This is a genomic window from Glutamicibacter sp. MCAF14, from assembly GCF_052114325.1.
Classification (GTDB): Bacteria; Actinomycetota; Actinomycetes; order Actinomycetales; family Micrococcaceae; genus Glutamicibacter; species Glutamicibacter arilaitensis.
In genome coordinates, this window is the sequence record NZ_JBFREO010000005.1 from 54,687 (window position 1) to 108,676 (window position 53,990).

Below are 53,990 nucleotides of genomic sequence, written 5' to 3' on the forward strand. Positions count from 1 at the left end.
GCGTGCTGCTTGATCCGCACGATCCTGCGGTCATCGAGGCGGCACGGGCCGGTGGCATTCCCGAGGACTGGATAGAGTCGGCCCAGGCCAGCCCCATCTGGAAGCTGATCCGCGATTACGAGATCGCGCTGCCGCTGCACCCCGAATACCGCACCATGCCCATGGTCTGGTACATCCCGCCGCTGTCCCCGGTGGTGGACGTAGTCACCAATACCGGCAATGACGGCGAAGATGCCGATAACCTCTTTGCCGCCATCGACAAGCTGCGCATCCCGATCGGCTACCTGGCCGAGCTGTTCTCCGCGGGCGACACCGCCCCGGTGGACCTCTCGCTGCGCAAGCTGGCCGCCATGCGCTCCTACATGCGCGGGGTGTCCATGTCCGATCACCGCGACGAGTCGATCACCGAAGCGGTGGGCATGAGCGGGCCGCAGATGGAGGAGATGTACCGGCTGCTGGCCATCGCCAAGTACGAGGAACGCTATGTCATTCCGCCGGCCCACGCCGAGCAGGCCCACGACCTTGAGGAAATGGGCTGCTCGCTGGACTTCGAGGGCGGTCCTGGCATGGGCGGGGCCGGCCCGTTCGGCTCCTCTTCGGGCGAGTCGGTTCCGGTGGCGGTGGAGAACTTCCAGTCGTTGAAGAACCGCCAGACTTCGGACCGTCCCTCCACCCCGGGCCGGGTCAACCTGCTGAACTGGGATGGCAATGGCACCCCTGAAGGCCTGTTCCCACCAGAGGATGGCAAATGATCCCGCGACTGTTCAACCGCGCAACCCCGCGCCGCAAGCTTGCCGGCACCTTGGAGCCGGTGGCCATGAAGCGTGCTGAGCGCGCCCGGGTGCACATGCTCGCCTCGCTGCTACTCGATTACCCCGACCAGAAGTGGTTCGCGCGGCTCGATGAGCTCGAAACCCACCTGGGCAGTGTTCCGGCGCCGATCGCCCAACTGTTGGCCGACTTCATTGAAGCCTCCCGGTCGCTGGGATCTACGCAGGTGCAGCGCCTGTACGTGCAGACCTTCGATTTGAAGCGCAAATGCAGCCTGTACCTGAGCTACTTCGCCACCGGGGACACCCGCAAGCGCGGCACGGCCCTGGTCACCTTCCTGGAGGCTTACCGGGCCACCGGGTGGGAATTCAATGCCGATGAATTGCCGGACTACCTGCCGGCGGTGCTGGAGTTCTCGGCGCGCTGCGATGACCCGATTGCCGAGGCGTTGCTGTCCTCGCATATCGAGGGCATCGAAGTGCTGCGCACGGCACTGGAATCCATGGGCAGCCACTGGGCTGGATTGATCCGCAGCATCACGCTGTCGCTGCCGCCAGTGGATCAGGAAACCCAAGAGCGGGTGCTGTCCTTGGTCAGCGAGGGCCCTCCGACTGAAACGGTCGGATTGTCATTCTTGGGAAATCTACCGCCATTCAGCCCGAGGGGGAACGGATGAGTACATCAGCGATTCTGCTGTGGGTGGTGCTGCCCTATGCCGCGGCGGTGGTATTCATCGTCGGGCATATCTGGCGCTACCGCTACGACAAGTTCGGCTGGACCACGCGGTCCAGCCAGACCTATGAGAACCGCCTGTTGCGCTGGGGGTCGCCGATGTTCCACTTCGGCATCCTGATGGTGATCGCCGGACACGTGGTGGGCCTGCTGATTCCCCGCGAATGGCTCTACGCCATTGGCGTCAATGAGCACATCTACCACCTCGGGGCTACCTGGATGGGTACGGCAGCGGCGATCCTGACCGTGGCGGGCCTGATCATCCTGATCTACCGCCGCCGTACCGTCGGCCCGGTCTTCCTGGCCACCACGGTCATGGACAAGGTCATGTACGTCTTCCTCGGAGCCACCTTGGGCTTCGGCACGCTGGCCACGCTGGTCTACCAGGTCTTCGGGCCGGGCTATTCCTACCGCGAATCCATTTCGCCATGGATCCGCCAGATGATCATCTTCCAGCCCCATCCGGAAATGATGGTGGAGGTTCCGCTGTTCTTCCAGCTGCATGTGGCGACCGCGTGCGTGCTGTTCGCGCTGTGGCCTTTCACCCGGCTGGTCCACGTGTTCTCCGCGCCGATCCCGTACTTTTTCCGCCCGTACATCGTCTACCGCTCGCGTGATGAATCGCGCGGCGCCGGTTCGCGTCCGGTACGCCGCGGCTGGGATCCGGTTGCTGCTCCGCCGCAGCCGCGAAGCAAGCGCGGATCCAACCGCTGATCCAATGAAGGCCCCGGGCTTCGGCCCCGCTGCAGTGCCAACTGCCGCGGGGCCGAAGTCTTGCTCTCCTGCTCAAGGGCAGGCCTGTTAGATGCCGGGAGTGAAAACCATGCGCATGCCGCTGGCCAATATCCGCTGGGAGCTGGTGAGCGCCGCCGTGCTCATTGGCTTCTCTTTCGTGCCCGGAATGGCACGCCAAGGCCTGGAACTGGCATCCTCCGAGAATCATGAGCTCAACGCGCTGGGCATCGTGCTGATCGTGGTGCAGGGCGGATCAGTTGCGTTACTGCGCCGCTGGCCAAAGGCCGCGTTGGCCGCGGCATTCCTGTCCTTCGCTGCCTACCAATTGCTCGGTTTCCACACCACCTTCGCGGCGCTCGGCCTGCTGGTGGCGTTGGTGGGCGCCGGTGCGCTGGCACAGCACCACCGGCTGCTAGCCGCCCTGGTCATGCTTGCCGGGTACGGGCTGCTGGTTGTTCTGCTGATGCAGCGTGACCCCACGCTCACGGTGCCCGACGCGGTGGCCTTCGGCGCGATGCTGGCAGCCCTGTGGATCTTCGGCTCGTGGCTGCGTGCGCAAGCGGCGATCCGCCGGCGCCACACCGAAATGCTGGAACGTGAAACGATCCTTGCCGAGCGGGCACGCATCGCGCATGAGCTGCACGATGTGGTCACCCACCATGTCACGGCGATTCTCGTGCAGGCCGAAGCCGGTGCTTTCCACCCCCAGCGCGATGCCACAACGCAACAGCTGCTGGCATCTATTGCCGACGGTGGCCGGGAAACGCTCGCGGACCTGCGCAGCCTGCTCGGGGCGCTGGATGGGACCACGGGCACTCCCCGGGCCCCTGCCCAGCAGCAGGCGGCCGAGATCATCGCCCGGGCCCGGGCCGCCGGGCAGCAAGTGGACTTCGTGGAGCATGGTGAACGGTACCCGCTGGACGGGGCAACCGGGCTAGTGGTGGTCCGGGTAATCCAAGAAGCACTGACCAACGCACGTAAGCATGCACATGATGGTGCCGCGGCGGTACAGATCAGCTACCTCGATGAGCAGATCATCGTCGAGGTAGCCAGCTTCGGGCGCAGGGCCAGGGGAACAGCAGCTAAATCAGGAGGCCGGGGAATCATCGGAATGCGCGAACGAGTGGAAATGGCAGGTGGACAATTGCAGGTAGAGCAGCTTGATGGGCGGTTCGTGGTGCGGGCAGGGATCCCCCGGTGAGCGCGCAACCAGAGAATACGCCCATCCGCGTGGTCATCTGCGATGACCAGGAACTGGTGCGCACCGGACTGCGCACTATTATCGACGCCCACCCTGACCTCGTGGTGGTCGGCGAGGCCGCGGACGGAGAAGAAGCCGTACGGGTCACCCGCCGTGAGCGCCCGGATGTCGTAGTGATGGATATCCGCATGCCCTTGCTGGACGGAATTGAAGCCACCCGGAGGATCGCCGGACCGCAGGCCTCCGCTGCGGCGCGCGTCCTAGTGGTGACGACCTTTTCCCTGGATTCCCTGGTGTATGACGCACTGCGCGCCGGGGCCAGCGGCTTCCTGCTCAAAGATGCCCGGCCTGCGCAGCTGGCAGCGGCCATCCGCACCATTGCCGCCGGGGATTCGCTGATCGCCCCGGAGCTGACGCGTTCTTTGATCGGGCGTTTTGGCGACCGGTTGCGGCCCTCGGCCAAGGAAACGGCCATCTTCGAAGTGCTGACGGTGCGGGAACGCGAGGTGCTGCAGCTGATTGCCCAGGGCCTGTCCAATGCGGAGATCTCCGCGCAACTGGTGATCAGCCACGAGACGGTGAAAACTTATGTCTCGCGCATCCTGGCGAAGCTGGGCGTGCGTGACCGGGTGCAAGCGGTCGTGCTTGCCCACCGGACCGGATTCGCCGACTGGGCGTGAGCCCAGGTCCCCCGAGCGAGGGATCCCAAGTGCCCGCCCACGGGTGATTTGCCCTTGGCTCCAGCCCCGTAACGTCTTGTTCATACCCGCTTTCGGGTAGCGAACAAGGAGCAGAAATGACCGAATCCACGCAGCATCTGACAGCGCAGGCCCAGCCGGAAACCCCCGCGTTTACTCAAAGATCCTGGCTCAAAACGACCGCCATGGTCAGCGGCTTGGCCGTGGCCATGCTGGCAACCAACGCGCTGGCCGCCTGGCCGCGCAACCCTGTGGCCGCGCTGGCTATCGGCCCGCTTCTGGCACTTGCCATGATCAGCCTGTACATCTGGACGGTAGGCCGGGTCGAGCACCGCAAGGCAGTGGAGCTAGGCGCTGCCAAGAGATGGCGGCACATACTGGCCGGCACCGGGCTCGGGTTGCTGATGTCCGGGGCGACCGTGGGCATCCTCGCACTGTGCGGCGCCTACGCGATCACCGGCTGGGGCTCTGTTTCCGGGATGCTGGCCGTAGCCGGAATGATGTGCGCTATCGCGGTGTCAGAGGAAGTATTCTTCCGCGGCGTCGTCTTCCGCTTGCTGCGCGGCCGCTGGGGCACAACGGTGGCGCTGGGTATCTCGGCCGTCCTCTTCGGGCTGGTCCATCTGGTGAATCCGGATGCCTCATTGTGGGGCGCCTTCGCCATCATGATCGAAGCAGGAATCATGCTGGGCGCCGCATACCTGGCTACCGGGTCCCTCTGGCTGGCCATCGGCGTGCACTTCGGCTGGAACTTCGCGATCACCGGCCTGTTCGGATCGGTCACCTCCGGCTCCGAAGCCCGCGAATCGCTGGTCACCGCGACCAGCAGCGGACCGGACTGGCTGTCCGGGGGAAGTTTCGGGCCAGAAGCCAGCATAGTGGCCATCTTGGTGTGCTCGGCAGCCATCGTCGTGTTCCTGGTTGTCGCCCGGAACCGCGCCAAAGCTAACTGAGGATTTCCAGCTCGCAGTTCGGAGGGACCCAACCCATGCCAGCCGCTGCCGAGAGGCCGCGCCGGCGCAGGGACCAATATCCATCAAGGATGGAACCCGAGCACAGCACTCCAGCGGTTGATGATTCCCTTCAAGCCTCCATGCCTCGCCAGAGTGTTCAGCGCTACCTTGCTGGAAGCCCTGAGTCCGGCCGGCCGCGCGTAAACCCGTCCTGCTGCCTCCACACGCAAAGAGGGAACGAATTTCAGGACGAAACTCCCCTGCGAAGCACAACTCAAATCCAAATCATCATGGATCGCAGATCCCTCGCGACATACTTCATGGCTCAGTTCTTCCCACAGGCTGCTTCTGAACGCCATATTGGACCCCCATAGCGGAACGGTCGCAAGAGCTGAACCCAAGCCGGCAAAATATCCGAAAGCGTAAACGACCGAGCCGAGTGTCCGGAGGCCCCGCGGAAGGTCGTAGAAATAACCGGGGCCGGTCAGAGCATCAATAGCGGGGTTCCCGGCGAATTCTTCATGGACCTTCTCAAGCCAATTGTCCGGCGGGATCGAATCGGCGTCACACCTCACAATGATCTCCGCCGAGGTTTGGTCGTAACCGGCACTTGCGGCGGCGGGGATGCCTCTAGTTCTCTCAACAATGACTTTTGCCCCGGCGGAACGAGCGATTTGAGCACTATCATCGGTGCATCCGTTATCAACCACGATGATCTCGTCTGCTTGCCGCGTCTGCGACGCAAGCTTTTCCAGTAGCGTTCGGAGATGGTGCTCGTCGTTCAGCACCGGGACTACTACGCTGATTCGCATGCGCGTCCGAAGCTCCTTATCCGCTTGATCCAGCACACTGCCAGGACAATGCCCAGCATGCCGGCGAGTAAATCAGTAATGCTGTCGCTGATTCCGACCCCGATACTCCGGGAAATCAAGAAGTAGCCAGCCCATTCTCCGATTTCCCACAGAACAGCCGCTAAGGATCCATTCACCAGCAGCCAGCCTGCTATTTTGTGTTCTTCAGCCGAGTTTGAAGGCGGTCTTAGAATCTTTCGATGAGTTGCGACGTCAAAGAGCAGGAGGGTGACAGTGGCCGTGGTAACGAAGTGGACTGCGAGGTCCAGCCACCAGATCACTTGGTACACGTCAAACGCGCTGAAAGCTCCAGCGGCTATGAAAACGAGTTGCCCCATCACATCTTGAGTACGCGACGCGGCATAGTACCGGAGCAACCAGGTCCCACCAGAAACCAGCGCCATCGCTGCCGCCGCGGCTGATCCGGCTGCCAGCAAAACAATTGGTATCAACACGAGCGCAGCTGCGCGCAGCGAATCACTCGTGTGCAGTCGAAAAGTCGATTCGTAACCTGTCGCGGTCACTTATTTCCTCCCACCACGCTGTTTGCCGGGCCTTGCAATTTGCAGTAAGGATACTGGTTTCGATGAGCCTTCACTAATTCCGGGGATTGGCCCACAACCCGCGTCATGCAGCCCGGCATCCGCAAACCCAGAAGGCACGCCATGCTCCGGACATGAGTCCTAATACCTGAATCGATGCCATCGACGGTTCATGCCACCTAGGCACCCGATCCTGGCCCTTGTGTACCCCGAGCCTGGGGCAGAATATACGAGGGCCCCGTTAAAGGAGCGCCTCGGCAAGATTACGATGATCGTCTGGAAATACACTCTAGTGAAGATCTCAGTTAGCCAGCAGCCCTGTATATATGCGACGGTGCGCTTCAGATAATGCCTGTCGTTGGCTCCTGCGCGCCTCCACATCCAGCCCGGGAATTTGCCGCAACTTCAGCTGATGCCGCACTGCCCTATTCAGGCTGGATTCATCGATCATTTCTCCATTCCATCTATATGGTTCCACGGAGGGATGCTGCCCCAGATAATGCCCGCAGTCTGGAACAACGACTGCGGCGCCAGCATCCAGGGCCGCTTCCAGCCATCCGGAGTGGGTGCCGAAGCGGTACGGCAGTACGCACACGTCCAAAGATCCCAAATAAGCGAATAACTGCGCTTCGGTGAAGTATGAGTGCGCTTCGAGTTCCCAGTCTCCCCGAGCGTGTCCGTCTATGAGTTGGCGTGCCAGGGCTGGCTGGTACTCCCGATTCTGTGGATCCAGGACTTCTTGATGGATATTGACCTGCAGGACTGTGCCGGGGATATCGGAGACGATGCGGGCCAGAGGCTGGAGCACAGCCGGGGAAATATTGGCTCGGACTTCCTTGAGATGCACACCCACCCGCCGCGTCCGCGACCCGGACTGACGTGGCTGTTTCTCACGGCGTTGGCGCAGCTCTCCCATCGTTGGAAAATCAATGACGTGCGGATGAGGCAGCACATGGGCAGTGCGTTTCCACTCAGCCGCAATCTGCGCGGCCGCTCCGTCTGTTAGGGTGATCAGCTCGTCAGCTGACGGAATAAGCACATCCAGCAATGCCCGGTGTGCGCGGGGGTCCGGTTGATGCGGATTTACCAGATCATGGACCGTATATACTAGGGGTTTCCCGGTTTCTTTCAATGCGCCGATTGTTTCTTCCATGCCATTCGGGTCCAACGCGTCAAATCCGAAATGGATGTGCATCAAGTCGAACTGACGCTGATTCTCCACAATCCACTGTGAGTTCAGCATTGCCGGTGGCCACCAAGCAGATTGGATGCTTTGTCCGCCATCGACCGGCCGCGGGTCCGGCAACCGCGCGATGTCGTACTCCTGGCCCTCCAACGGTTCCAGATGACGAATATAAACTTGGTCGTGGGGTACCGACGCTATACGAATGATGTTGGAAGCCTTCTGTGAAATCATGCTCAGTCCTCCTTTGGTGGTAGCTCTTCGATAGGGTCGAAGGCGAATGCGAAATTCCTATGCGAATGGTGCCTGATGCAATTCTCGATTCTGGTCATTGCCCACCGCCGTGCTGGGCACCTCCAACGGCTGTTGGATGGGGTCCAGCGCAGCTCGATGAAGCCCCAAGAGGTTGTGATTGTCTATATGGACGATCCTGCTCCTGCGCCGGTGGAATCCAGCCTTACGGTCAAGACTATTCATCTACGGTCCTTGCCTGGCGAGCGCGGCTTGCCTCTGGCCCGCGCGAGGAATACTGCTGCACGAAATGCCCGCACGGAGAATCTGGTATTCCTGGATATCGACTGCATACCGTCCAAAGAGTGCTTCGCCGGCATGCTCCGTACCCTCGCCTCGCAGCGTGCTCTGGTGATGGCAGAACCGAGATACCTGCGATCTGCTCTTCCTGCAGGAGCACCTCCGGAGGATTCGAAGTTGAGTGAACTGTCCGAGTCTCATCATGCTCGGTCCGGCCTCCCTCGGAATGTGCCCTGCCAGCTGCATGAAATGTTCTGGTCGCTGGCCTTTGCCATTAAATCTGGAGATTTCTCTGTATTGGAGGGGTTCTCCGAAGAGTACGAGGGGTACGGGGCCGAAGATACTGATTTCGCTTTCAAGGCACGCGAGAGCAATCTTCCGGTAGTTTTCATTCGGGAAACTGTATTCCACCAGCACCACGGAGTATTCAAACCGCCTTTGAACCACTTTTCGCAGATTGTGGAAAATGCCCAACAGTTCCGCCACCGGTGGGGAACATGGCCTATGGAAGGCTGGCTGGCAGCCTTTGCAAGCATGGATCTGGTTGCCTGGGACCGGGCAGCTGCCGATTTGGAAGTGCTTCGCGAACCGACATCTCTGCAAATCGAACGCGCTCGGAGCGACGATGCCTACTAGCATGGATGCTTCGTTACGCTAGCGACCATCCCGTGCAAGGCATCGGCAAATCCGTCATGGTCCCCAAACAACACCATCGCCAAGGCATCCGGGTTCTTGGAAGCAGCCACTGGCAAGAGTGCGTTCCAATCCACTGGCGTATTCCACGAAGCGAGCATCGGGTATCCGGTAGCACGGTGGAGCATGCGTGCATAGGCCATCTGTTCGCCAAACGGCCTTTCTTCCGGAATCAGCAGCGCAGGCTTGCGACAGCTCGCCGCCGCGACGACGGCATTGTGCCCTGTTGAAGTTATGATGACATCGGCATCGGCCATCCATTGTTCAGGGTTGGAAACTGTGCCGTGGCTGCGCAAATTATCGGGCATTGCGCCGGTAGCGCGTTGTACAGAACCCAGCACGTCCCAGGACCAGCTCGGCGCTGAGGCAGCGGCACGTGCAATTTCATCAAGGCTGATTGCCGCACCCAGTGAAGTTTGGACGGCAACCTTCCGGGATGCCTCCCGAGGGAAGCTCGTTCGGGGCCCAGGGTCGGAATAACCTACAGGGTCAGGGGACGGAAGGTAATAGCTCTTGCTCCCGTACCGTTGGAGATGGGAAGCTTCTTCAATGGATTCCGGGTAATAGGCGAACAGCGCATCTGCAATGCCATACCCCAATTCGTGCGCTTGATCTGTGCGTTGTCCTGGCATCCGGCGTAGTGCGACGCGGTATCCGCTCAGCCGGGCAAAAATAGCCACCTCCACAGAGACATCGACCATGACCAGATCCGGAGCGAATTGATACCACGCCTGATTCAATGTGGAAAATCGTTTAGTAATCCGAATGTCTGCCGGAGCATAGTGGAAGTAGCCGCCGGCTGTAATCTCACCAGCATGATTTTCCAAGATATCCGACGCCAATGGAACGTAATTCGTTCCTTCTGGAAGCAGCGCCTGGTTCATCGGTCCTGTGCTCGCTACCTGGACGTCAAACATCCTAGTTTCAACTATTCTGCGCGCATGGCGCAGATGCCCGGAGCCCATATGGTGTGCGTAGTAGGAAATTCTTGGTAATCTGCTCATCTGCGGCGATTTTCAGCAGAGGTCTTCAACGCGATTTCAACAAGTGCTTGTTCATATGAGTCGAGCATTCGATCATGTGAAAAACCGGCCGCTCTCTGGAACACAGCATCTCTGTCAAGAGTTCTTGCCCGCTCGATCGCTTCTACAAGGGACGCTGTATCGCAGCGCTCGGCTACGGCACCACCTGTAGGGCCGATAAGACCAGCCATTGCTCCAGATGGCAGGGCGGCAACAGGAGTGCCGCATGCCATCGCTTCCAAGGTGGTCAACCCGAAAGGCTCCTCCCAAAGCGGGGTGGAGAGAAACACTTCGCTCATGCTGATCATCTTGCTGAGCTCAGTGTGTGTCAGATGACCACGGTATTGAATCTGTTCATCAAGTCCAGGGGCGATCAGCTTGTCAAAATATTCCTGGTCCTGGATCGGGCCCGCCATAACCAATTGCATGCCAGCGGCACGAGCGGCCGTAATGGCGATGTGGGGACCTTTTTCCGGTGTAATCCGGCCGCTCCATGAAGCCAAGCCCGAGCGATATGACGTTTCACGGGCCGACGACCAGCTGGCGATGTCAATTCCGTTTTCGATTATGTGCAGTTGTGGGATCCAAGTTTTCCACGCTCGTGCATTGGAGCTCGATACAGTAGCGAAAAGGTGCCTGGTATGGGGATTTCCCTGTTGCTCCAGGACCCTGACGATCCGTGGCAGAGGGGGAGTGTGCAGAATGTGAAAGGTCGGGATGTCCTGAAGCTGCTCATGCGGAACAGGACTGAGCGAATTATTGATTACGACGTCGAAATTTCCCGCATGGATTCTATCGATAGCACTTTGCATAGCACCATCCAAAATCTGATGCTGCATATTCGTCAGGTCGTCATCGGGATACCCGCGCACTACATAGGACTCTGGAAGCATTGGTTCAAGTTCTGCGTTCGCCATTACGTCGAACTCATCGCTGCCCTCCTTGGCGAATAGGCGAACAGAATGTCCTCTCGATGCCAAACCGGCAACGAGATGTGCGGTATGCGATTCCATACCACCAGCAAAAGGCGCCCGAATGGGGTGATGCAGGTGCGCAAGCACAGCGATTCGCAGAGTCGCTGGCGAACCGAATAACTGAAATGCCATCTCCGGTTTAGCCTTTCGGATTGCTTTCAAGGGTCATCTGACTATGGATCGAAGAATATCTTTCTTCCGCTCTCGTCGTTGCGCTTCTTCGTATCTCCCAGCAATCGTCAGGTTTCATGATCTTGCATTGTCTGCACTTCTCCGGATTGCGCCTTGCAACATCCGTCGAAATACTCTTGGGATGCGCCCACCAGCATGGCAACCGGGACAGAGCATCGTTCGATAAGTCGATCACACGTATCCAATATTGGCGTTCTCACCATCACGTCGTGCGCGCTATCCAACTGATGCTGTTGGCCATGAATCAGTTGCGGATCTGCGGAATCCTGCGAACGGCGAAAGCGTCGGGAAGAGCCGCCCGTGCGAGATGGACGATGTGGCTAGTTACCGGTTCGCCGGCTTGGCCGCTTGTACCTGAGATAGCGGCGCATCCACCTGTCGACACCCAGAAGGACCCTAGCCCCAGATCGACACCCACGACGGATAGCAAGTGCGAATGAACCGCAGCAGCCGGCGCCGGTGGCCGATCAGGCAGTCCGCGTGAACGGCTGGCTCCATAATCCGCGTCAGGTTGGTCCACGCTGTCCCTGAAAGAATGGTTCGCGAATGAGTCCAACCGAGCGGCCGTCCACGAGTTCCGGACATCCCGGAACCGAGTCCAAATGTGCCGGCCTCGCTCGGTTCACTAGGGACTTGTCCGTGTGCTGCCGATGGGATGTGCATCCAGGTACACGCCGTGGAAATACGAGTCGTTTCTACATTGAGTCCGGCCGATCAGCGAGTTGCCCGAGCATCGCTCCCAGCCCTGCGGCCAGGACATGTGCTTGCTCCAAGGGCATCCACCAGCATTCCCAGGACTCAGCTGCGCCGCCGTGCGCGGGATCTGATTCACCGGCAATCCAACGCCGTGCAAGATCTTGCCGGGCAACCTTGAGCTGGAAGTAGTGGCGGTTTGCGATTTCATCTCTCATGGGCCGCACGTCGTAGGCCAAGATTCCCAGTTCCCGCGTGATGATCCCTTCCAGCCCAGTTTCTTCCAAGAGCTCGCGTCCGGCTGCTTCACGAGGGGTTTCACCCGGTTCGATGGTGCCGGCAGGTACTTGAACCCCGGTGACATGCATGGGGTGCTGCAAGTGCGTGAAGACCAGCAGGTGGTTATCTTGGACGACGTAGCAGACAGCTTTTTCTTTCACGCGCGGCATTGCTTGAGAATACCAGCAGAGCCAGCACCGGCCAGAGCCCTAGCCTTGGCACCTGTCCGAGGCATTTGGGGCCGCAGCAGCGCAGCGCCGTTCCGGGGAAAAGCTCTTGGGCATGCAGGCAGCCTTAGACGCTGTCTGCTAGAGATTTGAGCTTCAGGCGTTGCTGCTCCCACTGACCGGGAGTGAGCTCTGGCAGGTTAGGCGCTGAAGGGCGCAGACCAATGAAACCGTCCAACTGCTCGCGGACGATATCCAGGTGTCCGGCATGACGGTGCGATTCGGCGATCATATGCACCAGAAGCCGTTGCACCGTGGTGTGCCGATGCTTATTCCACCACGGCACCACCGCTGGCGAATCCAGCTCCAGCTCATCGAGAACACCATCGGCTGCGGCAATCGTTTCCTTGTATAGGGATATTGCATCATCCAAGGACATCCCCGGTGGCGGCAGGAAGTCTGCCTGCTCATCTTCGGAATCGATAATGCTCCGGATGACCGGATCCTGGATTTTCCGGCCCAGGCAGGCAATGAAGTATCCGGCCTCGTTGACGGCCAGATGCAGCAGCAGCCCCATGACGTGGGTACCTGTCGAGGACATGGGAGTCCGTGCCTGGGCATCGTCCAGACCTTCGCATTTCCACAAGACCGCTTCGCGTGCGTCATTGAGATATTCGCGCAGCAGCGCCAAGCTATCGAGTTTTCCGATTGGCATGAGCCGAGTCTATTACTTCACCGGACACAGGAACATAGGCAGATCAGGACAGGTTGAGGTCTGGGTTCCAGCAAGGGAATCTGCGGCTTAAGCTGTTCCTTCAGGATGCTCGTCGGCCCAGCGATGGGCACGTGAAACCAGCTGCTCGGATAATCCTGCAAGCTCTCCCTTGCCGCTGCCCATGGCCAATCCCAGCAAGAAGGTGCTCAAGGGCGCTGCCGGGCGGGCAACCTCGTGAGCCACATGCTTGGCGGCATCCAGCACGGTGGCAATATCCACTTCACCGGAGTCCAGGCCCAATTCCTTGGCGGCGGCTTCCAGCCAGTCGTTCAGTGCTTCTGGTGGCAGGTGCTGTGCCATGCGCGTCCTTTCGTTGCGGCGGACGCTTTCCAGCGCCTGCGGGGTATCGATATCACTGCTTGTTTCATCATCCACCGGAACTTGTGCCAGGTGAAGCTGGTTCAATGCGCGCCGTACCGGCGCGTTGACGAGGTTCTCGCCAAGTTCATCGCAGGCCAAGGCCAACGCCGCGGTGCGGTAGATCCCGGCCAGCCATTGGGTGTGGCCTTGGGCATCAACCAGCAGCAGGCCATCAGTGTCCCGCTGCTCGAAGTTCTTGGTCAATGCGGTGGAGACCGCGACCGGGCGTTGCAAATCGCAGGCCAGGACCATGGTCCATTCGCTCGCGGTTTCACTGCTGAGTTCCTTCAACCCCGCGGCAATGCCCGCCAAGGGACCGGCAAATGGTGGGTCTTCACGCACTACCCAGTCGGCTTTGGTTCCCGCAGTATCCGGGCCAACCACGATAACTCGGGCGGCTCCCGCCTTGCGGGTCGCTGCCACCACACGGTCCACCAGGCGCTGGCCATGCAATTGCAGTTCCGCCTTGCCCGCACCGCCCAAGCGGGTTCCTCGGCCCCCGGCAAGGACCAGGGCGTCGAAGCCGATGGCGTTCGAATGACTCATGGAACCATCCTCAGGACTTCGACCTCATCGCCGGGATTGACCTGGGTGATCCCTGCCGGGACCAGGGCATAGCCCTGGGCCGCACCGAAGCCGCCTACCGAGTGGGAAATGCTCTGCGCTTGGACTGCGGGGGCACAGCGCAACTGCTCTCCATGTTCGAATACGACCGGGATGACCTGGACGCGTCCAGCGGCGGCGCGCCAACCTACCGCGGCCACTGCTCGCAAGGTAGGACGCAGCACGTCGCGGTGGCCCTGCATGGCACGCAGGCATGGTCGCACGAACAGCTCGAAGCTCACCGCGGCGCTGACCGGGTTGCCCGGCAGGGCGAAGACCATCGCGCCTGCTGCCAGCCGCCCGGCGCACTGCGGCTGGCCCGGACGGATCTTCACCCGCACCGCCTGCACTTGAGGTTCTGCTTCCAGCGCTTGGCGCATGACGTCATAGGCGCCCGGTCCCACTCCTCCGGTACTGAGCACGGCATCGTGGGTGGCGCCAAGGATCGCCAGCTGCTCGCGCACTGCTTCAATGTCATCGACGCAGTGCACTACGGTAGTGGCCTGGATTCCTGATTCTGCCAGCAGCCCCGCCATCAGCAAGGAGTTGGTTTCCGGGATCTGTCCGCGCGTCAGCGCTTGGCCGGGAGTACGCAATTCTGCTCCGGTGATCAGTACCGCCACCTTGGGCATGGTGCGCACCTCCAGCGTGCTGGATCCGGCTGCGGCCAAGGCTGAGAGCCGTGCCGCGGTTAGTTCCTCGCCGGCGTAGGCCATCGGTTCCCCGGCATTCTTGTCTTCCCCGCTGCGGCGGATGTCCTTGCCAGCAGGAACCTGCACATTGACCTGCACGGTCTTCACATCCCAGCCATCAACCGCGGCCGAGGTGTCCTCGATGCGCACCACTGCGTCAGCATCCGACGGGATCGGGGCACCGGTCATGATTTTCACGCACTGGCCTGCCTCCAGCACCGGATTCCAGCCGCTTCCAGCCGGCACTTCACCGATCACATCCAGCGCCGCCGGAGCAGTTGCGGTATCGGCCGAGCGCACCGCGTAGCCATCCATGGCCGAGTTGTCCCACAGCGGCAGCGGGTGCGCTGAGGCAACATCCTGGGCCAGCACTGCACCATGCAATGCGGTGAAACCGCCGGCCACCGCAATCCGTTGCGGGGCCACGGGCACCACCTGCGAGAGCAGCCGCGAACGGTGCACTTCAAGTTCTATGGGGTCATTTCCGGTGCTCATGATTGCTCTTCCTGAATGCTTATCGGGTGCTGCGCGGGCAGCGTGGCCACCACGGCGCGCACAAAGCGATTGGCCGGGGCGGCAAAGACCTCGGCCACGGTGCCCTGCTGGATGATCTGTCCGCGCTCAAGCACCAGCAGGTCATCGGCGAGCGCCAAGGTATCGGCGGCCGAATGCGAGACCACGATGGCGCTGGTTGCGGTGCGCGCCAGCTCTTCGCGCACCAGGGCGCGCATGTCCATGGCGGCCTCGACATCCAGCGAAGCGAAGGGTTCGTCGATGAGCAGGATCTTCGGCTTGGCGGCCAGGGCGCGCGCCAGGGCGATGCGCTGCCGCTGTCCGCCAGACAGTACCTCGGGCCGGTGGCTGGCGGTTTCTTCCAGTCCCAGTCTCGCGAGCCATTCGCTGGCGGCGGCCGTGGCCGCGGACTTCTCCAGTCCCCCGGCCCGGGCGCCAAAGGCAATGTTCTTCAAGGCGTCCAGGTGCGGAAACAGATGCGGGTCCTGGCCCAGCAGCCCGACTTCGCGCAGGTGCGGCGGACGGTGCAGCTTCGCATCGGCCAGCACCGTGCCGGACAGTTCGATGCGCCCCCGGGTGATCTTCTGGATCCCGGCGATGGCGTGGACGATGGTGGACTTGCCCGAACCGCTGGGGCCCATCATTGCCAGCGTGCTGCCGGCGGGCACCGCGAATTCAACGTCTACGTCGAATCCGGTGCGCGGCACCTGCAGGTTTACCTTGAGCGTCATTTCAGTGCTCCCGGGCGCCAGGCACGCACCAGCAGCAGCACCAGAACTGCGGTGGCCAGCAGCAGCAGCGAGAGTGCGACAGCCGAGTCTCGTCCGGCCCCGGCACCGTTGAATGCGGTGTAGATGGCCAGCGGCATGGTCTGGGTGACACCCGGCGCATTGCCGGCAAATAGCGCGGTGGCGCCGAACTCGCCGATGGCCCGCGCGAAGCACAGGATGATGCCGGCGACCAGGCCCGGGGCGGCCAGCGGCAGGGTGATGCGGGTGAGCACCATCCAGCGCCCTGCGCCCAAGGTGGCGGCTGCCTGCTCATAGCCTTGGCCAGCGGCACGCAAGGAGCCTTCGACGGAGAGCACGAGGAATGGCAGTGCAACGAAACTTTGTGCAATCACCACCGCGGCGGTGGAGAACGGCAGGGAGATCCCCCACATGGAATCAATGAACTGGCCAATGGGGCTGGTGCGCCCGAACAGGAAGAGCAGTGCGACGCCGCCTACCATCGGCGGCAGCACCAGCGGGACGGCGATCAAGGCCCGCAATAGCTGGGCTACGCGGGTGGAGCTGCGGGCCATCAATACCGCCAGTGGCACGCCGAGCAACACGCACAGCACGGTGGCGGCCACCCCGGTGCGCAAACTCAGCCACAGTGCGGCGAGCGCTTCTTCACTGGTGGCATCGGCCACCAGCGTGGACCAGCTGGCCCGCGAAATCAGTGCGAGCAGCGGAAGCACCAGCAGTGCCACGCCCAGCAACGCCGGTGCAATGGCGAAGCCTGGAACCCGTACCCCGGTATCGCTAGCCATTAGCCTGCGCGGCCCCGGTACCAAAGCCGTGCTTCTCCAGAATCTGCTGGCCGCGCTCGCTGCTCACGAAATCCACGAAGGCCTGCGCGCCAGGATTTTCACCCAGTGCTGCGATCGGGTAGGTGTTCACAATGTCTTCTGCCCCATCGGGCACGATCGCCGCAACGTTCCCGTCATCGAGTACGTCGGTGGCGTAGACCAGCCCGGCATCTGCTTCACCGGCGGCCACTTTCTGCAGCACCGCGGTGACATTCTGTTCCTGGCTGGCCGGGGTGACTTGCACGCCGCTGGCTTCAAGCAATCGCTGCGAAGCCGCGCCGCAGGGTACCTGTGGTGCGCACAGCACCATAGTGGCCTGTGAAAGGTCCTGCAGGGAATCGATATCCGCCGGGTTATCCTGCGGCACGGCGATCACCAAGGTGTTGCTGGCAAAGATCACCGGCTCGTGGCCGAACCCGGCTTCAGTTACCTCTGACATGTTGCGTTCATCGGCCGAAGCGAAGACATCCACGTTGGCGCCTTCGAGGATCTGCGTGGCCAGGGTAGAAGAGCCGTCATAGGTGATGCTGGAGATCTGCACTTCGGGGTGTTCGGCTGTGAATTCTTCGGAGATCTGCTCGAAGGCACCTTGCAGGGAGGCTGCTGCCGCAATGGTGATTGGTTCCCCGGTGCTGTTGCCGCTCGCCGAGCAGCCAGTCAGGAACAACCCGGCCACGGTGGCTAGCACCGTGCAGCGAAGGGCCAGCGGCCAACGTACGCGCATGAATTCTCCAGAAATTGTGCTTTAAGCCCATGCTACAACCGCGCTGAGGTCTACCGGCTTATTTTACGCACTGATTTGCGTTTTCAGACGACTCCCTATCGCCTAGGACCCAACCGGGTTAAGCTGGGAAGCATGAAAGCTCCATTGGCAGGGGAAATACTGGATGCCCGTTCTCGGCCCCTGCATGACTTGCGGATTTCGGTCACGGACCGTTGCAATTTCCGGTGCGTGTACTGCATGCCCAAGGAAATTTTCGGCCGTGACTTCCAATTCCGCGAGCGCTCGGAGCTGCTGAGTTTCGAAGAGATTGAGCGTCTGGCTCGCATTTCGGTTTCTCTTGGCGTGACCAAGCTGCGCCTGACCGGTGGCGAACCATTGCTGCGCCGCGGCATCGTGGATCTGGTGGCAATGCTCTCCAACCTGCGCACGCCCGAAGGCAAACGCATTGACCTGGCAATGACCACCAACGGCTCGGCGTTGCCAGTGCTCGCACCTGCCCTCAAAGAAGCCGGCCTGAACCGCGTCACCATCTCGCTGGACTCGCTGGATGATGAAAAGTTCAAAGCCATCAATGACGTGAATTTCCCTGTCTCCAAGGTCTTGGAAGCCATCCAGGTGGCCCGCGAGGTCGGCCTGGGACCGGTGAAGATCAACACCGTGATCAAGCGCGGGGTCAATGACAGCGAGATCCTTTCGCTGGCCGAGCATTTCCGCGGCACCGGGAACATCCTGCGCTTCATTGAATTCATGGACGTCGGCACCACCAATGGCTGGAAGCTGGATGAAGTGCTCCCATCTGCTGAAGTGGTCTCCATGATCAACGAACGATGGGCGCTGGAACCAGTCACCAAGACCGAACCGGGCGAGACCGCCAACCGCTGGCGCTACAAGGACGGGGCCGGGGAGATCGGCGTGATTTCCAGTGTCACCAATGCCTTCTGCGGCAACTGCTCACGCGCTCGCGTCTCGGCCGAAGGCCAGCTCTACACCTGCCTGTTTGCCGGTTCGGGCTATGACCTGCGCCAGCTGATGCGTGACGGAATCAGCGATGAGGACTTGGCGAAGGCGTTGACCGGCCACTGGCGCAAGCGCGATGACAATTACTCGGAGCTGCGCGCAGCGCTGACCCCGGGCAATCGCAAACGCATCGAAATGTCCTATATCGGCGGCTAGCCCATCGATTTCTGTCCGTCTAGGGATTCGCGGATGATGTCCGCATGTCCTGAGTGCTGGGTGGTTTCGGAAATGATGTGCAGCAAGGTGCGCCGCACGGACCAGTGCGTGTCGACGAACCACGGAGCTGAAGGCAGCTCATGCACGGTGTCCAGGTCCACCTCGGCCAACAGTGCGTCGGTGCGGTCGGCAACCTGCGTGTAGCTTTCCAACAGCGCCTCCAAGGTTTCGCCGGGCTGCATGCGGAATTCGGTGTGGAAGGCTTCGATCGCCTCGGGCGGCATCTGGCTGAAATCCGCTCCATCCCAGGCCATGGCCGCACGACCGTTGTCGATGAATCCCTGCCACTGCTCTTCCACGCCGGTCACGTGCTTGATCAACCCGCCAAGGGTCAGCTCGCTGGCCGTAGTGCGCTTTGAAGCCTGCTCATCATTCAGCCCCTGGGCAGTGAAGCGCAGGAAATGCCTCGCGTTGGCCAGAGCCTGGAACAGGTCGGCGCGTTCCCCCCTCAGGGTGGCGGTGTTGGTGTTGGCCATGGTGCTCATGATTGCCTCCTGGCATAAGCTGCAGCCGGTATTTCCAGCTGGTAATAACCAGACTAGAAGTGAAAAGTGCCAGTTTTTGTCCTAAATCAAGGCAGACTTGTTGCATGAGTACCAGCACCAGATTCTTGCGCTTGCTCTCGCTGTTGCAGACCCATCGCTATTGGTCCGGAGACGAGCTCGCCCAGCGTCTTGATGTCAGCCTGCGCACCGTTCGCCGGGACATCGACCGACTGCGCGACTTGGGCTACCCGGTGCAGGCCGATCGCGGAGTAGGTGGTGGTTACCAGCTCGCCTCGGGCACTGCTCTGCCTCCACTAGTACTCGACGACGAGGAAGCCGTGGCGCTGGTGGTCGCATTGCAGTCCACCGTGCACGGCGGGTCCTCCGCTCTGGCCGAGGCAGCGCTGCGGGCCATGGGAAAAGTGGTTCCAGTGCTTCCGGCCAGGCTCCGGAAGCGGGCCCAGGCGTTGACCGCGAGCACTGTCCCGCTCAATTCCCAGTCCTCTACAGCTGATCCAGTGGATCCAACGGTACTGGTGGCTTTGGCCCAGGCCTGCCGCGATCATGAACGAATCGCCTTCGAATACAAGGATGCCAAGGGCGCAGCAACCTCGCGCCGCGTAGAACCACTCCAGCTAGTGAACGTGGGAAACCGCTACTATCTGGTGGCTTTTGATCTGGACCGCGATGACTGGCGCAGTTTCCGCGTGGACCGCGCACAGAACCCTTCGCCAAGAGCATTGCGGTTCACTCCCCGTCCAGTGCCAGGTGGAGATGCCGCGGGGTTTGTCCGTGCAGCCTTGCGCGGCAGCGGTCAACAAGAGGTGAGCGCTCGGATTCACGCAAGCTCCGAAAAGCTGGAGCCACTCATCGGCCGATGGTTCCAGATCAAGCAGATCGACGCGAACAGCTGCCTTGTGCGCACCGAGAATATGGATCTGCGCTGGGCTGCGTTCGGGCTGGCGATGAGTGAGGCAAGAATCAGCGATGTGCAACCGCAGGAACTAAGCGCGCTGCTCGATTCTTGGTCGTCCAATCTTGCCTATCAGAACCCCAGCTAGGAATAGACTCGCTACTGGACCTAGTAATTGCTCAAAGTGATCCCCATCCCGCCATTCTCGACCTTCGCCGACAGCGCGTCGATGCAGTCAGCGGTCAGTGCGAGATAAACGGGCGTCGAGTCCGAAACAGAACTAATGCTCCAAAGATTCCAGCAAGGCTTCTGCGGTGATGTTGCCGAGCCAAAAATAAGCATGAATCGCTAACAAGACGTCGTCTACTGACTTCCCTATTGTCGACTCATAGTGGAGGGCGAGGAGCGCGCTGGCAACATTCGATATTGCTGCGTTCTGGCTGGACCGTGCCAGCTCAACTTCACGGAAGGCAAGGACGTAGCCAACAGTGAGCTTGCGTATGTCCTGTTTGGATAGAGTCTTCTGCGTCGGCTGTCCCAGTGTGCGTTGCATCGCCAAGATCGCCGTATCCGTGTCCGGAAGCGGCAAACATTCTTGTCGAAGCCTGGATACCAGGAATTCATTGCGAGGAATTTCTCTCGGAATGACTTCCCTGGAGTCGGTCTTGCTCCCTATGCCAAGACGATAGTCAGTCACTGAAAAGTCCCGCCTTGCACTAGTTGCATAATTTAGGCAATACCGGGTCTAAAGCCCAACCCATTCGGAGCTGCCGGAAGTGAAGTGCTGCTTCTTCCAGATCGGGACCTCGGCCTTGATGCGTTCCACTAGGTTCTCAATGGCTTCGAAGGCTTCTTTGCGGTGCGCGGCTGCAGAGGCAGCCACCAACGCGGCATCACCAATCTTCAGCGGACCCACGCGGTGCACAGCCGAGACCTTCAGGCCGGTGCGCTCTTCCTCCTCGGCGATGATCTTCTCCAGGAATTCCTGCGCTTGCGGGTGATGCGAGTAGTCCAGGGAATTCACCGACTGGCCACCATCGTGATTACGAATGATTCCGTGGAACATCACCAGCGCGCCGGCAGTGTCGGACTGCACGGCAGCGCGGACTGCGGCCTCATCGATAGGTTCTTCGGTGATCAGCGCGTAGCTCATGAGCGGTTTCCTTCGGTTGTTGCGGGTTTGGCCAGTAGCTGCGGTTCCACTGCGGCCAATGCGGGAAGCCCGCCTTCAAGATAGTTGGTTTTAATGCCTCGACTGGCGAGCAAGGAGGCTGCGCGTTGTGAACGCGGACCACGGGCGCAGTAGACCGTCACCTGTGCTGGGATCTGTTTCAGCTCGGTACCGGATTCGATGGCGGCCTCCAATTCAGGCAGTGGAAGGTGCAAGGAACCGGTGATGTGCTGTTGTGCGTGTTCGTCATCATTGCGCACATCCAACAAGACTGGCGCGTCAGTTCCGGCCAGCAATTCGGCGAGCGACTCGGCATCAATCCCCTCAGCCTCAGGCAGTGTTCCCGAGCAGAAGAGCACGTAATCGATCAGTTCACTGATTTCCGGTGCTTGCGGGTCGCGCGAGTATTCCAGGGTGCGGGTGCTGGCGGCCAGCGCATCATAGATCAGTACCTTGCCCACCAGCGGGGTGCCGATTCCGGCGATCAGCTTCAAGGCTTCAGTAGCCAGCAGCGAACCGACGGTTCCGCACAATCCGGGCAATACTCCCCCGGCCGCGCAATCCGGCACGGTGCCTGGGGCAGGCGGGACCGGAAACAGGTCGCGGTAACCCGGGCCGTGCTCATGCCAGGCCACGGAAACTTGTCCATGATGCTGCAGGATCGATCCCCAGATCAGCGGGATGCCCGAAAGCTGCGCGGCGTCATTGGACAGGTATCGGGTCGGGAAGTTGTCGCTGCCATCGATCACCAAGTCATAATTCGCAAAGATCTCTAGTGCGTTCGATGAATCCAGGCGCAGGTTATGCTCGATGATTTCCACATTGGGGTCCAGCGCCGTGGCGGCCTGCGCCAAGGAAGCGGTCTTGGCCAGGCCGATATTAGCGGTGGTATGCGTGACCTGGCGGTGCAGGTTGGATAGCTCCACCACGTCATCATCCACGATGCCGATGGTGCCTACCCCTGCTCCGACCAGATACGGGACGCTGGCGCTGCCTAGTCCGCCCGCCCCGATAACCAGTACCCGGGCGGCAGCCAGCCGGCGCTGCGCGGTGTCATCAAATCCGGGCAACGAGAGTTGGCGTGCAGCGCGTGCAGTCTGTTCCCCGCTCAGTGGCGGCCCGGGGGCCACAAGCGCGGGAAAATCGCGTTTGCTTTTCATCGTGCTCCTTATCGCCTAGACGCGATAGCATGAAGTCATGTCGAAGATTACGATACGCTACTTCGCTGCCGCGGCGGCAGCAGCGGGCTGCGAGCAGGAGAGCTGGGAACGCCCCGATACACTCGCCAGGCTGCGTAGCGAACTGATCAATTCCTACGGACCTGAAATGGCCCAGGTTTTGCGCGCCGGAAGTTTCCTGATCAACGGCGTGGTACGCCGCGATGCCGGCGAGCTGGGCACGGCCGACGATCTGACCGTGGACGTCCTGCCGCCGTTCGCAGGCGGATAGTCCATGTCCTGCACCCTGGAAAGCCATCGCGCGGAACTTGAAGAGCTGCTGTCCCCGGTCTTCGCCTGCCTGGACAGCGAAGTGCTGCCCATCGATAGCCCTGAGGCCAGCGATCGAATCCTCGGCGAGGACCAGTACGCCTTTTTGCCCATCCCTGCGTTCACCAATTCGCAGATGGATGGCTACGCTGCACGCAGCGCGGATCTGGCAGCAGCCTCGCTCCGCTCCCCCATCTCTTTGCCGTTGGGTTTCACGGCTGCCGCCGGCGACCGGCAAATACCCTTGGCTGAAGGCACGGTCAGTCCGGTGATGACAGGTGCGATGATCCCGCTGGGTGCTGACACTGTCATCCCCATCGAGGACAGCGGCTCTGGCGCTTTCCCGGAATTGGTTCGTGCCGGCGTTGGCACCCCCAGCGGCCACGCGGAATTCTCGGCCCCCAGCGCCGTGGGCCGCTTCATCCGCCCCGCCGGTGTTGATCTCGAAACCGGCGCTTTGGTGGCCAAGGCCGGAACCCGGCTGACCCCGACCATGATTGCCGCACTGGTTTCCAGCGGGCTGCGCGAAGTACCGGTGCGCCGGGCCTTGAAGGTGGCCGTGTGCACTACCGGGGACGAGCTCAGCGATGGGCAGCGTTCCCAGGGCCAGATCCCGGACTCGAATTCCCCCATGCTCGCAGCCTGGCTGCGCCGCTACCAGGTGCAGGTGCGCACCTTGCAGCTGCCCGATGATCCGCAGCGCTTCGCCCTGGCCATCGATGCCTTGCAGGAACAGGTTGACCTGATCGTAACCGTGGGCGGCATCAGCGCTGGAGCCTATGAGGTGGTCCGCCAAGCACTGTCGCCGCTAGGCGGGGTTTTCCATCATGTGGCCATCCAGCCCGGCGGCCCGCAAGGTTTCGCCCGACTGGCCAAGGCAGCGGTACTGTGCTTCCCCGGCAACCCGGTCAGTGCCCTGCTATCGGCAGAACTGTTTCTCGCCCCGCTGCTGCGAGGATTGAATGGGCTGCCGGAGCCCTTGTCCCGGTACTACCCGCTGGCAGCCGATGCCAGTTCCCCCGAGCATAAGCACCAGGTGCGCCGAGCGCTGATCTGCGATGGCCAGGTCACCATCCTGGATCCGGGATCCCACCTGGTCCACGACCTGGCCCGCGCCGACGCGCTGGTGCATATCCCGGTAGGCGTCAGCCAGCTGACTGCCGGCCAAAGCATTGAAACTTGGAGCATGAATGTCTGAGGAACTCACCCACCTGCGCGAAGACGGCAGCGCCCACATGGTCGATGTCAGCGACAAGGCCGTCACCAAGCGCGTGGCCACCGCCGAAGCCATCTTCGCTACTCGCCCGGATGTTGTCCCGATGCTGATGACCGGAGACCTGCCCAAGGGCGAGGCGTTGGGCACCGCACGGGTCGCTGGCATCATGGCGGCCAAGCGCACCTGGGAACTGATTCCGCTGTGCCACCCGCTGCCGATTTCCAAGGTGTCCATAGATTTCACCGCCGAGGAATCCGCGGTGCGCGTCACCGCCCAGGTGACCACCAAGGGGGTCACCGGGGTGGAAATGGAAGCTTTGACCGCGGCCAGCGTTGCCGCCTTGACCCTCTACGACATGGTCAAGGCCGTGGACAAGCACGCCGAGGTCCGCTCGGTGAAGGTATTGGCCAAGTCCGGAGGCAAGAGCGGTGACTGGGTTCGTGGAGACTAGCCGCACGGCGGCCGTGGTGGTTGCTTCGACCAGCGCCGCAGCAGGCACCGCCGAAGACAAGACCGGTCCGCTGATCACCCGGTGGCTGTCCGAGCGCGGCTTCGAGACCGGCGAGCCGATGGTGGTGGCCGACGGACAGCCGGTGCGTTTTGCCGTGGATGACCTGCTGGCCAACGACGCGCAGGTCGTGATCGTGACCGGCGGGACCGGGGTCTCACCGGATGACCAGTCCCCCGAAATGGTTGCCCCGCTGCTGGATGTCCAGCTGCCCGGAATCATCGAGGCCATCCGCCGGCGAGGAGAAGCCTCCACCGCGCTGTCCATCATTACCCGCGGGGTTGCAGGATTCGCCGGCAGCAGCTTCGTCATCACGTTGCCCGGGTCCACCGGCGGGGTGAAAGACGGGCTGGCCGTCCTGGATCCGATTCTGGAGCACCTGCTGGTCCAGCGCAGCGGCGGCACTGGGCACGGCCCGCGATAAGTTTTCTAGAATCACGATTGATCAGAAAGGCCACCAGGTTGAGCATCGAACCCGGAATTTACCAGCACTTCAAGGGACAGCGCTACGAGGTGCTGGCCGTGGGAAAGCACAGCGAGACCGAGGAGCCGCTGGTCTTCTACCGCAAGCTCTACGATGACTACAGCTTCTGGGCTCGGCCGCTGGAGATGTTTGCAGAACACGTTGAGCGCGATGGCTACAACGGCCCGCGTTTCGCCAGGATTGCCTAGGGCAAGTTGCAGATTTTCCTGCGCCTACTGCGAGTCGGCAACGTTATAGCGTTCCAAGGCTTCGGCAAAGGCCGATATCTGCTCTTCGCTCCAGCCATCTAGACGATCGGTTACCGCAGCGCGGTGCACTGCGGCGGAAGCCTGAAGCCGCTCCCGGCCCACCTCAGTCAGTTCCAATACGCGGCCGCGCCCGGATTCCGCATCGTCATAGGCGATATATCCTAAATCCAGCAGAGTGCCGACCTGCCGGGAGACTGTCGAGCGGTTCAGCGAGAACGCCTCGGCAATGTCGGTGGCCCGGGTTCCGGGAGTATCGGCAATGAAGCGCAGCAGCGAATGCTCCACGAGTGTCAGCGGCTCGGCCAGCTGGCGGGAGCGCGTATTGGCACGTCGGGTAATCATTTGCATATGGTGGAAGATCGATTGGATGTCGGCTTCCCGCTGTTCCTTGCCCATGTTCCGAGTCTAGTACGCAGGGCTTTGCCGGACTCCTAATGTTGCATGATGCAACATTAGGAGTATTCTTTAATGCTGATGACTCTCACCGACAACGCCCCGCGCCAATCCCCCGCTTCTAAGCATGCCGTCAACCCGGCCGCAAAGAAGTCCCCCGCATCCAAGCCGACACCGCTGGGCTGGGGAAAGCTGGTCCTGACCATGCTGATCCCGTTCTTCCTGTGCGCAATCATGGGATTGTTCTACTTGGGGGCCTTCCACGCACCCAGTCCGCACAACGTGCAGGTGGCAGTGGTGGGCGATTCCGCGAAGGCCAAGGTTTTCGCCCAGACCCTGCAGGATGGGTCCGAGGGGGCATTGAACGTGCGCACCGTCGCCGATGCGGACCAGGCACGGGAACTGGTCGAGCAGCGCGAGCTCGTGGCCGCCTACGAAACCAGCGGCGGCACGGCAACGCTTTACAGCTCCAGCGCCGCGTCGGAAACTTCGGCGAATATCGCCCAGAAAATCTTCTCGGACGTGGCCTACGAACAGGGCCAGCCATTGCGCATCGAAGATGTCGTGCCCACCGGCGAGCAGGACACCACCGGGCAGGGACTGTTCTTCCTGCTGGTCGCCTTGAGCATTGGCGGCTACGCCAGCGCCGTGCCGCTGGCCGGGTTCATGGGCAAGGTCAAGCTGCCCGTGCGCTTCGCCATGGCAGCGGTTGCCGCCGCGGTGGTTGCCACGATCGCAGTGCTGGTCGCGGGCCCGGTCTACCGGATCATCGAGGATCACTACGCGGGCATTTGGCTGATCTCCTGGGTTTACGCCGCCGGCATCACCCTGTTGGGCCTGGGCTTGCATCCGCTGCTGCGCTACTGGACCACCCCGGCGCTGACCTTGTGCTTCGTCGCACTGAACTTCACCAGTTCCGGCGGCATCTTCCAGCCCCAAATGCAGCCCGGATTCTACGGTGCGCTGAATACCTTCTGGAACGGCGCCGGGTGGCTGCACGCGGTGCAGACCCTGGTCTACTTCCCCGAGCAGTCCATCGGCATGGACATCCTGCGGCTAATCCTCTGGCTGGTCCCCGGCATCCTGCTGGTCATCCTGACCCACGCGTGGAGCGTGCGCAGAACCCGCGTAGCGAACGAGAATGCCTCGATCAAGGATGTCGAGGAGGCTGTCGCAGCCTAGTTGGCCGGCGAACCGATGCGGTCAGCCGCTCTTGCTAACCAGCAGCCACGAACGCGATCTGGACAGCGCATGCCACAATCCGTCTACCGCTTCGCCCATCACCTGAGTGCCGACGTCCTGGAATGATCCCATGCCGCCTTGGTAGAGCCTCATCGCCCGCTTGGCCGCCGCACGCAGTTGCTTGCGATTCGCGACCTGCCCGAACAGCTCATCAAGCGACTGCGCCACAATCGCCCGCTGCGAATCGCCGTCGACTGCGGCCGCCTCGCGCAGTTGCGAGATAGCTTGGCGGATCCCGAGCAGGCACTGGTCAACTGTACGCATACCCCAAGGCTAGCTGCTGCACCACGGTGTTGCCCGGCAACCACGCAATAACGGGCTTTAAGCGCAAAGTGCCGACAGCCCGGGGCGTCGTGCTGCCGCCGCTATTGACCCAATGCGGCGCGCACGGCCGGCAGGACCTCGGTGGCCAGCAGCTCGATGGAACGCAAGGTCTGCGCCTGCGAGAGTCCACCCAAGCCTACCTGCGCGAGGAATCGCGTATGACCGAGGATCTCGTGCTCCCAGAGAATCTTGTCCACGATTTCGGCCGGGCTGCCAGCAAAGAGCGCTCCGCGCGGTGACGCCCACACATCAAAGGAATCGCGATCCAGCTGCCCGGTACGCGGCATATTCTGCCCGATGTACGAGCTGTAATGCGGGTAGAAGTTATCACGAGCCCCTTGCGAGGTTTCCTCGACATAGAAGTGGGAGGTAATCCCGATCCGGCCGGGCTCCCGTCCGGCTTGCTGGGCGGCACCGCGGTAGAGCTGGGCCAGCGGCCCGAAACGCTCGGGCGCACCGAGAATCGCCAGATACAGCGGCAAACCCAGTTTTCCGGCGCGCACTGCCGAGGCCGGGGTCCCGCCCACCGCCGCCCAGATAGGCAGCTCATCTTGGATTGGACGCGGCCACACCCCGGCGCCATCCAGTGCTGCACGAGTGCGCCCACTCCAGGTGACCGGGTTCTCCTCGCGGATCTTCAGCAGCAGATCCAGCTTCTCTTCGAAATACTCGTCGTAGCGGTCCAGCGACTGGCCGAAGAGCGGGAAGGATTCCAGGTAGGCTCCGCGGCCGGCAGTGATTTCGGCTCGTCCGCCGCTGACCAGGTCCAGGGTGGAGAAATCTTCGAAGACCCGCACCGGGTCCGCGGAGGAGAGCACCGTGACGGTGCTGGTCAGCTTGATGTTCTTGGTCTGCGCCGCGGCGGCGGCGAGCACAACGGGCGGCGCGGACACGGCGAAGTCCTCGCGGTGGTGCTCACCCACGCCGAAGACATCCAGCCCGGCTTCATCGGCGACCCGTGCCCATTGCAGGATGTCTCGCACCCGGGTGGCGACATCGATGGGTCGGCCGTCGGCATCCTTGGTCAGCTCCCCGAAGGTGAAGATCCCGATTTCAAAGGGTGCGCGCTTGCTCATGCCTTGCTTGCCGTCAGGGCGTCCAGCTGCGCGGCGATGTGGCTGCGCACGTCGGTCAGCTCATCCATGTTGATGCCGTGGGCCAACCCCGGGTAGGTGCGGGCGGTCAGGGTCGAATGCTCGGGCAGGAACTTGGCGGTGCGTTCAATGGCGACCGGGGCAATGACCCGGTCTTCGGTGCCACGGCCCCAGAACACAGTTGGACGCTGCGCGGCGATGATTTCATCGGCTGGCTGGGTGCCACCTAAGACGAATCCGCCCAGGATCGTGGTGGCCAGCACCCGCTCGGGCCGGGTGCGCAGCAGCTGGCTGGCCATCAACCCGCCCTGTGAGAAACCGATTGGAATGATCTTGGTGGCGGTGTCTACATTTGCATCGATCCAGGCCCAGATCGCCGCGGTTGCCGCTTGCACCGGCGCCGCGTCGGGATCGCCCGGAGTGGTGATCTGGAACCAGGCGGCCCCGCCATGGCCCAATTCCAGCGGAGCGCGCAGCGACGCCCAGGGCAGATCCAATCCCAGCGGTTCGGCCAGCGAGCCCAGGTCGTGCTCATTGGAGCCGAAGCCATGCAGGAACACCAGCACGGCGCCGGATTCCGGGGTACTGCTCCAATTGTCCGAACGCACATCGCTCAACAAGTTGCTCATGGCAGGCCAACTCCTCAAAAGTTGATTGCGGGCGGTGCCCGGTGGTGGGATCGCAGCCTTCGCGGCGGCGCTCCGGAACAAGGTCCAATACCCCAAGCATACTGTATTTGATTGAAGGTACAAGTAAATTTCTTTGCACCAACCCATCACATTGCCCCGCGTCGCACCTGCACGGAATTCCTGAAGCGAATCGCACCCATACCTAGTTCTCGTCGCTTGGATCACGAAAAGGCACCATCGGAAGCCAGCTGGTCAAACCCGATAATCCCGGCGCAAAACAGGCTGCATCCAATTGCGAAGGCTTGAGGATTTCCGATGGCGATATCGAGGAATCCGGAGGGATCTCATCCCACCTCACGCAAAACTTTGCCGCCAGAAAACCCTAGACAGCGATCAAAATTGCTGTGATCATTTCGTGTTACTACCGGCCAGTAGCAATTGGCTCCCACCTTTTACTCGAAGGACCACCATGCAACGACGCATATTTTCCGTTCTGGGCGCACTGTGCCTGGCCGCTGCAATGCTCACCGCCCCGGCCATCGCGCCGAGCACGGGAAGCACCGCACGAGCCGAAACAGTTTCGTCCCTGAACATCAGCCCATCCGGGGCCAACGATTGGGATTGCGCACCCGATGCAGAACACCCCTATCCCGTAGTCCTCGTCCACGGAACCTTTGCCACCATGGACGTCAACTGGATCTCCCTGTCCTCCAAACTCAAGCGCAACGGCTATTGCGTTTTCGCACTGAACTACGGATTTGAAAACGGCATCTCGGGTGCGGCCCATGTCCCCGACTCGGCAGCCGAACTGCGCGACTTCATTGACCGCGTCCGCAAGGCCACCGGCGCCAATAAAGTGGATATTGTCGGGCACAGCCAGGGCGGAATGATGCCTCGCTGGTACATGGGCCACATGGGCGGTGCGAAGCACGTCAACGATTTGGTGGCGATCGCCCCGTCCAGCCACGGCACCCAGGGCATCCTGGTGCCGAGCGCCACCGGAGTCAAGATTGCCGGTAACTATGCTGGCTGGATTTGCGATGCCTGCGCCGACCAGGTGGCGGGCAGCGAGTTCATGACCGAGCTGAATTCCATCGGCGACACCGTCGCTGGCCCGGACTATACGGTGATTGCCACCAAGTACGACGAGGTCGTCATGCCCTACAAGTCCCAGTTCCTCCAGGGAAATAGCGCACAGGTGACCAACGTGCTGCTCCAGGACAAGTGCCCACTGGACGTCTCGGGGCACGCCGGCGTGGCAGTTGATCCAGTCGTCCACCGCTGGGTGCTCAACGCCCTGTCCACGGATGGTCCGGCCGATCCGGGCTACCGCCCTTCCTGCTACCTGTAAGCGGGAATCGGCGCATCCCGGCGTCCGCGCCGATGCCGGGATGCGCCTGGCTCGCACCTAGGCAGAGCGCCAGCCAGCTACTAGATTGGTGGGCATGGACGTACTTTCCAGCAGGGTGCTGCTGCGGCCAATTGACCTGGCCGCAACCCAGCAGTTCTATCGAGATGTGCTGCAACTAGCCGTTGCCCGGGAATTCGGTCCGGCACAGCAGCCGGGAATGGTGTTCTTCCTGGGCAATGGCCTGCTAGAAGTCTCCGGGCACCGGCCGCCAGGGAAGCCGTCCACGCTGGTGCTGTGGCTGCAGGTGCGCGACGTGCAGGCAGAGCTGGAACAGTTGACGGCCCGCGGTGCGACGGTGCAGCGCGAGGCGCGCAAGGAGGACTGGGGCCTGATGGAAGCATGGATCCAGGATCCCGACGGCACCAGAATCGTGCTGGTGCAGGTACCTGAAGGGCACCCGATCCGCCGGGACGTGCGCGAGCCCTAGCAACTGGTGCTGGCCTGCGCGGCTCGCCGCGATCACCACGTGTGCTGGCATCGAATGGGATCCGGCCACCGCCTGACCCCGGCGGGTACTAGCGGCTGGCGGCGAGGGCTTCGCGTACCTGCGCGGCAGCTTCGAGCAGCTGCGGCAAAACCACCTCGGCTGCCTGTTCGGCGCTCTGCGTAGTATCGGGGCGCACGCTCATCGACACGTTCATCGCGGCGACCACGGTGCCATCGGCGCTGAATACCGGCACCGCCACCGAGCGCAGGCCGATCTCCAATTCCTGGTCCACCACGGCGTAGCCCTGGCCGTGGATCCTGGCTAGTTCTTCGCGCAATTCCGCCGGGTCATCGATGCCCAGCCCGGTCATCGAATGCACGCCTTCGGACAGCACGGCCTGCTGGATCTCAGCTGGCTGGTAGGCCAGCAACACCCGGCCCATGGAAGTGTTGGCCGCCGGGAAGCGGGTGCCCACCGAAATGCCCACGCGCATGATCGAACGGGTATGCACCCGGGCGATGTAGACGATCTGCGATCCGTCCAGGATGGAAGCGGAGGCCGATTCATGCACAGCAGCCGAGAGTTCCTCAAGCACCGGTTCGATCAGCTGCGGCAAGGTGGCGCTGGACAGGTACGAGTACCCCAGCTGCAGGACCTTGCTGGTCAGCTCGAAATGCTTGCCGTCGGTGCGCACATAGCCCAGCTCCACCAGGGTCAACAGGAACCGCCGGGCGGTGGCCCGGGACAGGGCAGTGCGTGCGGCGACCTCGGAGAGGGTCATTGACGCGTGATCGGCATCGAAGCTGCTGATGACCGCCAAGCCGCGGGCCAGGGACTGGACCGATGTGGTTGTTGCTGCCTGCTCGCTCACCGTGCTCCTTGCGCGCTGGAAATGATTGCGGGGTGCACTTCCGGGACTCGGATGCGCACCCCACTAATCTACTGGGTCTTCTAGGCCTGGGTCAGTTCCACCGGGACCTTGGCGGCCAGCTCCTCGAAGCTGATGCCATGGGTGGAGCGCACGAAGACCTTGGCATCACGCAGCTCGAAGACGGCCACTTCGGTGTAGATCCGCGAGACGCAGCCCAGCCCGGTGACCGGATAGCTCAGCGTTTCAACCAGCTTGGATTCCCCGGCCTTGGTGAACAAGCTCATCATCACCCAGGTCGCCTTGGCGCCGATAGCCAGGTCCATGGCGCCGCCCACGGCAGGAATGGCGCCTTCGGCACCGGTGTGCCAGTTGGCCAAATCGCCATCCTTGGAGATCTGGAAGGCGCCGAGCACGCATACATCCAGGTGGCCGCCGCGCATCATCGCGAAGGAATCCGCGTGGTGGAAGAAGGAGGCCCCGGGCAGCTGCGTGACCGGGATCTTGCCTGCATTGATCAGATCCGGGTCGATGTCCTCGCCGGTGGCCACCGGGCCCATGCCCAGCATGCCGTTCTCGGTGTGCAGGGTGACGCCCTGTTCCTTGGTGAGGTAGTTCGAGACGTTGGTCGGCTGGCCGATTCCCAGGTTCACGAATGCTCCGGCCGGGATGTCCGCGGCAACGAGCTGCGCCATTTCATCGCGGGTGAGCTTTGCTTCGGTGGTGGTCATTGCGCTCATTACTTTTCCCCTCCCAGTTCCACCACGGTATCCACGAAGATGCCCGGGGTGATGACGTTTTCCGGATCGATGGAACCGGCCTGGACGACCTCGTCCACCTGCACGATGGCCGACTTGGCCGCGGTGGCCATGATCGGGCCGAAGTTCCGCGCGGTCTTGCGGTACACCAGGTTGCCCAGCGTGTCGGCCTTCAGTGCCTTGATCAGCGCGAAATCGGCGTGGATCGGGGTTTCCAGCACATAGCCCTTGCCATCGATCACGCGGGTTTCCTTGCCCTCGGCCAGCAGCGTGCCGTAGCCGGTGGGGGTGAAGAACCCGCCGATGCCGGCGCCGGCGGCGCGGATGCGCTCGGCCAGGTTGCCCTGCGGAACCAGCTCCAGCTCGATTTCCCCGGCCCGGTAGGCCTCATCGAAGTGCCAGGAGTCGGACTGGCGCGGGAAGGAGCAGATGATCTTCTTGACCCGGCGTTCCTTGATCAGCAGGGCCAGGCCGGCGTCGGCCTGCCCGGCGTTGTTGTTCACGACCGTCAGGTCCTTCGCGCCGCAGTCCAGGAGCGCGTCGATCAGTTCCATCGGCTGGCCGGCGTTGCCGAAGCCGCCGATCAGGACGGTGGCGCCGTCGGTGATCTCGGCGACGGCGTCCGCGGCCGAGGTGGCAATGCGTGGTGCCATGATGCTGCCTTTCTATAAGCTACTTGGTTGCGTTCACGTTTTCGACGACGACAGCCAGGCCCTGGCCGACGCCGATGCAGATCGCGGCGAGCCCGTAGCGCTCGCCGGATTCTGCCAGGCGGCGGGCGACGGTGCCCAGGATGCGCAGGCCCGAGGCTCCCAGCGGGTGGCCGATGGAGATGGCCCCGCCCCAGGCATTGACGATGGCCGGGTCGATATCCCAGGCCCGGATGCAGGCCAGGGACTGGGCCGCGAATGCCTCGTTCAGCTCGACCGCGGCGATATCCGACCACTTCAGGCCGGCCTTGGCCAGAGCCTTGTTGGCGGCTTCCACCGGGGCGAAGCCGAAGAACTGCGGATCCAGCGCGGCAGCGCCGTTGGAGACGATGCGGGCGATCGGATCGGCGCCCAGCAATTCGCCGCCGCGCTCGGAACCGATGAAGGCCGCCGAGGCGCCGTCGCTCATCGGCGAGGCGTTGCCAGCGGTCACCGTGGCATTCTCCCCGGTGCGGAACACGGTGCGCAGCTTGGAGAGGGTCTGGGCAGTGGAATCGGCACGGATGGTTTCGTCGCGGGTGACTTCGGTGCCGCGCTTGTTCGCCGGCGGAACCGGAACTACCAAGTTGTCGTACTTTCCGGCTTCCCAGGCGGCCGCGGCCTGCTGGTGCGATGCCGCGGAGAATTCATCCTGGTCTTCGCGGGAGATGCCGTGCTTCTCGCGCAGCTGCTCGGTTGCCTCGCCCAGAGATACCGTCCATTCCCCCGGCATGGCCGGGTTGACCAGGCGCCAGCCCAGGGTGGTGTTGGCCAGTTCCAGATTGCTCATCGGGAAAGGACGCTCGGTCTTGGGAAGCACCCATGGAGCACGGCTCATCGATTCGACGCCGCCAACCAGGACCAGGTCCGCGTCGCCGGTGGCGATCTGGCGGGAAGCCGCGATCGAGGCATCCAGCGAGGAGCCGCACAGGCGGTTCATCGTGGTGCCCGGCAGCGAGGTCGGCAACCCGGCGAGCAGGGTGGCCATGCGGGCCACATTGCGGTTTTCCTCGCCGGCGCCGTTGGCGTTGCCGAAGATCGACTCGTCGATATCCGCGACATCCAGCTGCGGCACCCGGGCGACCAGCTCGCGCACCACGTGGGCGGCCAGGTCATCGGGGCGGTGGCTGGACAGCGCGCCGCCGATCTTGCCGAAGGGGGTGCGGATTGCGTCGTATAGGTAGGCCTGCTGCATCGTCTCACTGCTCCATCGCTGCGGTCTGTTCACATCGTGAACTTATGTTCGTAGAATGAACTTTAGCAGCTGATGTCCGTAGCTTCAATAGATTTCTGTTGCGGTCCACCCGGTTCCCCGAACAAAAATGCCCCGGCTGCCGAAGCAGCCAGGGCACTCTCCAAGGCGAATATTGCTATTGCGCGTTAACCGCGACATTCAGCGGCTGCCATCCGGAAGACTCGTCGAACGCCGGATCCTGCACAGCTAGCGAGCAAATGGATCCAATGAAGTTTCCATCCTCGTCATAAGCGATCTCATCCCAATTTTCTTCAAAATCCATGCAGGAAACCGGCTCAATTTCGCTGGTCGCCTTTCCATCTGCACCGAGGACTTGGCCAACGGCTCGCTCTATTCCAAAGCTGGCAAACACAACCTTGGGCTCGCCCGGCGATGCTTGATACTTGCCCAGGGTGCTCATGGTTTCAATAACCCTGAATTCGCCTTCGTCAATGCTTCCGCCATTGGCATAGGCCTGGTCGGTCTGGGCGATTAGCTCCTGGCACAAGGTGCAGTCCGCTGCCGAGAAGCCCTTGAGTGCGGCGGTGTCACCGCTCGCCACCGCATAGTTCAGCAGCTGCACCCAGTACTCCATGGCACCTTGTAGCCCTTCCTCGGATTTCTCGCTGAGGACCGCCGGGCGCTGCGGAACTTTGGCATCTTGCTCCGGGGAGCTCGGCGTGGGCGACACGGTGCCAGCAGAAGGATCACCGGCCCCTCCCTGGGATGCACTGACGCAACCGCTGGCTGCCAGCGTCAATGCAGCCATCAAAGCTGCAAGCTTTACTTGATGATTTCGAACCATTGCCGCCGCCTTCTTGGAGTTTTTTCCGCATTCGAAAACGACATTACATCAAGCATTTCGATAATACGACCACTATTCAAATAACATTTTGGCTACTCTTTTCAATGAGAATCGCTGGAAAAATCCCACGTTAACTCTGGATGAACAAGGGAAATTCGGCGCGATAGCGAACCCTGCCTGCACTAAAGCGCAGAGCCGCTCACCTGGATGCAGGAGAAGCGAAGCATCCACTGCCCTAAAATAGTTCCATGGCCAATTCGCCCAGTGGGGACTCTATGCTGGACCGCTTGGTTCGGATTCTGAATTCTTTTGATCTCAACAATCAGTCGCTCAGCGTCAGCAGCCTGGCCCGGCATGCCGACATCCCCAAAGCAACCATGTACCGGCTGCTCGATGAACTGGTATCCCATGACTTGCTGGCGCGAGACGGTTCTGGCCAGGTGCGGCTGGGTTTGCGACTTTGGGAATTAGCCAATCGAAGCGCTGCCACCCAGGACCTTCGCACCGCGGCATTGCCGTTCATGGAGGACATCAACCAGCTGCTGGGGCAAAACACCCAGCTCTCGGTACTGCACCAGGATGAGGTGCTGATCATCGAGCGACTCTCGCGGCCCGGCTCCGTTGTCAATCAGGCGAATGTCGCCGGACGCATGCCTGTGCACCGAACCTCGATGGGCATGGCACTTTTGGCCTTTTCACGGCCGGAAACCATTCACGGGTTCCTGGAACGCCATCACGAACTGATGACCGCCACCCATCCTGAACTCCGCGCAGAAATGGCGGAAATCCGGCGCAACGGATTCGCCTCGTTCGACGGATTCATCGACCCGGAAACCACCGGTGCCGCCGCCCCGATCCTCGACGAGGCAGGCTATCAGGTTGCCGTAATCTCGGTGGTTGTCCCCCGCGACTCTGGAACACTGCAGTCCGCAGCCCTGGCGCTACGCACCGCAGCCCGGGGCATCGCTCGCGCACTGCGCCTCGACAACATCTAGCGACCAGAAATTGCAAGGCCAGCACCTTGTTGCGCTTGACCGGTGCGGCATAGATACGCAACCATTTATTCTCATTCATTGAGAATGCGCCTGTCTGCCGGGTCGCATGCACCGCATCCTGATGGAAGTTCTTCTTACTTCCTTAGACCACATGCATCGGTCCGGCAACGCAGCCGGGCGCTCGGCTTCTGGTCCAGACGACAGCAAGGCAGGGTCCCATGGTTCAGAATCCGCGCATCCTCAAGACCAAGGTCGGCATCATCGGCGGCGGCCCAGCCGGGCTCATGCTCTCGCATCTGCTGGCCAAAACCGGCATCGAGAACATCGTCGTGGAAATGCGCGACCACGAGGCTATCCGCAACACCCACCGTGCCGGAATCCTCGAAGCCCAAGCGGTCAAGATGCTCACCGAGTCCGGCGTGGATGGACGGGTCCTGACCCACGGCGACGAGCACGCCGGCATCGACCTGCGCTTCAACGGCGAATCCCACCCGCTGGACTTCCGCGATCTGGTCGACGCCACCGTCACCCTGTACGCGCAGAACGAGGTCTTCGTCGACCTGGCCGCGGCACGCCAACGCGACCAGGGCGACGTGCGGTACTCCTGCGAAGTCACCGAGATCCTGGACATGGAGACCTCCACCCCGAAGTTCCGCTTCACCGATGCGCAGGGCAACCTCTTCGAGGTGCACGCGGATGTCATCGTCGGCGCCGACGGCTCGCGCTCCTTCGCCCGCCGCCAGATGCCCGAAACGCTGCGCAAGGACTTCAAGGTCGCCTACCCCTTCGCCTGGTTCGGAATCCTCACCGAGGCACCGAAATCCGCCCCGGAGCTGATCTACGCGAATTCGCCACACGGCTTCGCGCTGATCTCCCAGCGCAGCGAAACCGTGCAGCGCATGTACTTCCAATGCGACCCGAACGAAGACGTGAACGCCTGGAGCGATGACCGCATCTGGGCCGAGCTGCAAAAGCGCGTGGACGGGCCAGATAACTTCCAGCTGAAAACCGGGGAGATCTTCGACAAGACCGTCCTGGGCTTCCGCTCCTTCGTGCGCGAACCGCTCTCCCACGGGCGCCTGTTCCTGATCGGCGATGCCGGGCACACCGTCCCGCCCACCGGCGCCAAGGGGCTGAACCTGGCCTTCGCCGATGTGAAGGTGCTCTTCGAGGCTCTGGACTCCTACTTCTCCACCGGCAGCGAACAGCTGCTGGACGGCTACTCGGACCTTGCGTTGAAGCGGGTCTGGAAGGCGCAGAACTTCTCCTACTGGATGACCTCCATGCTGCACACCCCGGTAGGCGGGGACCCGTTCATGGCCAAGCGCGCCCTGGGCGAGCTGGAAACGGTCACCTCCTCGCGGTTCGGCCAGCAGTACCTGGCCGAATCCTACACCGGCTGGCCGCACTCCTGATCTTCTATTGACCTCTCCAACCCTTTGCAAGGAGCCTGCAATGAGCACCGAAACCACACAGAAGGACGGCACCGGAGCCGAGTCCTTCGAGAATTCCCACACTCTTGATCCGGCAGCCACCACCGCCAGCCAGGAGGAAATCAGCGGTGAAATCACCGGCATCCACGAGGCCTACCGGCAAGAAGTCCTGGCCGGCAAGAAAGCCGAGATCCAGCCGCGCGTAGACTTCGCGCCCTACCGCTCCTCGCTGCTGCGCCACCCCACCAAGAACCTGCACCATGTGGATCCGGAAACCATCGAGCTCTACTCGCCGGCCTTCGGCCAGCGCGATGTGCACGCGTTGGAATCGGATCTGACCATCCAGCACAACGGCGAACCAATCGGCGAGCGCATCGTGGTGGCCGGCCGCGTGCTCGATGGCGATGGCCGCCCGGTGGCCGGGCAGCTGGTGGAAATCTGGCAGGCCAACGCCGCCGGGCGCTACATCCACAAGCGCGACCAGCATCCGGCTCCGATTGACCCGAACTTTACCGGCGTAGGCCGGGCGATCACCGGGCCGAACGGCGAGTACTCCTTCACCACCATCAAGCCGGCACCGTATCCGTGGAAGAACCACCACAACGCCTGGCGTCCGGCTCATATCCATTTCTCGCTGTTCGGCACCGACTTCACCCAGCGCATGATCACCCAGATGTACTTCCCGGGCGATCCCTTGTTCGCTCTGGATCCGATCTACCAGTCGATCACCGACGCGGATGCCCGCGACCGCCTGGTCGCCACCTACGACCACTCGATCACCAGCCACGAATGGGCCACCGGATATAACTGGGACATCGTGCTCACCGGCTCGAACCGCACCTGGATGGAAGATGAAGAGGGAGATCACTAACATGGCTCAGGCACCAGAACTGAAGCTCACCCCCACCCCGGGGCAGACCATCGGCCCATTCTACGGCTATGCGCTGCCCTTCGAGAAGGACAATGAGCTGGTCAACCAGGCACATCCGAACTCGGTGCGCCTGCACGGGGTTGTCTGTGACGGCAACGGCGAGATCATCCCGGACGCCCTGCTGGAAATCTGGCAGGCCGACGAGCACGGCAACGTAGTGTCCCGCGAAGGTTCGCTGGTGCGCGATGGCTACGCCTTCACCGGCTGGGGACGGGCAGCGGTGGATAACGCCGGGCATTACACCTTTACCACAGTGAATCCGGGCGCCACCGATGAGGGCAAGGCCCCGTTCATCATGCTCACCGTATTCGCCCGTGGCCTGCTCAACCGGTTGTTCACGCGCATCTACCTGCCCGAGGACACCACGGCGCTGGCCCGTGATCCGCTGCTCGTATCGCTTTCCGAGGCTGAACGCTCCACGCTGATCGCCACCCGCGAGGCAGATGGCTCGCTGCGATTCGATATTCGCCTGCAAGGAGAAAACGAAACAGTGTTCCTCTCCTACCCGCGCGAAAACTGATTACCAACGCACTGCCCCGCAGGTGCGCGCCAATGTCCGTACTGTTACAGACGTTAAAGCGCCCCGCGGGGTATTGCCCGTTCACGGGCATTAGAGTTCTAGATCAGGGGCAGCTGCCCTTTTGCTAAGAATTGAGGGATGCAATGGACGGTGCCGACTACGGTGTACTGGCCCCCACCTGGGCAGGCACCCCCGCTGCCGCATTCGCCAGCGATACCGCCTTTGTCCAGGGCATGCTGGATGTCGAGGCCGCGTGGGTCCACGTCCAGGCCGAGGCCGGGCTCTGCAGTGCAGAAGATGCCCAAGCTGTCCAGGCCGTAGCCCAAGTTGAGCGCTACGACCTCCCTTTGCTTGCCGCCAGGACTCCCGACGGAGCCAACGCGCTGATCCCGCTGCTGGGCATGATGCGCGAACTGCTTTCCCAAGGCGGCGCCGCGAAAACCGCTGGCGCAGCCCTGCACCGCGGAGCAACCAGCCAAGACATCATCGACACAGCCATGATGCTGGTGCTCTCCAAGACCACCGGCTTGGCGCTCGCCGACCTGCGCAGCACCGCGCACGGACTGGCCAAATTGGCCGGCGAACACCGGGGGACGGTATGCATTGCCCGTTCGCTGACCCAGCACGCCTTGCCCACCACACTGGGATGGAAGGCCGCCAGCTGGCTTTCGGCCATCCTCGACGCCGAGCAGCAGCTTCAATCGGCAACCAGCGCCCTGCGCCTGCAGTGGGGTGGCGCGGTAGGAACCTTGGCATCACTGGAGCAGTTCCTAGCTGGCCAGAGTGAAAGCACTAAGACCAGCGCAGCACTCAGCGCCCAGCTGGCCGCCCACCTGGGATTGCATGATCCTGGTACCCCTTGGCACGCCAACCGCATGCCCATCCTCCAGCTCGGCTCCGCGCTGGGCGCCGCAATCGCCGCACTGGGCACCCTCGGCGCCGATGTGCTCACCGCGTCCCGCCCGGAAATCGGGGAATTATCTGAACCGCGCGAAGCAGGCAAGGGCGGTTCCTCGGCCATGCCGCACAAGCAGAACCCGGTGCGCTCGGTACTACTGCGCAATGCCGCATTCAGCGCTCCCGGCCTGCTCTCCACGCTGTTCACCGCTGCTGGCACCGCCGTGGATGAACGCCCCGACGGAAGCTGGCATGCAGAGTGGAGCGCCCTGCGCGAACTCGCCCGGCTTGCCGCCGGCGCCGCACAGCACGGCGCTTTCCTGGCCAACGGCCTGAGCGTGAACCACCAGGCCATTGAACGGAACCTGGCCCTGGGCGGAGACGCAGTTCTTTCCGAACGCGTGGCTACCGTGTTGGCACCCCTGGTCGTCGGCGGCAAGCCGGCGATCCAGGCGCTGGTGCACCGCAGCATGGATGGAGATCTCCCATTGCGCGAACTGCTGCGCTTGGAAATCCCGATGCATGATCTGAGCGACCAGGACCTCGATAGATTACTGGATCCCGCCGGCTACCTCGGTGCCGCGGACCGTTTCACCGCAACCGTACTCGCCGAATATTCGGCACGGAAGGAACTATGGCAGTCCCAGAACTAACCCCGTCCCTGTTGCACACCAACAAGGACCTTCCCACCCTGGTCGTCGGCCCGTCGCTGGGCACCGCAGCCTTGCCGCTGTGGGCGCCGGCCCTGCCGTACCTGAAGCAGAATTTCCAGGTCATCGCTTGGGATCTTCCCGGACACGGCGAAAGCAAGCCATCCACCGAAGAGTTCTCGCTGGCGCAGCTGGCTACCGCAGTGACCAACACGGTCCAGGCGTTGCGCGCCGACGGCGTAATCGCCGAGGGAACCAAGCTGTTCTATGCCGGTGTATCCATTGGCGGTGCCACCGCGCTGCAGCTGGCAGTCGACCACGCAGGCTTCTTCGATGCCCTGTCCTCGATCTGCTCGGCCGCGAAGATCGGAACTCCCGAAGGCTGGAAGGACCGCGCTGAACTGGTCGCCAAGGCCGGGACCCCGACCATGGTCGCCGGATCAGCAGAGCGCTGGTTCGCACCCGGGTTCATCGAGAAGGAACCTGTGATCAGCACCGAACTGCTGCACAGCCTGCAGAATGCCGACCGTTTTGCCTACGCCCATGCCTGCGGCGCGCTGGCTGGCTTCGACGTGCGCGAGCAACTGGCTGCTGCCAGCGATCCCATCATTGCCATCAACGGCGCACAAGACACCGTATGCCCGCCGGCAGACGCGCAATTCATTGCCGAAACCGCCCCCAAGGGTGCCATGGCCGTCGTTGATTCAGCCGCGCACTTGGCCCCGGCTGAGGCACCGGAAGAAACCGCGGCCCTGCTGGCCGAATTCTTCTTGAAGAGCTGAGAACGAAAGGATCACTGACTATGCCTGATTCCCAGCGCCTGCCCGGGGACCCCTATGACGCGGGGATGGAAGTGCGCCGCGAAGTGCTCGGCAACGAGCACGTGGACCGCTCCACCCAGAACTCAAATGAGTTCACCGACGAGTTCCAGGAAATGATCACCCGGTACGCGTGGGGCACCATCTGGACCCGGGACGGTTTGCCGCGCACCACGCGCAGCGCCATCACCCTGACCGCCATGATCGCCGGCGGCTACTGGGAAGAGTTGGAAATGCACGTGCATGCTGCCCTGCGCAACGGAATGACTCCCGAGGAAATCAAGGAAGTCTTCTTGCAGTGCGCCATCTACTGTTCGGTGCCCGCGGCCAACGTCGCCTTCAAGATCGGCAAGAAGGTACTGGACGAATATGCGCAGCAAGACTCCAAGTAGTACCAAGCGCCGCTAGCGGCGTGCAGCCACGGCCTGTTCGATGGACTGCAGCAGCGCCCAGGGCACAATGCCGCTGGTGCGCGGATTGCTTGGCGAAGGGTAGTTCTTGATGGCGAAATCGTATTCGCCACTGTTCCCTTTCGCCTCGATGCGGTGTTCGGTCAGGGCTGCTGCCGGATCGGCGAGCAGCTTGACCGACACCGCTTCTCAATCTCCGATGGCCAAAGCAACCGCCGCAGCCACATTCAATGACTGCGGGAATTTCTGCGCTGCATCGGAAGCGGACCCGGCAAACACCTCGATTGCTCCTCCAGCGTTTTCCAGCTCGCGGCGTTGCATGGAATTCATCCACGGCTGGATCAGGGCGGCCGGTGCTTTGACGGTGGTCACCTGTACCTGGTCGATGCCGCCCGTGCGAGCGGCGGCTGCCAGCAGGTCCAATCCGCCAATGGCACCGGAAGTAGCCGAAAGCCGCCCGGGGCCAGCTTCCTGCAGCTGCTGGGCAAACTGCTGATCAGCCAGCGCACCCATGGAACTGGCCAACAGGTCAACCCCTGACTGCAAGATGGGCACCGCATGATCGCGCAGCGCCTGCTGTCCTGCGCATTCAACAATCAGATCGCACCGCTCCAATGCCTCATCGAGGCTGAGCTGCTCCACGTCGAGATCGGGACGGGGCCGGCGAAGAATGACGCCTTCCAGCTGTGCTCCGGGAACGGCTCCAAGGCTCAATTGCTCGGCCACCACCGATCCGATGGCTCCGTGCCCCAGCACTCCCACCCGATACTTGCTACCCGCGGCCATGCCTTTTCCTGCCTGAAGAAGTTCGTCTGCGACTACCGCCAGCTTAGGCCAGATGTGCAGGTCAGCACGAACTCCCGGTCGATTCTTCAGGTGCATGGTCCTTGCGTTCCAGCAGCCGCGAAACACCATAGCCGATGACAATGCCCCAGAACGCGGCGTGGATGTTGAACAGGTCAAGGCCGGAAATGGTCACCACGAACGTCACCAAGGCACCCATGGTGAACTTCGTAGCGAAGGCCGTCACGAACGCCTGCTGCAGCGCCCGGAGCATCGCAATGCCGCCCAAGGCCAGCACGAATGCTTCTGGGGTGGCCAGCATGAAACGGGTCAGCATCGGGGCGAACAGCGCGAAGACCAAAGACAGGAAACCATAAACCAACGCCGCGGTGTACTGGCGGTGCTTGTGCCCCGAGGAGGTCAGCAGCGCATTGGTCGGTCCGGTCACGCAGGCCGAAACAGCACCGAAGCACGCATTGAGGATCGAGAACCCGCCCGATGCCATGGCGAAGGCATTGACCGGAGGACGATGGCTCGCCGAGCGCAGCACCGCAACGCCCTGACCGTTTTGCACGATGAGAACGGTAATCGCCAGCGGGACCACTAATTCCAGTTGGGCGGCCCAGGTGAATTCCGGAGCGGTGAAGACCGGGGTTGCCACGATGGGGCCACCGGCCGGATCCAGGGCGAACTGCCCGCTGGCGGCGACCGCGATGATCCCGGCGATCAATGTGCCCAGCACCGGTGGGATCCACCGGCCCAGGGCCGGGATGGCGGCCAGCAGGATGAAGACCAGCACCATCGGTCCGGCAACGACGGGGTTCGCCTGGGTCGAGGAGACGATGTCAGTGCCGAAACGCAGGAAGACTGCGGCGACCATCGCCATCACGATTGGCATCGGGATGCCCGCCATGATCCTGCGCACCACCCCGGTGGCCGCGAGTGCCAAGACCAGCACTCCGGTAGTGAAAAATGCGCCGACCACTTCGGCAAATGACAGATGCTGCAGCGAAGGACCCAGAAGCACCGTGCCGGGGATGGACCAGGCGAAGCCAAGCGGCTGCCGGTAGATCAAGGACATGACGATGGTCGCCAGACCTGCGGAGAGGAAAATGCCGCAGACCCAAGAAGCCATTTGGGCTTGGCTCAACCCGCCGGCGGCTCCGACAGCCAAGGTCACCGCGATGGGGCCGGAGGCGGAGAAAATCAGGCCGATGACCCCGTTGCTTGCAAACGGTGCTCCCAGATCACGGATCACATCGCGGATCCCCGCCGGCCTTTGTGCCGGTCGTTCCAGCAACGGGTCCCGTCCAGTTGCAGCAGCAGCTGGATCGGATTCTCGCGTGGGCAGGTGATTGGATGGACCGGGCATGGATGCTCCTGGAGGACAGGGAAAGGACTACTAATAGTCCAGCATTATCTTGAGCCTCGTGGGGCGGCTGGGCATGGCTTCTTGATCCTAGGCATGGCAGTCCTAGGATCAATTGCGCTTCTCACTCCACGCCTAGCTGAGGCTAGGATGAGTGCAGGGCAAGGTGGCCCTGCAGAGCAAAGGAGCGCAGTGTTGGATTCCAATACCGAGCTCGGCGAGTTCCTCAGAGCCCGGCGGGCACTAGTGAGCCCAGGGGGCGATGGCGGTCCTCGCCGCCGCGTTCCGGGACTGCGCCGCGAGGAAGTCGCAGTTTTGGCCGGTGTCAGCACCGACTACTACACGCGCTTGGAACAAGGCCGGCACAAGCGGCCCTCTGAATCCGTACTCGCCGCATTGGCCCGAGCCTTGCAACTCGATGAGACCGCAACCGGCCACCTCTTCGATTTGGCGCGCTCTGTCTCGGGCTCAGCGCAACACCGTGCCGCCAACAAGATCCAACGGGTACGTCCCTCGCTGCACAAGCTGCTTGATTCCTTCACCGAGCATCCGGCATTCATCCGTGGACGCCGGACCGAAGTACTGGGAATGAACAGGCTGGCAGCATCCCTGCTCACCGATTTCCTGGCCAAGCCAGTTCGCCACCGCAGCCTGATCCGCTGGGTCTTCATGGACCCGGAAGCCAAGCAGCGCTACGCAGATTGGGAACAGGTCGCTTCATCGATGGTCGGCACCTTGCGGCTGGATGCCGGACGCCGCCCGCACGATCCGTTGCTGGCCCAACTAGTGGGCGAGCTTTCGATGAACAGTACCCAGTTCCGTACATGGTGGGCTGATCATCGGGTCGTAGAGCGCCGCGACGGGGTCAAGAGGTTCAACCATCCAGAGTTGGGCTTCCTGGAGGTCAACTACGAGGCCCTGGATGTTGCCGGGGAACAAGACCAGACGATGTTCATCTACACCACGCAGCCAGGTTCCGAGTCCGAAGCCAAGCTGCGCGCCTTATCGGCAAGTTTGCTGGCCGATACGCAGTCCAAGCATAACTAGCTTCGTGCCGGAATCTGCGATGCACCCAGCCAGTCCCGCTCCAGCTCGTTGAGCGAGCGAGACGAAACCCCATCACCGGCTAGCGGCACCATGACCGTGGTCGAATCGAACACCGGCTGGCCGTTCTGGTAGCCGATGCCCCGAACGGTGAAGGACTTGTTGCCGATGCGGCTGATCCCCATGCGGATTACCATTTCAGGCTGGTAATACATCGGACGCAGGTAATCGATCTGGATCGATGCCACGACCGTTCCGAATTCAAAGCGGCCGGTATTCCCATCTTCACGGGTCCAGCGGATCCGTGCTTCTTCCATCAGGGTCACGATGCGCGCATTATTCACATGCCCCAGGGCATCCTGGTCTGACCAGCGCAGTTGCAGGACTACCTCGGTAGCGGCGGCCAATTCATCGGGTTGTGCTTCATTCATGCAACCCATTGCACCAGAAATACCGTCTGCACGCGGTGCCCATGACGGCTCATGAACTTGGGATATCACTGGAAGGGACCCACCGCGCATCCTCGCTGTTGGCCTCTAGGCAGGTCCATTCCTGTGCAGGCTCGTACAACCGCAACGAGTCGGTGAACCAAAAAGTCTGGCCCGGATCCCACCCGGCAATTACGCTCGAGAACTTCTCGTCGATTTCCAGGCATTCGCCGGCGAGCGCCAGATAGGCTCCGATACTCAAATGCACTGCGTCGTAGTTGCGCGCCACAGCAAGCCAATCGGGGATCTTCCACGCACCATCGCGCCCCGTGGTCTGGTACCAGTCGTGGCGCTTGTGCGCGGTAACTTCGAGGCCGTGTTCCCGGCACAACCGGATCCAGTCATCTGCTGTTGAGATTTCCAGGACTCGCACTGAAGGAAGCACGCTGACAAGCCGGACGCTGGCCTGCTCCCAGCCAAACCCGTCTTCCACGCAGCTCAGGCCCACCGGCTGATGGCCAGGGAAAACACCGGTAGTGCTAGGCAGGCGGTGGCTCGGGATGGACCACCATTCGCCGCTGAAGCTTCCAAGCGGAGTCCCAAGCAGTTCGGCGGCATCACGGGCCTCGGTCGCCAGCACGCAGGCTTTCCACTCCTGCAATATGCCGTGGGAATCAGCCCCGGGAGACTGAGTGCCGCCCTGCAGGTCATGCTGGTCGAACTCCACCTGGAATTGGTTGCGCAGATCCACTGAGGCCAGCCACCTGGTTGCAAGCCCGCAAGCCGCCAGATGCCGGGCCACGCGCTCAAGGGACTCGGCAAGAGCTGGCAATGCCAAGATGGTGTCTTCCCCATCCGGCGCTTGCCAATAGCGGGCACTGTCAACCGAGCGGACCAATGCTCGCTGCAAGAGCGCTGCGTTGACGGATACCAGGCTGGTGCCATCAAGGATGCGGGCAATCTCCGGGGCGCTGATCTCGGGCATGCTGGATTCATCGATGCCAAGCAGGCCAACGCTCTCGCCGCGTTCGATTGCCACGCGATATGCCGCGAAGAACACCGCATCGTGCAACGGATGTTCGCCAAAGGTCTCCAGCTGCGTCTCTTCGCTGGCTACGGCGAATTCCCACAGCAGCCGCCGCCCGCGTCGCCCCGACATCAGTGCTTGGTTCAGCTCCATGTTCGCCGCCTTATTTCGCTGATTACACATCCATAAATACGGCCAAGACAACGAATAAGTATTTACGGGATCGATTATTCGAGATTACCTGAGAATGGGACGCTATTCACCTGTGGTTGGCAATGTTGGCAGTGACCGGCCAAGAGGACCGGCAGATTGCCACCATCCCGGAGGAACGTCCGTGAAATTCTTCGCTCGACCCGGCAAAACCAATCAAATCACCCCACTGCATCTCACCGCCGGAAGCCTTGTTGTCATTGCTGCTTCCACCGCCTTCATCGGCGCCAGCCCGGAACTCGAAGCAGTCCCTGCCGCCAAGTACACCGCTGACTGGAGCTCGTCGGCATACCGCGGGTCAGTCGAGGTTATCCCGGCAGGAAATGGCCAAAGCGCCACCGCGCAAGAGACACTCAACGGAGTAGTCTTCGAGGATCGCAACAAGAACTCCAAGCAGGATGCCAGGGAGCCTGGCCTTCCGAACGTCACGGTTTCCAACGGCCGCGAAGTCGTGGCCACCGACGGGCAGGGACGCTACGAACTCCCGGCATACAACAACATGACCGCCTTCGTCACCCAGCCTCGGGGCTTCCAGGTTCCGGTCGATGAGGACAACGTCGCCCAATTCTTCTACACCCACCTGCCTGAAGGCTCCCCGGCGTTGAAGTACGACGGCATCGCTCCGACTGGCCCGTTGCCCCAGGCCGTCAACTTCCCGCTGGTGCGCAGTTCCGCTACCCAGTCACCTGAGCAGAGCTGTGTCATTGGCGCAGATGTCCAGACGTACACGCAGCAAGAAGTCGAGTATGCCAAGGAAGGCGCCTTCACCGATTTGGCGGCCCGCACCGACTACACCGGTTGCGGCGCCTTGTTCATCGGCGACCTCGTGGGAGATGACTTGACTTTCTTCCATCAGACCCGCGAGCTGACGTCCATGCTCAACGGACCGGCTCGCTTCTTGCCCGGTAACCACGATATTGACTACGATTCGTTGGACGGCCAGCACGAGTTCGATTCCTTCCGCGCCCAGTTCGGCCCGGAGTACTACTCCTATGACACCGGCAAAACGCATGTCATTGCGTTGAGCACCATTGAATACCCCACTGCGGTTCCGGCCAAGAAGAGCGACTACACCTACGGTCTGGGCAAGCGCCAGCTGCAATGGCTGCGCGCGGACCTTGCCGAGGTTCCGAAGAACAAGGCCATCGTGCTGGCCGGGCACAGTCCCCTGCTTGAATTCTTCTATAGCGATGAGCACTCCACAAAGCAGCTCAAGGAGATCTACAAGCTGCTTGACGGACGCGAAGTCATCGCTTTGGGCGGGCACACCCACATGTCCGAGAACCTGCGTGCCGGTGATCTGATGGATGGCTGGCGCGAGGAAGTCGGTGAAGAGGGATTGCCCTTCACCCATCTGACCGTCCCGGCTATTTCGGGACAGTGGTACGACGGCCGGGTCACCGAGAACGGCTACCCGACTTCCATCCAGCGCGACGGCACCCCTCCTGGAGTGCTCACCTTGGATATCAAGAACACCAAGATCACCGAGCGCTTCACCGTTACCGGTGGAGATTCCAGCAAGCAGATGTCCCTGGGTTTGAACACCCCGGCGTACCGGAAATGGTACGAAGACAATCTGGAAAAGGAACGCGGCACCGTGGAGCCATTGGAAAATCCATTAACCGTCAGCCGCGACGGCCTTGACAGCGATACCTGGTTGACGACGAACTTCTGGATGGGCAGCACCGGCTCCACCGTTGAGGTTTCCATCGATGGCCAGGCGCCGCTGGCTGCCGAACGAACCCAGCAGCTGGACGGCGAGCGACCACTGCTCGGTGCCGAGTATTCCGATCCGGCAGCCGTTGCTGAACAGTTCGTCCACGGTGGCGGCTTCGCCGAGAAGACCAGTCATTTGTGGCGGTTGGAATTGCCAGATGATCTCTCCGCCGGCGCGCATAGCGCGAGCGTCACGGCGACAGACGTCCATGGCCGTTCGTACACCGAGGAGCTGGAGTTCAAGGTCAGCGAATAGGATTGCGGCTTCTGCTGGTGCCTGCTTTTTGCAGGCACCAGCATTTTTTATTACGCCGTTTTTAGGACAGCAAGCCCTGCTACTGCCTACGATGAAGCCATGCGCATTGCAATCCTGGATGACTACCAAAACGTCGCGACCGCTCTTGCCGATTTCGAGGGCCTTGCGGCCGAGCTCAAGGCCGAACTGACGGTGTTCAATGAACACCTCGGACATGAGGACTCGGAGGTCTGCGCGGCGTTGGCATCCTTTGATGTCATCGTGGCCATGCGCGAACGCACGCCTTTCCCTGCTTCGCGCTTCGCTCTGCTGCCCAATCTCAAGCTGCTGGTCACCACCGGACGGCGCAATGGGTCAATTGACCTGGCGGCCGCCGCTGCGCATGGCGTGGTGGTATCGCATACCGGCTACGTTCCCACCGACGCGGTGGAGCACACTTGGGCGCTGATCCTGGCTGCCGCCCGACGCCTTGACGTGGAGCTGTTCTCATCTGATTCCCCACGTGCTGAAGCTTCTGCGTGGCAGTCCACGTTCGGCATGGGCCTGGCCGGGAAGACCTTGGGTATCTATGGTCTGGGCAATCTGGGATCACGCGTGGCCAAGGTCGGTTTGGCCTTTGGCATGCGGGTGATCGCCTACAGCCAGAATCTGACCAAGGCTCGCGCCACCGAGTTCGGGGTGGAGCTGGTTTCGGAAGCGGAGCTCTTCGCCACCAGCGACATCGTGTCGGTTCATCTAAAACTTTCCGAACGCAGCACCGGGGTCATTGGCGCCAAGCAGCTGGCGTGGATGCGCCCTGAAGCGATTTTGGTGAATACCTCGCGCAGCAAGATCGTGCAGACCGATGCGCTGGTCCAGGCCTTGGAGAATGAACAGCTGTATCTTGCCGCGCTGGATGTCTTTGATATTGAGCCGCTGCCGGCCAAGGACCGTTTGCTCGCCGCACGTGGGGTGATTGCCACTCCGCATATCGGCTATGTGACCATCGAGCAGTTCGAGATGTTCTACCGGGATTCGGTTGCCGATATTCGTGCCTGGGCTAAAGGCTCGCCGATCCGCGTACTGAGCTAGTAACGCGCGGACGCGGCACGAAGTAGTAGTGCAAGATCGCCACCACCGCGGCCCACGCGGCGCCGATCAGCAACCCCACCAGGACATCTGAAACCCAGTGGTGTCCGATGTAGATGCGTGAAGCGCCCATCGCCAGGACAAACAGGGCAGCCACAATGGAAATCAGGTAGGCGTAGCGGCGCAATCCGTAGACGATCGCCAGGTAGCAGGAGATGCCGATCAGCGCCGCCGAGTTCAGCGTATGCCCGCTCGGGAAGGAAAAGGATTCGGGCGGTGCAGGGCCTCCTGGAACACCCAGCGGGCGCGACACTTCAAGCTGCGCTTTGAGGATTACCGTGAGCAGGACCGAGACCAGCGCGGTGAATGCCACCGTGGCCAATGGCCAGAAGCTGCGCGTCTTCCAACTCAGCAGCGCGATGATCACCAGCATGATCATGATCATGCCCGGGGTTGATCCCCAGAAATACAGGAAATCCGAGGCAGAGAACAGGAAGGGCGACTGGTTCTCCGCGATCCACCGGTAGACCGGCTCATCCAGATCCCGGGCCCAGCCGCCTGCATGCAGGGACACCAGCACACGGCGGGTGAAGTAGAACATGGCAACGATCAGGCCGAAGGCCATCCACAACGCCTGAGTGCCGCGGGACCGTCCACCTTGCCGGAAGTACCAAGAAGATCGCATGCACTCCATCGTATCGGGACGGGAGCGAAGCGCTGAACTCAATGGATGCGGAACAATGGAAGCATGACAATCAAGGTGCTGGCAGTTGGCAAGAAACACGAATCCTGGGTGGACGAGGGAATTTCCCGCTACGAGAAGCGGCTGAAGAAGCCCTTCAACCTCACTTGGCAGCTGCTGAACCATTCTTCGCGCGAAAACGATGCTGCCCGCACCGAGGAATCCGCCCGCATCCTGGCGAAAATCGATGACCGCGATTTCGTGGTGCTGCTCGACGAGCGCGGAAAGAACGTGGACTCCCCCGCGTTGGCCAACACCCTGCGCACCCCGATTGATGCTTCGCGCAATGTGGTGATCATTATCGGTGGCGCGTACGGCGTAGATGCGTCCGTGCATGCTCGTGCCAACTTCACTTGGTCGCTATCCAAGCTGGTCTTCCCACACCAGCTGGTGCGCTTGATTCTCACCGAGCAGCTCTACCGTGCGCAGGACATCTTAGCTGGCGGAAAGTACCACCACGTTTAACCCAATCCCTTGACTTTCCGTTACGGAAAGACAAGACTTTCCATAACGGAAAGTGAGCGTCGTGTATTCGTCAGAGGGCCAAATGGATAAAGATCGTGCAGCCAAACTATTGCAATCCGTCGAGCAAGATTCACTGCAGATGGTCAAGGACTCTAGTGGTCCCCGCGGACTTCTCACTGCCGTTGTCGCTGTCTCAGCTGTCGCCTTCACGTTATTCCAGGCTTATCCACCCCAGGCATATTGGCTCGCGCTGCTGTATGTACCGTTGATCCTTTGGTATGTATTCGCTCAGCGCGGCCGCGCAAAACCACGCGCAATGATCAATAGCCCAGGCGTTCTTGCTGGAGCTTACACAGGATATTTCTTCCTCGCCCTCCTACTGACAAATTGCCTGAGGTTTTGGGAAGCTGCACGGCTAGAAGAAATTCTTGCGAAGGTTCTTGTTACTTTCATCAGCGGCATGTTTTTGGTGACCAAGACGCAAACCGCCTACAACAGGGCACGCGTTGAGGACGGCAATGACCACACCCTATAGCAAGGCTCAGTTCGACGAACTAATCCATGCCCCATCGCGTTTACGGATTTGCGCGAGCTTGGCTCCGGTTGAATGGGCTGAATTCGCGCATCTTAAACAGAATCTCGCTGTTGCCGACTCGGTGCTCAGCAAGCACCTGAAGCAGTTGGGCGATGCAGGCTACGTTCATATTGAACGCTTCACGAAGCTGGGTCGTAGCCACGTTCGTGTTTCGCTGACCAAGGCAGGCCGTCGAGCCTATGTTGGCCACGTCGCTGCGATTCGAGAGATCACTGAAATTAAGTAGCCCAGTACTGTCGACGAATAGAAAGCCGACGGTTACGGCACCATCCATTTCGCGTTGGCATAGGGAATTGCTCCGGTGCTGCTGAGGAGCAAGCATGGGGTGTACCAGGACCCGATATTCTGAACGAACGATTGAAACGATCAGGACACCCTCAGTTCACTACGTACACAGAAGTACCAAAGGAAATGCACGAGGGATCGTGGCTCGTCAGCAAATGACCAAGAATCCGTTCCGACATACAGCTGGAGCTAAGCCACCACAGCCTAATGCGGCTGGCAACTACCGTGCGCGGCTTATAAAGGCTCGCCTTGTCGAGTCCGTCGGCTGTGGGCTGTGGGCTGCTCAACTTCACCATCCCGGGTCTGCGAGAGTACGTCATAACATTCTGCGGCTGAGAGGCAACGGGTCGCTAGGAGTTAATTGGCTGTATGCCATTCTCGAACTGTCCTGCTGAGAACGTAGGATCGATCCCATGAGTGATGTGCTTTCCCGATTTGGCGCGGCCACCCGCAAGTGGTTCACCGATGTCTTCTCCGCGCCCACGGTCGCTCAGACCGGTGCCTGGGAATCGATCTCCGATGGGAAGCACACCCTGGTCATCGCGCCCACCGGCTCCGGAAAGACGCTGGCTGCGTTTCTCTGGGCCTTGGACCGGCTGCATCATGCAGAACTAGATGCGCCAGCACTGCCGGGTATGGAATCCTATGGCGATCATCCAGCCGGCAATGGCACCAAAGTCCTGTATATCTCGCCATTGAAAGCCCTCGGGGTCGACGTTGAACGCAACTTGCGTTCCCCCCTGGCCGGCATCCGAGCCACCGCGCACGAAATGGGCTTGTCCCAGCCCTCGGTTTCCGTAGGTGTGCGCTCGGGCGACACCCCAGCCAATGACCGGCGCAAGCTGCTCAAGGATCCCCCGGAAATCCTGATCACCACTCCCGAGTCGCTGTACCTGATGCTCACCAGCCAGGCACGCAAGACCCTTTCCCAGGTGCATACGGTGATCATCGATGAGGTCCACGCGATTGCCAACACCAAGCGCGGCACCCACCTGGCCCTCTCGCTCGAACGCCTTGACGAGCTGCTGGCCACCCCGGCTCAACGCATCGGCCTGTCAGCTACGGTGGAACCGCCCGAAGAAGTGGCCCGGTTCCTGGCCGGAACCGCACCGGTGAACATCGTGCGCCCGCCATCCACCAAGAAGTGGGAGCTGGCAGTACGCGTCCCGGTAGAAGACATGACCGATCTGCCATCGGCTGCCGGTGCGCACGATCTGGGACCCGGCTCATCCCCCGCGGCCGCCGCGAGCATCTGGCCGCACGTGGAAAACCAATTGGTGGATCTCGTGTTGGAAAACCACTCCACCATCATCTTCGCCAACTCCCGCCGGCTGGCCGAGCGTCTGACCGGACGGTTGAATGAGATCTATTCCGAGCGCGAGGGCTTCAGCGCCGAAGACACCAGCACATCCACGCCAGCGACGATGATGGCCCAAGCCGGTTCCACCGCCGCATCCGATCCCGAAGCACCGTTGCTGGCCCGTGCCCACCACGGCTCGGTATCCAAGGACTCCCGTGCCCAGATCGAAGAAGATCTGAAGCTGGGCAAGCTGCGGGCCGTGGTCGCCACCAGTTCACTGGAGTTGGGCATCGATATGGGACTGGTGGATCTGGTTATCCAGGTCGAATCCCCCAACTCGGTCTCCTCCGGACTGCAGCGTGTGGGCCGTGCCGGCCACCAGGTCGGCTCGGTATCCCAGGGCATTTTCTTCCCCAAGCACCGCGCCGACCTGCTCTCCACCGCCTTGGTGGTTACCCGCATGCGCCAGGGAGCCATCGAGAAGATGGTCATCCCGGCCAACCCGCTGGATGTTCTGGCACAGCAGACCCTGGCCGCAGTAGCCATGGATGACTTGGACGTAGAGCAGTGGTTCGACACCGTACGCCGCTCCGCGCCCTACCAGCAGCTGCCGCGCAGCGCCTACCTGGCCACGCTGGACATGCTCTCGGGCAAGTACCCCTCGGATGAATTCGCCACCCTGAAGCCGAGGCTGATCTGGGACCGGGATGCCGGAACCCTGTCCGCCCGCCCCGGCGCCCAGCGCCTTGCCGTCATCTCCGGCGGCACCATCCCCGACCGCGGGCTCTTTGGCGTGTTCCTGGCCGGCTCCGAAGATGACAAAGCTCCCAAGCGCGTGGGCGAGCTGGACGAGGAAATGGTCTATGAATCCCGCGTCGGAGACATTTTCGCGCTCGGTGCTACCAGCTGGCGCATCGAAGACATCACCCATGATCGGGTGCTGGTCACCCCGGCTTTCGGCCAGCCGGGCAA

General features: G+C 61.8%; 60 protein-coding genes and 1 pseudogene (2 of these 61 cut by a window edge). 31 read left to right on the top strand and 30 right to left on the bottom strand.

What is annotated here, in order from left to right; all coding sequences use genetic code 11:
* From narH to AB4Y71_RS12270, 6 genes are all read left to right on the top strand, one after another.
* Nucleotides 1-752, top strand: partial view of a nitrate reductase subunit beta gene (narH, locus tag AB4Y71_RS12245; protein WP_102598587.1) — the final stretch only. 886 nt of this gene lie to the left of the window's left edge; only the last 752 of its 1,638 coding nucleotides appear in the window; its start codon lies off the left edge, out of view; it ends in the stop codon at nt 750-752.
* A complete protein-coding gene (gene narJ, locus AB4Y71_RS12250; RefSeq protein WP_441720701.1) occupies nt 749-1,447 on the top strand; it encodes a nitrate reductase molybdenum cofactor assembly chaperone in 699 nt (232 codons plus the stop codon). The genes narH and narJ overlap by 4 nt, the downstream gene beginning before the upstream one ends.
* Nucleotides 1,444-2,217: a respiratory nitrate reductase subunit gamma gene (gene narI, locus AB4Y71_RS12255; protein WP_417364306.1), complete on the top strand. Its 774-nt coding sequence runs from the start codon at nt 1,444-1,446 to the stop codon at nt 2,215-2,217. The genes narJ and narI overlap by 4 nt, the downstream gene beginning before the upstream one ends.
* Before the next feature lie 91 nt (nt 2,218-2,308).
* Nucleotides 2,309-3,439, top strand: coding sequence for a sensor histidine kinase (locus tag AB4Y71_RS12260; RefSeq protein WP_441720702.1), 1,131 nt, complete (start codon nt 2,309-2,311; stop codon nt 3,437-3,439).
* Complete coding sequence (locus AB4Y71_RS12265) at nt 3,436-4,119, top strand: response regulator (protein WP_441720703.1); 684 nt, start codon at nt 3,436-3,438, stop codon at nt 4,117-4,119. The genes AB4Y71_RS12260 and AB4Y71_RS12265 overlap by 4 nt, the downstream gene beginning before the upstream one ends.
* A gap of 116 nt (nt 4,120-4,235) precedes the next feature.
* Nucleotides 4,236-5,090, top strand: a complete 855-nt coding sequence (locus AB4Y71_RS12270; protein WP_441720705.1) for a CPBP family intramembrane glutamic endopeptidase — start codon at nt 4,236-4,238, stop codon at nt 5,088-5,090.
* Between the two features lie 83 nt (nt 5,091-5,173).
* On the opposite strand, the gene AB4Y71_RS12275 is transcribed toward AB4Y71_RS12270, so the two are convergent.
* The 3 genes from AB4Y71_RS12275 to AB4Y71_RS12285 all read right to left on the bottom strand — a co-directional run bounded on the left by AB4Y71_RS12275 (nt 5,174) and on the right by AB4Y71_RS12285 (nt 7,900).
* A complete protein-coding gene (locus tag AB4Y71_RS12275) occupies nt 5,174-5,902 on the bottom strand; it encodes a glycosyltransferase family 2 protein (protein ID WP_402473637.1) in 729 nt (242 codons plus the stop codon).
* Nucleotides 5,887-6,465: a hypothetical protein gene (locus AB4Y71_RS12280; RefSeq protein ID WP_441720708.1), complete on the bottom strand. Its 579-nt coding sequence runs from the start codon at nt 6,463-6,465 to the stop codon at nt 5,887-5,889. Before AB4Y71_RS12280 ends, AB4Y71_RS12275 begins: the two co-directional genes overlap by 16 nt.
* A 319-nt stretch (nt 6,466-6,784) precedes the next feature.
* Nucleotides 6,785-7,900 (bottom strand): glycosyltransferase, encoded by a 1,116-nt coding sequence (locus AB4Y71_RS12285; protein WP_441720710.1) that lies wholly within the window; start codon nt 7,898-7,900, stop codon nt 6,785-6,787.
* A 75-nt stretch (nt 7,901-7,975) separates the two neighbouring features.
* On the opposite strand from AB4Y71_RS12285, the gene AB4Y71_RS12290 reads away from it, so the two are divergent.
* Complete coding sequence (locus AB4Y71_RS12290; protein WP_365943096.1) at nt 7,976-8,833, top strand: glycosyltransferase family 2 protein; 858 nt, start codon at nt 7,976-7,978, stop codon at nt 8,831-8,833.
* Here AB4Y71_RS12290 and AB4Y71_RS12295 read toward each other — a convergent pair.
* From AB4Y71_RS12295 to modA, 9 genes are all read right to left on the bottom strand, one after another.
* Complete coding sequence (locus AB4Y71_RS12295; RefSeq protein ID WP_402473639.1) at nt 8,830-9,774, bottom strand: hypothetical protein; 945 nt, start codon at nt 9,772-9,774, stop codon at nt 8,830-8,832. The two genes, AB4Y71_RS12290 and AB4Y71_RS12295, sit on opposite strands and share 4 nt — an antisense overlap.
* 116 nt (nt 9,775-9,890) lie before the next feature.
* The gene (locus AB4Y71_RS12300) at nt 9,891-11,018 is read right to left on the bottom strand and encodes a glycosyltransferase (protein ID WP_441720712.1); all 1,128 of its coding nucleotides are present in this window, start codon (nt 11,016-11,018) and stop codon (nt 9,891-9,893) included.
* Nucleotides 11,019-11,773: 755 nt separating this feature from the next.
* Nucleotides 11,774-12,220: an NUDIX domain-containing protein gene (locus AB4Y71_RS12305; RefSeq protein ID WP_441720714.1), complete on the bottom strand. Its 447-nt coding sequence runs from the start codon at nt 12,218-12,220 to the stop codon at nt 11,774-11,776.
* A gap of 124 nt (nt 12,221-12,344) precedes the next feature.
* Complete coding sequence (locus AB4Y71_RS12310) at nt 12,345-12,932, bottom strand: DinB family protein (protein WP_441720716.1); 588 nt, start codon at nt 12,930-12,932, stop codon at nt 12,345-12,347.
* 87 nt (nt 12,933-13,019) lie between these two features.
* On the bottom strand, nt 13,020-13,898 hold the full coding sequence (locus AB4Y71_RS12315) for an NTP transferase domain-containing protein (protein ID WP_441720717.1): 879 nt from the start codon (nt 13,896-13,898) through the stop codon (nt 13,020-13,022).
* Nucleotides 13,895-15,142, bottom strand: coding sequence for a molybdopterin molybdotransferase MoeA (locus AB4Y71_RS12320; protein ID WP_441720718.1), 1,248 nt, complete (start codon nt 15,140-15,142; stop codon nt 13,895-13,897). Before AB4Y71_RS12320 ends, AB4Y71_RS12315 begins: the two co-directional genes overlap by 4 nt.
* A complete protein-coding gene (locus AB4Y71_RS12325) occupies nt 15,139-15,891 on the bottom strand; it encodes an ATP-binding cassette domain-containing protein (protein WP_441720720.1) in 753 nt (250 codons plus the stop codon). Before AB4Y71_RS12325 ends, AB4Y71_RS12320 begins: the two co-directional genes overlap by 4 nt.
* Nucleotides 15,888-16,694, bottom strand: coding sequence for an ABC transporter permease (locus tag AB4Y71_RS12330; protein ID WP_441720721.1), 807 nt, complete (start codon nt 16,692-16,694; stop codon nt 15,888-15,890). The genes AB4Y71_RS12325 and AB4Y71_RS12330 overlap by 4 nt, the downstream gene beginning before the upstream one ends.
* On the bottom strand, nt 16,687-17,457 hold the full coding sequence (gene modA, locus AB4Y71_RS12335; protein WP_441720723.1) for a molybdate ABC transporter substrate-binding protein: 771 nt from the start codon (nt 17,455-17,457) through the stop codon (nt 16,687-16,689). The genes AB4Y71_RS12330 and modA overlap by 8 nt, the downstream gene beginning before the upstream one ends.
* Before the next feature lie 132 nt (nt 17,458-17,589).
* Here modA and moaA point away from each other — a divergent pair, with 132 nt between their 5' ends.
* Nucleotides 17,590-18,630, top strand: coding sequence for a GTP 3',8-cyclase MoaA (gene moaA / locus AB4Y71_RS12340; RefSeq protein ID WP_013347848.1), 1,041 nt, complete (start codon nt 17,590-17,592; stop codon nt 18,628-18,630).
* Here the strand turns inward: moaA and AB4Y71_RS12345 are convergent.
* A complete protein-coding gene (locus AB4Y71_RS12345; RefSeq protein ID WP_441720725.1) occupies nt 18,627-19,175 on the bottom strand; it encodes a DinB family protein in 549 nt (182 codons plus the stop codon). The two genes, moaA and AB4Y71_RS12345, sit on opposite strands and share 4 nt — an antisense overlap.
* A gap of 104 nt (nt 19,176-19,279) precedes the next feature.
* Between AB4Y71_RS12345 and AB4Y71_RS12350 the strand changes: the two genes are divergently transcribed.
* Nucleotides 19,280-20,236, top strand: coding sequence for a helix-turn-helix transcriptional regulator (locus tag AB4Y71_RS12350; RefSeq protein ID WP_441720727.1), 957 nt, complete (start codon nt 19,280-19,282; stop codon nt 20,234-20,236).
* A 132-nt stretch (nt 20,237-20,368) separates the two neighbouring features.
* On the opposite strand, the gene AB4Y71_RS12355 is transcribed toward AB4Y71_RS12350, so the two are convergent.
* The 3 genes from AB4Y71_RS12355 to AB4Y71_RS12365 are packed head-to-tail and all read right to left on the bottom strand — an operon-like array spanning nt 20,369 to nt 22,419.
* Entirely contained in the window at nt 20,369-20,785 is a 417-nt protein-coding gene (locus AB4Y71_RS12355) for a hypothetical protein (RefSeq protein ID WP_441720729.1), read from the bottom strand.
* A gap of 48 nt (nt 20,786-20,833) precedes the next feature.
* Entirely contained in the window at nt 20,834-21,241 is a 408-nt protein-coding gene (locus AB4Y71_RS12360; RefSeq protein WP_013347844.1) for a molybdenum cofactor biosynthesis protein MoaE, read from the bottom strand.
* Nucleotides 21,238-22,419, bottom strand: coding sequence for a ThiF family adenylyltransferase (locus AB4Y71_RS12365; RefSeq protein ID WP_441720731.1), 1,182 nt, complete (start codon nt 22,417-22,419; stop codon nt 21,238-21,240). Before AB4Y71_RS12365 ends, AB4Y71_RS12360 begins: the two co-directional genes overlap by 4 nt.
* 37 nt (nt 22,420-22,456) lie before the next feature.
* Between AB4Y71_RS12365 and AB4Y71_RS12370 the strand changes: the two genes are divergently transcribed.
* From AB4Y71_RS12370 to AB4Y71_RS12390, 5 genes are read left to right on the top strand one after another with little or no spacing between them, the layout of a single operon-like run.
* Nucleotides 22,457-22,708, top strand: coding sequence for a MoaD/ThiS family protein (locus AB4Y71_RS12370; protein ID WP_441720733.1), 252 nt, complete (start codon nt 22,457-22,459; stop codon nt 22,706-22,708).
* 3 nt (nt 22,709-22,711) lie between these two features.
* Nucleotides 22,712-23,944: a molybdopterin molybdotransferase MoeA gene (locus tag AB4Y71_RS12375; RefSeq protein ID WP_441720735.1), complete on the top strand. Its 1,233-nt coding sequence runs from the start codon at nt 22,712-22,714 to the stop codon at nt 23,942-23,944.
* The gene (gene moaC / locus AB4Y71_RS12380; RefSeq protein ID WP_441720737.1) at nt 23,937-24,413 is read left to right on the top strand and encodes a cyclic pyranopterin monophosphate synthase MoaC; all 477 of its coding nucleotides are present in this window, start codon (nt 23,937-23,939) and stop codon (nt 24,411-24,413) included. The genes AB4Y71_RS12375 and moaC overlap by 8 nt, the downstream gene beginning before the upstream one ends.
* The gene (locus tag AB4Y71_RS12385) at nt 24,403-24,894 is read left to right on the top strand and encodes a MogA/MoaB family molybdenum cofactor biosynthesis protein (RefSeq protein ID WP_441720739.1); all 492 of its coding nucleotides are present in this window, start codon (nt 24,403-24,405) and stop codon (nt 24,892-24,894) included. The genes moaC and AB4Y71_RS12385 overlap by 11 nt, the downstream gene beginning before the upstream one ends.
* Before the next feature lie 38 nt (nt 24,895-24,932).
* Entirely contained in the window at nt 24,933-25,142 is a 210-nt protein-coding gene (locus tag AB4Y71_RS12390) for a DUF1653 domain-containing protein (protein ID WP_013347838.1), read from the top strand.
* Between the two features lie 24 nt (nt 25,143-25,166).
* Here the strand turns inward: AB4Y71_RS12390 and AB4Y71_RS12395 are convergent, their stop codons facing one another.
* A complete protein-coding gene (locus tag AB4Y71_RS12395; protein ID WP_013347837.1) occupies nt 25,167-25,598 on the bottom strand; it encodes a MarR family winged helix-turn-helix transcriptional regulator in 432 nt (143 codons plus the stop codon).
* 72 nt (nt 25,599-25,670) lie between these two features.
* Here AB4Y71_RS12395 and AB4Y71_RS12400 point away from each other — a divergent pair, with 72 nt between their 5' ends.
* The gene (locus AB4Y71_RS12400) at nt 25,671-26,777 is read left to right on the top strand and encodes a hypothetical protein (protein ID WP_441720740.1); all 1,107 of its coding nucleotides are present in this window, start codon (nt 25,671-25,673) and stop codon (nt 26,775-26,777) included.
* 21 nt (nt 26,778-26,798) lie between these two features.
* Here the strand turns inward: AB4Y71_RS12400 and AB4Y71_RS12405 are convergent, their stop codons facing one another.
* The 3 genes from AB4Y71_RS12405 to AB4Y71_RS12415 all read right to left on the bottom strand — a co-directional run bounded on the left by AB4Y71_RS12405 (nt 26,799) and on the right by AB4Y71_RS12415 (nt 28,884).
* Nucleotides 26,799-27,101, bottom strand: a complete 303-nt coding sequence (locus AB4Y71_RS12405; protein ID WP_441720741.1) for a hypothetical protein — start codon at nt 27,099-27,101, stop codon at nt 26,799-26,801.
* A gap of 101 nt (nt 27,102-27,202) precedes the next feature.
* Nucleotides 27,203-28,237 carry an LLM class flavin-dependent oxidoreductase gene (locus AB4Y71_RS12410; RefSeq protein WP_441720743.1) on the bottom strand — a complete coding sequence of 345 codons (1,035 nt, stop codon included), beginning with the start codon at nt 28,235-28,237 and terminating at the stop codon, nt 27,203-27,205.
* On the bottom strand, nt 28,234-28,884 hold the full coding sequence (locus AB4Y71_RS12415; protein ID WP_441720745.1) for an alpha/beta hydrolase: 651 nt from the start codon (nt 28,882-28,884) through the stop codon (nt 28,234-28,236). The genes AB4Y71_RS12410 and AB4Y71_RS12415 overlap by 4 nt, the downstream gene beginning before the upstream one ends.
* Before the next feature lie 469 nt (nt 28,885-29,353).
* Between AB4Y71_RS12415 and AB4Y71_RS12420 the strand changes: the two genes are divergently transcribed.
* Nucleotides 29,354-30,235, top strand: a complete 882-nt coding sequence (locus tag AB4Y71_RS12420; protein ID WP_441720747.1) for a lipase family alpha/beta hydrolase — start codon at nt 29,354-29,356, stop codon at nt 30,233-30,235.
* Between the two features lie 94 nt (nt 30,236-30,329).
* Complete coding sequence (locus AB4Y71_RS12425) at nt 30,330-30,722, top strand: VOC family protein (RefSeq protein WP_102598610.1); 393 nt, start codon at nt 30,330-30,332, stop codon at nt 30,720-30,722.
* A gap of 88 nt (nt 30,723-30,810) precedes the next feature.
* On the opposite strand, the gene AB4Y71_RS12430 is transcribed toward AB4Y71_RS12425, so the two are convergent.
* The 5 genes from AB4Y71_RS12430 to AB4Y71_RS12450 all read right to left on the bottom strand — a co-directional run bounded on the left by AB4Y71_RS12430 (nt 30,811) and on the right by AB4Y71_RS12450 (nt 35,076).
* Nucleotides 30,811-31,593 carry an IclR family transcriptional regulator domain-containing protein gene (locus AB4Y71_RS12430; protein WP_441720749.1) on the bottom strand — a complete coding sequence of 261 codons (783 nt, stop codon included), beginning with the start codon at nt 31,591-31,593 and terminating at the stop codon, nt 30,811-30,813.
* A gap of 80 nt (nt 31,594-31,673) precedes the next feature.
* The gene (locus tag AB4Y71_RS12435; RefSeq protein ID WP_105658562.1) at nt 31,674-32,330 is read right to left on the bottom strand and encodes a 3-oxoacid CoA-transferase subunit B; all 657 of its coding nucleotides are present in this window, start codon (nt 32,328-32,330) and stop codon (nt 31,674-31,676) included.
* The gene (locus AB4Y71_RS12440) at nt 32,330-33,001 is read right to left on the bottom strand and encodes a 3-oxoacid CoA-transferase subunit A (RefSeq protein WP_105658563.1); all 672 of its coding nucleotides are present in this window, start codon (nt 32,999-33,001) and stop codon (nt 32,330-32,332) included. Before AB4Y71_RS12440 ends, AB4Y71_RS12435 begins: the two co-directional genes overlap by 1 nt.
* A 19-nt stretch (nt 33,002-33,020) precedes the next feature.
* On the bottom strand, nt 33,021-34,232 hold the full coding sequence (locus AB4Y71_RS12445; RefSeq protein WP_441720753.1) for a thiolase family protein: 1,212 nt from the start codon (nt 34,230-34,232) through the stop codon (nt 33,021-33,023).
* 175 nt (nt 34,233-34,407) lie between these two features.
* Nucleotides 34,408-35,076 carry a DUF6318 family protein gene (locus AB4Y71_RS12450; protein WP_441720755.1) on the bottom strand — a complete coding sequence of 223 codons (669 nt, stop codon included), beginning with the start codon at nt 35,074-35,076 and terminating at the stop codon, nt 34,408-34,410.
* Nucleotides 35,077-35,324: 248 nt separating this feature from the next.
* On the opposite strand from AB4Y71_RS12450, the gene AB4Y71_RS12455 reads away from it, so the two are divergent.
* From AB4Y71_RS12455 to pcaC, 7 genes are all read left to right on the top strand, one after another.
* Nucleotides 35,325-36,071 (top strand): IclR family transcriptional regulator, encoded by a 747-nt coding sequence (locus AB4Y71_RS12455; RefSeq protein ID WP_441720757.1) that lies wholly within the window; start codon nt 35,325-35,327, stop codon nt 36,069-36,071.
* Nucleotides 36,072-36,289: 218 nt separating this feature from the next.
* Nucleotides 36,290-37,486, top strand: coding sequence for a 4-hydroxybenzoate 3-monooxygenase (locus AB4Y71_RS12460; RefSeq protein ID WP_441720759.1), 1,197 nt, complete (start codon nt 36,290-36,292; stop codon nt 37,484-37,486).
* A gap of 40 nt (nt 37,487-37,526) precedes the next feature.
* The gene (pcaH, locus tag AB4Y71_RS12465) at nt 37,527-38,375 is read left to right on the top strand and encodes a protocatechuate 3,4-dioxygenase subunit beta (protein WP_441720761.1); all 849 of its coding nucleotides are present in this window, start codon (nt 37,527-37,529) and stop codon (nt 38,373-38,375) included.
* Between the two features lies 1 nt (nt 38,376).
* Nucleotides 38,377-38,955: a protocatechuate 3,4-dioxygenase subunit alpha gene (gene pcaG, locus AB4Y71_RS12470; RefSeq protein WP_441720763.1), complete on the top strand. Its 579-nt coding sequence runs from the start codon at nt 38,377-38,379 to the stop codon at nt 38,953-38,955.
* 143 nt (nt 38,956-39,098) lie between these two features.
* Nucleotides 39,099-40,505 (top strand): lyase family protein, encoded by a 1,407-nt coding sequence (locus AB4Y71_RS12475; RefSeq protein WP_441720765.1) that lies wholly within the window; start codon nt 39,099-39,101, stop codon nt 40,503-40,505.
* The gene (locus AB4Y71_RS12480) at nt 40,487-41,284 is read left to right on the top strand and encodes an alpha/beta fold hydrolase (protein WP_441720767.1); all 798 of its coding nucleotides are present in this window, start codon (nt 40,487-40,489) and stop codon (nt 41,282-41,284) included. The genes AB4Y71_RS12475 and AB4Y71_RS12480 overlap by 19 nt, the downstream gene beginning before the upstream one ends.
* Before the next feature lie 20 nt (nt 41,285-41,304).
* Nucleotides 41,305-41,712, top strand: coding sequence for a 4-carboxymuconolactone decarboxylase (pcaC, locus tag AB4Y71_RS12485; protein WP_441720769.1), 408 nt, complete (start codon nt 41,305-41,307; stop codon nt 41,710-41,712).
* 12 nt (nt 41,713-41,724) lie between these two features.
* Here the strand turns inward: pcaC and AB4Y71_RS12490 are convergent.
* A pseudogene (locus tag AB4Y71_RS12490) lies at nt 41,725-42,645 on the bottom strand (aspartate dehydrogenase domain-containing protein).
* Nucleotides 42,578-43,885 carry a benzoate/H(+) symporter BenE family transporter gene (locus AB4Y71_RS12495; protein ID WP_441720771.1) on the bottom strand — a complete coding sequence of 436 codons (1,308 nt, stop codon included), beginning with the start codon at nt 43,883-43,885 and terminating at the stop codon, nt 42,578-42,580. Before AB4Y71_RS12495 ends, AB4Y71_RS12490 begins: the two are co-directional and overlap by 68 nt.
* 189 nt (nt 43,886-44,074) lie before the next feature.
* On the opposite strand from AB4Y71_RS12495, the gene AB4Y71_RS12500 reads away from it, so the two are divergent.
* Nucleotides 44,075-44,929, top strand: a complete 855-nt coding sequence (locus tag AB4Y71_RS12500; protein WP_441720773.1) for a helix-turn-helix transcriptional regulator — start codon at nt 44,075-44,077, stop codon at nt 44,927-44,929.
* Here the strand turns inward: AB4Y71_RS12500 and AB4Y71_RS12505 are convergent.
* Nucleotides 44,926-45,357, bottom strand: a complete 432-nt coding sequence (locus tag AB4Y71_RS12505; protein WP_441720775.1) for an acyl-CoA thioesterase — start codon at nt 45,355-45,357, stop codon at nt 44,926-44,928. The genes AB4Y71_RS12500 and AB4Y71_RS12505 overlap by 4 nt on opposite strands.
* A 49-nt stretch (nt 45,358-45,406) precedes the next feature.
* Nucleotides 45,407-46,534, bottom strand: coding sequence for a hypothetical protein (locus tag AB4Y71_RS12510; RefSeq protein WP_441720777.1), 1,128 nt, complete (start codon nt 46,532-46,534; stop codon nt 45,407-45,409).
* Nucleotides 46,535-46,715: 181 nt separating this feature from the next.
* Here AB4Y71_RS12510 and AB4Y71_RS12515 point away from each other — a divergent pair, with 181 nt between their 5' ends.
* Both AB4Y71_RS12515 and AB4Y71_RS12520 read left to right on the top strand, forming a co-directional pair.
* Nucleotides 46,716-48,563 (top strand): calcineurin-like phosphoesterase C-terminal domain-containing protein, encoded by a 1,848-nt coding sequence (locus AB4Y71_RS12515; RefSeq protein WP_441720779.1) that lies wholly within the window; start codon nt 46,716-46,718, stop codon nt 48,561-48,563.
* A 99-nt stretch (nt 48,564-48,662) separates the two neighbouring features.
* Nucleotides 48,663-49,634, top strand: coding sequence for a D-2-hydroxyacid dehydrogenase family protein (locus tag AB4Y71_RS12520; RefSeq protein ID WP_441720780.1), 972 nt, complete (start codon nt 48,663-48,665; stop codon nt 49,632-49,634).
* Here the strand turns inward: AB4Y71_RS12520 and AB4Y71_RS12525 are convergent.
* Nucleotides 49,603-50,316, bottom strand: a complete 714-nt coding sequence (locus tag AB4Y71_RS12525) for a phosphatase PAP2 family protein (protein ID WP_180993115.1) — start codon at nt 50,314-50,316, stop codon at nt 49,603-49,605. The two genes, AB4Y71_RS12520 and AB4Y71_RS12525, sit on opposite strands and share 32 nt — an antisense overlap.
* A gap of 63 nt (nt 50,317-50,379) precedes the next feature.
* On the opposite strand from AB4Y71_RS12525, the gene AB4Y71_RS12530 reads away from it, so the two are divergent.
* The 4 genes from AB4Y71_RS12530 to AB4Y71_RS12545 form a co-directional block, all read left to right on the top strand.
* Nucleotides 50,380-50,838: a 23S rRNA (pseudouridine(1915)-N(3))-methyltransferase RlmH gene (locus AB4Y71_RS12530; RefSeq protein ID WP_180993116.1), complete on the top strand. Its 459-nt coding sequence runs from the start codon at nt 50,380-50,382 to the stop codon at nt 50,836-50,838.
* Between the two features lie 61 nt (nt 50,839-50,899).
* A complete protein-coding gene (locus AB4Y71_RS12535) occupies nt 50,900-51,373 on the top strand; it encodes a hypothetical protein (protein ID WP_441720782.1) in 474 nt (157 codons plus the stop codon).
* The gene (locus tag AB4Y71_RS12540; protein ID WP_102598645.1) at nt 51,357-51,659 is read left to right on the top strand and encodes a transcriptional regulator; all 303 of its coding nucleotides are present in this window, start codon (nt 51,357-51,359) and stop codon (nt 51,657-51,659) included. Before AB4Y71_RS12535 ends, AB4Y71_RS12540 begins: the two co-directional genes overlap by 17 nt.
* A 472-nt stretch (nt 51,660-52,131) precedes the next feature.
* A protein-coding gene (locus AB4Y71_RS12545) for an ATP-dependent helicase (protein WP_441720784.1) crosses the window boundary here: on the top strand, nt 52,132-53,990 show its 5' end (the start). The gene runs 2,806 nt beyond the window's last position; only the first 1,859 of its 4,665 coding nucleotides appear in the window; the start codon lies at nt 52,132-52,134; the stop codon falls past the right edge of the window.

Excerpts from the sequence above, each read along its gene's own strand:
- narJ (WP_441720701.1), top strand. The coding sequence starts at position 749 with ATGATCCCGCGACTGTTCAACCGCGCAACCCCGCGCCGCAAGCTTGCC.
- narI (WP_417364306.1), top strand. The coding sequence starts at position 1,444 with ATGAGTACATCAGCGATTCTGCTGTGGGTGGTGCTGCCCTATGCCGCG.
- AB4Y71_RS12260 (WP_441720702.1), top strand. The coding sequence starts at position 2,309 with ATGCCGGGAGTGAAAACCATGCGCATGCCGCTGGCCAATATCCGCTGG.
- AB4Y71_RS12270 (WP_441720705.1), top strand. The coding sequence starts at position 4,236 with ATGACCGAATCCACGCAGCATCTGACAGCGCAGGCCCAGCCGGAAACC.
- AB4Y71_RS12275 (WP_402473637.1), bottom strand. The coding sequence starts at position 5,902 with ATGCGAATCAGCGTAGTAGTCCCGGTGCTGAACGACGAGCACCATCTC.
- AB4Y71_RS12285 (WP_441720710.1), bottom strand. The coding sequence starts at position 7,900 with ATGATTTCACAGAAGGCTTCCAACATCATTCGTATAGCGTCGGTACCC.
- AB4Y71_RS12290 (WP_365943096.1), top strand. The coding sequence starts at position 7,976 with ATGCAATTCTCGATTCTGGTCATTGCCCACCGCCGTGCTGGGCACCTC.
- AB4Y71_RS12295 (WP_402473639.1), bottom strand. The coding sequence starts at position 9,774 with ATGAACCAGGCGCTGCTTCCAGAAGGAACGAATTACGTTCCATTGGCG.
- AB4Y71_RS12300 (WP_441720712.1), bottom strand. The coding sequence starts at position 11,018 with ATGGCATTTCAGTTATTCGGTTCGCCAGCGACTCTGCGAATCGCTGTG.
- AB4Y71_RS12305 (WP_441720714.1), bottom strand. The coding sequence starts at position 12,220 with ATGCCGCGCGTGAAAGAAAAAGCTGTCTGCTACGTCGTCCAAGATAAC.
- AB4Y71_RS12310 (WP_441720716.1), bottom strand. The coding sequence starts at position 12,932 with ATGCCAATCGGAAAACTCGATAGCTTGGCGCTGCTGCGCGAATATCTC.
- AB4Y71_RS12315 (WP_441720717.1), bottom strand. The coding sequence starts at position 13,898 with ATGAGTCATTCGAACGCCATCGGCTTCGACGCCCTGGTCCTTGCCGGG.
- AB4Y71_RS12320 (WP_441720718.1), bottom strand. The coding sequence starts at position 15,142 with ATGAGCACCGGAAATGACCCCATAGAACTTGAAGTGCACCGTTCGCGG.
- AB4Y71_RS12325 (WP_441720720.1), bottom strand. The coding sequence starts at position 15,891 with ATGACGCTCAAGGTAAACCTGCAGGTGCCGCGCACCGGATTCGACGTA.
- AB4Y71_RS12330 (WP_441720721.1), bottom strand. The coding sequence starts at position 16,694 with ATGGCTAGCGATACCGGGGTACGGGTTCCAGGCTTCGCCATTGCACCG.
- modA (WP_441720723.1), bottom strand. The coding sequence starts at position 17,457 with ATGCGCGTACGTTGGCCGCTGGCCCTTCGCTGCACGGTGCTAGCCACC.
- moaA (WP_013347848.1), top strand. The coding sequence starts at position 17,590 with ATGAAAGCTCCATTGGCAGGGGAAATACTGGATGCCCGTTCTCGGCCC.
- AB4Y71_RS12345 (WP_441720725.1), bottom strand. The coding sequence starts at position 19,175 with ATGAGCACCATGGCCAACACCAACACCGCCACCCTGAGGGGGGAACGC.
- AB4Y71_RS12350 (WP_441720727.1), top strand. The coding sequence starts at position 19,280 with ATGAGTACCAGCACCAGATTCTTGCGCTTGCTCTCGCTGTTGCAGACC.
- AB4Y71_RS12360 (WP_013347844.1), bottom strand. The coding sequence starts at position 21,241 with ATGAGCTACGCGCTGATCACCGAAGAACCTATCGATGAGGCCGCAGTC.
- AB4Y71_RS12365 (WP_441720731.1), bottom strand. The coding sequence starts at position 22,419 with ATGAAAAGCAAACGCGATTTTCCCGCGCTTGTGGCCCCCGGGCCGCCA.
- AB4Y71_RS12370 (WP_441720733.1), top strand. The coding sequence starts at position 22,457 with ATGTCGAAGATTACGATACGCTACTTCGCTGCCGCGGCGGCAGCAGCG.
- AB4Y71_RS12375 (WP_441720735.1), top strand. The coding sequence starts at position 22,712 with ATGTCCTGCACCCTGGAAAGCCATCGCGCGGAACTTGAAGAGCTGCTG.
- moaC (WP_441720737.1), top strand. The coding sequence starts at position 23,937 with ATGTCTGAGGAACTCACCCACCTGCGCGAAGACGGCAGCGCCCACATG.
- AB4Y71_RS12395 (WP_013347837.1), bottom strand. The coding sequence starts at position 25,598 with ATGGGCAAGGAACAGCGGGAAGCCGACATCCAATCGATCTTCCACCAT.
- AB4Y71_RS12400 (WP_441720740.1), top strand. The coding sequence starts at position 25,671 with ATGCTGATGACTCTCACCGACAACGCCCCGCGCCAATCCCCCGCTTCT.
- AB4Y71_RS12405 (WP_441720741.1), bottom strand. The coding sequence starts at position 27,101 with ATGCGTACAGTTGACCAGTGCCTGCTCGGGATCCGCCAAGCTATCTCG.
- AB4Y71_RS12410 (WP_441720743.1), bottom strand. The coding sequence starts at position 28,237 with ATGAGCAAGCGCGCACCCTTTGAAATCGGGATCTTCACCTTCGGGGAG.
- AB4Y71_RS12415 (WP_441720745.1), bottom strand. The coding sequence starts at position 28,884 with ATGAGCAACTTGTTGAGCGATGTGCGTTCGGACAATTGGAGCAGTACC.
- AB4Y71_RS12420 (WP_441720747.1), top strand. The coding sequence starts at position 29,354 with ATGCAACGACGCATATTTTCCGTTCTGGGCGCACTGTGCCTGGCCGCT.
- AB4Y71_RS12425 (WP_102598610.1), top strand. The coding sequence starts at position 30,330 with ATGGACGTACTTTCCAGCAGGGTGCTGCTGCGGCCAATTGACCTGGCC.
- AB4Y71_RS12435 (WP_105658562.1), bottom strand. The coding sequence starts at position 32,330 with ATGAGCGCAATGACCACCACCGAAGCAAAGCTCACCCGCGATGAAATG.
- AB4Y71_RS12440 (WP_105658563.1), bottom strand. The coding sequence starts at position 33,001 with ATGGCACCACGCATTGCCACCTCGGCCGCGGACGCCGTCGCCGAGATC.
- AB4Y71_RS12445 (WP_441720753.1), bottom strand. The coding sequence starts at position 34,232 with ATGCAGCAGGCCTACCTATACGACGCAATCCGCACCCCCTTCGGCAAG.
- AB4Y71_RS12450 (WP_441720755.1), bottom strand. The coding sequence starts at position 35,076 with ATGGTTCGAAATCATCAAGTAAAGCTTGCAGCTTTGATGGCTGCATTG.
- AB4Y71_RS12455 (WP_441720757.1), top strand. The coding sequence starts at position 35,325 with ATGGCCAATTCGCCCAGTGGGGACTCTATGCTGGACCGCTTGGTTCGG.
- AB4Y71_RS12460 (WP_441720759.1), top strand. The coding sequence starts at position 36,290 with ATGGTTCAGAATCCGCGCATCCTCAAGACCAAGGTCGGCATCATCGGC.
- pcaH (WP_441720761.1), top strand. The coding sequence starts at position 37,527 with ATGAGCACCGAAACCACACAGAAGGACGGCACCGGAGCCGAGTCCTTC.
- pcaG (WP_441720763.1), top strand. The coding sequence starts at position 38,377 with ATGGCTCAGGCACCAGAACTGAAGCTCACCCCCACCCCGGGGCAGACC.
- AB4Y71_RS12475 (WP_441720765.1), top strand. The coding sequence starts at position 39,099 with ATGGACGGTGCCGACTACGGTGTACTGGCCCCCACCTGGGCAGGCACC.
- AB4Y71_RS12480 (WP_441720767.1), top strand. The coding sequence starts at position 40,487 with ATGGCAGTCCCAGAACTAACCCCGTCCCTGTTGCACACCAACAAGGAC.
- pcaC (WP_441720769.1), top strand. The coding sequence starts at position 41,305 with ATGCCTGATTCCCAGCGCCTGCCCGGGGACCCCTATGACGCGGGGATG.
- AB4Y71_RS12495 (WP_441720771.1), bottom strand. The coding sequence starts at position 43,885 with ATGCCCGGTCCATCCAATCACCTGCCCACGCGAGAATCCGATCCAGCT.
- AB4Y71_RS12505 (WP_441720775.1), bottom strand. The coding sequence starts at position 45,357 with ATGAATGAAGCACAACCCGATGAATTGGCCGCCGCTACCGAGGTAGTC.
- AB4Y71_RS12510 (WP_441720777.1), bottom strand. The coding sequence starts at position 46,534 with ATGGAGCTGAACCAAGCACTGATGTCGGGGCGACGCGGGCGGCGGCTG.
- AB4Y71_RS12520 (WP_441720780.1), top strand. The coding sequence starts at position 48,663 with ATGCGCATTGCAATCCTGGATGACTACCAAAACGTCGCGACCGCTCTT.
- AB4Y71_RS12525 (WP_180993115.1), bottom strand. The coding sequence starts at position 50,316 with ATGCGATCTTCTTGGTACTTCCGGCAAGGTGGACGGTCCCGCGGCACT.
- AB4Y71_RS12530 (WP_180993116.1), top strand. The coding sequence starts at position 50,380 with ATGACAATCAAGGTGCTGGCAGTTGGCAAGAAACACGAATCCTGGGTG.
- AB4Y71_RS12540 (WP_102598645.1), top strand. The coding sequence starts at position 51,357 with ATGACCACACCCTATAGCAAGGCTCAGTTCGACGAACTAATCCATGCC.